Source organism: Brumimicrobium aurantiacum, assembly GCF_003402975.1.
GTDB lineage: Bacteria > Bacteroidota > Bacteroidia > Flavobacteriales_D > Crocinitomicaceae > Brumimicrobium > Brumimicrobium aurantiacum.
This window is the reverse complement of record NZ_QURB01000004.1, coordinates 174,308-231,978: the sequence shown is the minus strand read 5'-3', so window position 1 is coordinate 231,978 and position 57,671 is coordinate 174,308. Positions and strand designations below refer to the sequence as shown.

Here is a 57,671-nt window from a genome sequence, read left to right as displayed (position 1 = left end):
ATTAGAAAATTAATTGAAAGAGGAATTGTTAAGACAGTAAAATCAGCGAAGAAAATCGTTGATAAAAAAGAAGCAATTGTTTGGGATATTCTTGAAAACGTAATTAAGTCGCACCCTGTGTTACTTAACCGTGCACCAACTCTTCACAGATTGGGTATTCAAGCTTTCCAACCTAAATTGATTGAAGGTAAAGCAATTCGTCTTCACCCATTAGTTTGTACTGCATTTAACGCCGATTTTGATGGTGACCAGATGGCGGTTCACTTACCGTTAGGTAATGCTGCAATTTTGGAAGCACAATTATTGATGCTTTCTTCTCACAACATTCTTAACCCTGCAAATGGAGCACCTATTGCTGTACCATCTCAGGATATGGTTCTTGGTCTATATTACATGACTAAAGGAAGAAGAACAGATGAAGAGAAAGTAATGTTAGGTGAAGATATGACTTTCTACTCTCCAGAAGAAGTTCGTATTGCCTTGAATGAACGTCGTCTAGATTTACACGCACACATCAAAGTTAAAACTGAGGTTTTAAATGAAAATGATGAGCCTGTTTTAGATATTATCGAAACAACAGCTGGTCGTGTATTATTTAACGAAATGGTACCAAGAGAAGTTGGATACATCAATGATGTCTTAACCAAAAAAGCGTTAAGAGATATTATTGGTTATGTACTGAAAAAATCAGGAACTTCTAGAACTGTTCAGTTCTTGGATGATATTAAAAGTGTTGGTTATGACATGGCCTTTAAAGGTGGATTGTCATTCAACTTAGATGATATTATTATTCCAAAAGAGAAACAAATATTAGTGGATAAAGCTGATGCTAGTGTTGCCGAAGTAATGGACAACTATAACATGGGACTTATCACGAATAATGAAAGATACAATCAAATTATTGATATCTGGACACGTACAAACTCTCGATTAACAAATACGTTGATGGAGCAGTTGAAAACTGACAAGCAAGGATTCAACTCTATTTATATGATGTTTGATTCTGGAGCACGTGGATCTAAAGAACAGATTCGTCAGCTTTCAGGAATGCGTGGACTTATGGCGAAACCACAAAAATCTGGTGCTTCAAGTCAAGAAATTATTGAAAATCCAATTCTTTCTAACTTTAAAGAAGGACTATCAATTTTAGAGTACTTTATTTCTACGCACGGTGCACGTAAAGGTTTGGCCGATACCGCACTTAAAACAGCCGATGCGGGTTACTTAACTCGTCGTTTGGTGGATGTTGCTCAAGATGTAGTTGTAAATGAATTCGATTGTGGTACGTTAAGAGGTATTGTTGCCGTTCCTTTAAAGAAAAATGATGAGATCGTTGAACCATTATTTGATAGAATCGTTGGACGTAGTGCTGTTCATGATGTATTTGATAATGATGATAACTTGATCGTTGAAGGCGGTGAACTTATAACTGAAGATATTGCTGAAGCAATTGACAAAGCAGGAATCGATGAAGTTGAAATTCGTTCAGTTCTTACTTGTGAATTAAGAAGAGGAGTTTGTGCTAAATGTTATGGACGTAACTTGGCAACAAATAGAGAAGCTCAAATAGGTGATTCAATTGGTGTTGTTGCAGCACAATCAATTGGTGAGCCAGGTACACAGCTTACACTTCGTACATTCCACGTTGGGGGTACAGCATCTAATATCGCTGATGAGAATGACTTGAAAGCGAAATCTTCAGGTCGTTTAGAAATTGACGAATTAAGAACAATTACTAAAGTAGAAAAAGACGGAACAAAGAAAGAAATTGTTGTAGGTCGTTCTGCTGAAATGAAAATCATCGATAAGAAAACTGGTCTTGCTGCCATGACATCTAATGTACCTTACGGTGCAGAGATGGTTGCAGAAAACGGAACTGAACTTGAAAAAGGTGACGTGATTTGTAAGTGGGACCCTTATAACGCAGTAATTATTTCTGAATATAGCGGTACGATTGAATTTGATAACGTTATTGAAGGTATTACTTACCGTGAAGAGGTCGATGAGCAAACTGGATTTACTGAAAAAGTAATTACTGAAACAAGAGATAAGAAGAAAAACCCTACGATCTTGATTAAAGATAAAAAAGGTGAAATTCTTAAATCATACCCAATTCCTGTAAATGCACACGTTTCTGTAAAAGAAGGTGAAGAAATGCAACAGGGATACAGTTTAGTTAAGATTCCACGTGTTGGAGGTAAAGGGGGAGATATTACAGGGGGTCTACCTCGTATTACTGAGCTTTTCGAAGCACGTAATCCTTCAAATCCAGCAGTAGTTTCTGAAATTGATGGTATCGCAAGTTACGGAAAAATCAAACGTGGTAACCGTGAGGTAATCATCGAAGCTAAAACTGGTGAAAAGAAGAAATATTTAGTTCCTCTATCTAAGCACATTCTTGTTCAAGAGAATGACTTTGTAAGAGCTGGTCAATCACTTTCTGATGGTGCAATTACTCCAAAAGATATTCTAAATATCGAAGGACCAACTGCAGTTCAAGAGTACTTAGTAAATGAAGTACAAGAAGTATATCGTTTACAAGGGGTGAAAATTAATGACAAGCACTTTGAGGTAATTGTTCGTCAGATGATGCTTAAAGTTGAGATTACTGATGCTGGAGATACTAAGTTCTTAGAAAATCAAGCGATTCATAAAGCTGATTTCATGGAAGAAAATGACCGTATCTTTGGACAAATGGTTGTTACAGACGCTGGAGATTCTCAAGAATTGAAAGCTGGTCAAATCGTTTCTTCAAGAAGATTACGTGACGAAAATACACAGTTGAAACGTGAAGATGCCAAATTGGTAGAAGCACGTGAGGCTGTAGCAGCAACATCTAAACCGATGTTACAAGGTATTACGCGTTCTTCTCTTCAAACGCAATCATTCATCTCAGCAGCGTCTTTCCAGGAGACGACGAAAGTATTGAATGAGGCAGCAATCTCTGGTAAAATCGATCACTTACTTGGATTGAAAGAAAATGTAATTGTTGGACACAAAATTCCAGCAGGTACAGGTGTAAGAGAATTTCAATCTTTGAAAGTTGACTCGACAGCTAATTACAGTGATGCTAACTAAAAGAAATTAGTTTTATATTAAATAATTATAGGCTATCAATTTATTTTGATAGCCTTTTTTATTACCTTTATTATTATGGAAAATAACAACGGAAAAGAAAACAAATTAAATATTGAATTACCGGAAGAAGTAGCGGAAGGAGTTTATTCAAACCTTGCATTATTAACTCATTCATCATCAGAATTCGTTTGTGATTTTGTGCAAATGATGCCAGGAATGCCAAAGGCTAAAGTAAGATCTCGTGTGATAATGACACCTGAAAACGCCAAACGATTATTAAATGCTTTACAAGACAATATTCGTAAATATGAAGAGAGTTTAGGAAATATCAATTCAGGAAACTCTGATTTGCCTCCTATCAACTTTGGAACTCCACCTACTGAAGCATAATTGAACATATATAAATATTAAAATATAAATTTATCATGAGTAAATACGATGTAACAATCATTGGTTCTGGACCTGGAGGATATGTAGCCGCTATTAGATGTGCACAACTTGGACTCAAAACAGCAATCATTGAAAAATACAATACTTTAGGCGGAACATGTTTGAATGTTGGATGTATTCCTTCAAAAGCTTTACTTGATTCTAGTGAGCATTTCCACAATGCAAAAGATAACTTTGAAGAGCATGGGATTTTATTGAAAGATTTAAAACCTGATTTTTCAAAAATGATCGAACGTAAAAATAAAGTGGTAGATCAAACATGTAAAGGAATTGAATTCTTAATGGATAAAAACAAAATTGACGTGCACCAAGGTGTGGGATCATTTGTGGATAAAAATACCATTAAGATTGTAGATGGTGAAGGTAAAGAAACTGAAATAAAATCAGACAAAACAATTATCGCTACAGGTTCTAAACCAAATTACTTTAAAGGTATGGAGCCAGATAAAAAGCGTATCATAACTTCAACTGAAGCTTTATCGCTAAAAGAGATTCCAAAATCTATGATTGTAATTGGAGGTGGTGTAATTGGTCTTGAGTTAGGTTCTGTTTACGCGCGTTTGGGAACTAAGGTTGAGGTTGTAGAATTCGCTGATTCAATAATCCCTACAATGGATCAAACAATGGGGAAGGAGCTTACACGAGTTCTTAAGAAATTGAAGATGAAATTCAACATGAAACATAAGGTTCAAAATGTTGAAAATAAAGGCGAAGGTGTTGTTGTAACTGCACTTGATAAAAAGGACAAAGAGGTAACTTTTGAAGCAGATTACTGTTTAGTTGCTGTAGGTAGAAAGCCGTATACTGAAGGATTAGGTCTTGAAAATGTTGGCATCAAAACCAACGATCGTGGACAAATTGAGGTAGATGATAACTTAAAAACTTCTGCAGATAATATTTTCGCAATTGGAGATGTTATTCGTGGAGCGATGTTAGCCCATAAAGCAGAGGAAGAAGGCACTTTCGTTGCAGAGAAAATTGCAGGTCAAATTCCACATATCAACTACAATTTAATTCCAGGTGTTGTTTATACTTGGCCAGAGGTTGCTTCTGTTGGGAAAACTGAACAAGAAGTTAAAGAGGCTGGTATTGAATATTCAACGGGTTCTTTCCCAATGAAAGCACTAGGAAGATCTAGAGCATCTGGAGATATTCAAGGTTTAGTTAAAATCATCACCAACAAAGAAACAGACGAGATTCTAGGTTTCCATATGATTGGAGCACGTGCTGCAGATTTAATTATGGAAGGTGTTGTTGCTATGGAGTACCGTGCATCAGCAGAAGATCTTGTACGCATGTCTCATCCACATCCAACCTATTCCGAAGCGATTCGTGAAGCGGCGATGGACGCAACTGGAGATAGAGCAATACACGTTTAAAAAAGTTTATAATTAATATAGAAATGCCTTGAGATTTTTCTTGAGGCATTTTTTATTGATTTACTTTTCTCTGCAAGTTTGTTTGAATAAAACTGCTTCAGATTATTTTTATCTTTAAGCACCAAATCCACTCGGGAATCGTTATGCTATTGGAATGAATCTGTTCTTAAGAATATCAATATTAATTTTTGTGGTCGTAATGATGGGATATACTCCATTATTCAGTCAAACATCTAACTTAAGATGGAAAAAAGTACTTCCTCAAAATGACACTTTAATTATTGATACTTTAACCATTTTTGAACCTTCTTTTCAAGTTTACTGTGGTGATCAATTGATCAATGATTCCTCCTACTTTTTTGATGGTAATACCAAACAATTTTTCATTCAATCTAAATGTGAAGATACGCTTCAATTGAAGTATCGCGTTTTTGATATTGACTTTCAAAGACCTGTACAAAGAATTGATACTTCAATGATATATCAAGAAAAAGGAAAGCTAGAGGATTATTTTTATCGAGAAGAGCAACAACAAGCAAATTTCTTTTCTGATGAAGGGATTAAGAAATCGGGAAGTATTTCACGTGGAATAAGCTTTGGAAATTCACAAGATTTATCGGTTAATTCTTCTCTTAACCTTCAATTGTCAGGTGAAATCTCCCAAAATATGAATATCCTGGCAACCGTGACAGATGATAATTTGCCAATTCAACCTGATGGGAATACAAACCAAATACAAGAATTTGATCAAGTTTTTATTCAATTATATGGGAAAGAATATAAAATTATTGCAGGAGATTTTTGGTTGAAAAAACCTACCGGATATTTTGCGAATTATAATAAAAGAGCACAAGGATTATTTGGTCAATATTCTTGGGGAGAGAAAGACGCGAAATGGACAGTTCAAGGCGCGGGGGCATTATCTAAAGGAAAGTTTTCGAGAAATGTGATTCAAGGAATGGAAGGGAGTCAAGGCCCCTATCGATTAATTGGTAGTGAGAACGAACCCTTTATCATGGTCTTGTCAGGGACTGAAAAAGTTTACCTTGATGGTGAGTTGTTAGAGCGTGGACAAGATTTTGATTATACTATTAATTACAATAGTGCCGAATTGATTTTTACACCCAGAAATCAAATTACAAAGGATTCAAGAATTATCGTTGAATTTCAATACACAGACCAAAATTATGCTCGTTCTCTTTTTCAGGCAGGGGCAACTTATGAATCTAAAAAGTTTGATTTTTGGATGAATATGTACAGTGAACAAGATGCAAAGAATCAATCACTTCAACAAAGTTTAAGTAACCAAGATAAATTACTCTTAAGCGAAATTGGTGATAGCTTAGATTTGGCGAGAAACCAATCCATTGATAGTATTGGATTTGTCGACAATCAGGTGACTTATAAACTTGTAGATACTTTAGGAATGGATTCTGTATTGGTTTATTCTGTTAGCCCAGACTCTGCTTTTTACTCCGCTACTTTCACTAATGTAGGTGCGGGAAACGGTAACTATATTTTTGATCGATTCACAGCTGTCGGTCGTGTTTATAAGTGGATTGCACCAATTGGTGGTGTTCCTCAAGGTGATTATGAACCTTCACGATTGATTGTAACTCCTAAAAAAAACTCCATGATTTCTGCCGGAATTAATTATCGTTTCAATAAAAAATGGAGGCTAATGACAGAGTTGAGTACAACCAATAATGATAAAAATTCCTTTTCACGCATAGATAATAATGATAACCGTGCCTTTGCCAATAAAACCAGTATAGAGGGTCAGTTTCATTTGCGAGGTGATACAAGTTCAAATTGGTTGATAACAACAAGTTTAGATCTTGAATACCGAACCCAATATTTTAAAGAGATAGAACGGTATCGGGGAGTTGAATTTGATCGTGATTGGAACATCCAAAATCAAGGTTTCGAAGGTCAAGAAGTTTTGGCTTATTTATCAGGCGGGATTGAAAATAAGAAGTATGGTGGTGTAGAATTAACAGCTCAAAACTTTACATTAGGAGATGATTATCAAGGAAATCGAGGTCAATTAAAAGGAAAATGGTCAAAAAATGGATTCGATGCCCAAATTAATGGTAGTTATTTGAACGCTATTTCAACAGAAGATAATACTTATATAAGACATAAATCTAATATAAGCCAAGCTTTAGGTCCCATTAAAATTGGTTTTGAAGACGATCATGAATTGAATAAATTTAGAAGTGATGACACTTTACTTCAAACGAACTCTTACCAATGGTATGATTGGAAAGTCTATATTTCAAATTCAGATTCTTTAGAAAATAAATTCAAGGTTTTTTATCAAGAAAGGTATGATTGGAAGAGTGATTCAATAAGATTAAGTAATGCCGCAAAAGGAAGAAGTGTAGGAGCAGACTATAACTGGGTTACAAATTCAACCTCTACATTAACGACGATGATGAGCTATAGAACTCTAGAAATCACGGATGAAAGCTTGATTGATCAACAGCCAGAAAACACATTTATTGGAAGAATTGATTATCGATTAAATCTATGGAAAAATGCTTTAACAACAAGTACTTTTTATGAAGTTGGTTCTGGCTTGGAATTAAAAAAAGAATTTTTGTACATTGAGGTGAATGCAGGACAAGGAGTATATACATGGAACGATTACAATGGTGATGGGGTAAAGGATTTGAATGAATTTGAAATTGCTCAATATGCAGATCAAGCACAATATATTCGAGTTTTCACCCCGAGTGATGAATATGTTAGAACCTATTCCAATGAGTTTAATCAGACTTTGTTTTGGAGACCAGAGAGAATATGGAAAAACAAAGGGAAAGTACTTAAACTACTTTCAAGATTTTCAAATCAAACAAGATTTAGAGTAAATAAAAAATTGTCGGAACAGTCGGCAAGAACATTTAACCCTCTTGATCAAAGAATTGCAGATACAAACCTCATCAGCTTTAATTCGATAATTCGAAATACGGTATTCTTTAATCGAACGAACCCTGTTTTTGCAGCCGATTACACCTATTCTGAAACGGGTTCAAAAACATTATTGGCCAATGGTTTTGATGCGCGAGATTTACGATTTAATGCGCTTTCTTTACGATGGAATATATTAAGAGAATTCACCTTGAAGTTGGAAGCTGAGAAAGGAGTGAAAGCATCTTCTGCTGATTACACAAGTGGAAGAGATTATACCATTAACTACCACAATATTGTACCTGAATTTGTCTACCAACCAAATACAACCTTTAGAATTTCCTTAAGTGGAAGGTATGAGGAGAAAGCAAATGATGTTGATCTAGGAGGAGAAACAGCGTATATTGGAGATTTAGGAATTGGCATTAAATGGAATCAAGTTGAAAAAGGAAGTCTAACAAGTGAAATAAAAATTGTTTCAATTAATTATTCAGGTGACCAAAATAGTGCATTATCCTATGAAATGTTGGAGTCGCTTAAACCTGGAAGGAATTACACCTGGAATCTTAACTATCAGCGGAATATATCAAAAAATCTTCAGATAAGTATTCAATATAATGGTCGTCAATCTGAAGAAAGTAAAACAATTCATTCAGGAGGGGTTGAAGTACGAGCTTTCTTTTAAAAAACGAAAAAATTCTTGGTTAGTTAGAAAATTAATTCTAGATTAGTCCTATAAATAGTTTGTTGTAAATTATTTAAAGTGAATTTAATTTAACGTCATTTAAAAATGACGAATTTTACTACTAAAAACTACTATTACTACTATGAAGAACTCAAGTATTTACTTGCTGGCCTTAAAAATAATATTCTTTATTTTTCTTTTTACCTCCAAAGAAGCCAATGCAAGTCACGTCGCAGGAGGATATATCCAGATGGAATGTACAGGTACTCCTGGTGTTTACAACGTTAAACTAATTCTTTACAGAGATTGTTCTGGTGTCACACTTGGAGCAAATCAAAGTGTTGAATTTTCCAATACTTGTGGAATTAATGATTTCAGAGTAAATCTGACACAAACCTCTGTAACTGAAGTTTCTCAAGTTTGTCCAGAGCAACAAAATAATACAACATGTAACGGTGGACATTACCCAGGTTATGAACAGTATATTTTCGAAGGTACAGTAACCTTAGACGATTGTGATACTTGGTCAATCGGTTATTCAATTTGCTGTCGAAACTCAACGCAAAATGTTAATGGTCAACCTACATTTTTTATCTCAACACAGATCAATACTGCAACTGATAATTGTAATGATTCTCCAGAGATTTCTGGACAGCCAGAGCCTTATGTTTGTGTAAATCAACCAGTATCTTATAATTTAGGCGCATTTGAACCAAATGGAGATTCTATCGTATATAGTTTAATTCCAGCTGCAACTAATTTAACGAATAATGTAAATTATCAAGGAGGTTTTGCTGGAAATTCACCTATTCCTGGAGCTTTTATTGATCCTGTTTCTGGTACGGTAACTTTTACTCCTACTGTTGTTGGAGCCTATATTTTTGTGATTCAAATGACTGAATATAATGATAACGGGGAGGTCGTAACAATAACTGAATATGAGTATCAAGTTTATGTAGAGAATTGTTCAAATCAAACGCCCCAAGGTCCAACTGCAGGAGTAAGTAATGTTACGGGAAGCATCGTTCAAAATGGTCCAAATGATCTTTCATTGTGTCAAGGACAAAATGGTTGTTTTGATGTTGTTTTTAACGATCCTGATACAGGTGACGAACTAACAGTAAATTCCAACATCTCAAGTATACTGCCAGGTGCAACTGTAACCACAACAGGTACAAACCCATTGGTTTTAACTGTTTGTTGGACACCAACAACCACCCAAGGAACCCAAACACTTAATTTCTTGGTTGAAGATGATGCCTGTCCAATTCAAGGACAAAACAATCATGCTGTGACTATAAATGTAGTAGATCCTGGAGTCATAGATGTAGTTACAACCACTGAGCCTTGTTTGGGAACAGATCAAGGTAGCGCAACTTTAACTGTCACAGGAGGGTCTGGACCGTATACCTATGAGATTTCAGGACCTCAGACGGCTACAAATACAACAGGAGTGTTTAATAACCTTGCACCCGGAAATTATAATTATACGGTGTCGAATAGTGCTGGTTGCGACTTAACGGGAACATTCACAATCACTCCAGGTTCGCCAATGCCAGTAACAACATCTTTTGTGGATTTAACATGTAACAATGCAGGAGATGGTTCTGCAACAATTTCCCCTGTTGGTGGTGTTGCTCCTTATACTTATGATTGGACTCAAGGCGGAACTCCTGTTGGACAAACTTCACAAACAATTTCAAATCTAAGTGCTGGAACTTACGATGTTACTGTTACTGATGGTGTGGGATGTACGGCAGATGAGTCAATTGTTGTCTCAGAACCAGATGCGCTAACAGGGACAACCCAATCGGAATTAACATTATGTAATGGAAGTGCTGACGGGGAAATATCAGTGATTAGTGTTGCTGGAGGTACTCCCACATATAGTTATTCTTTAAATAATGGAACCCCTCAAACTTCTTCTGTTTTTACAGGGCTTTCTGCAGGAAGCTATCAAATTGAAATTTCAGATAGTAAAGGTTGTAGTTTAACTTTAAATGAAACGGTTAATGAACCGTCTGCTGTACAAATCAGTCTTTCTAATTCTGAAGATGCGACTTGTGCATTAGATAACGGGGAGTTTGAAGTGAACGCAACTGGAGGAACTCCAAATTATACTTTTTCAAACGGAGGGGCTTACCAAAATAGTGGAACCTTTACAGGTTTAGCATCAGGAATATATACTGTTGTAGTAATGGATGATAATGGATGTACAGACACTGTTGAAGTTCAAATAGATGATGTTGTCGTACCAACAGCTGCTATTGATAACCAAACAAATGTTACATGCTACGGAGGAAGTGATGGAACTGTTACTGTATCAACCTTAAATGCTGTACCTACGGTAAATTATGCTATTAATGGTGGTCCTCAACAAACATCTAATTTATTTACGGGGTTATCTGCGGGAGCCTATACCCTTGAAATAGAAGATGGTAATGGATGTACAGCTTCCACAAGTGTTACAATACAAGAGCCCACTGAAGTTACCTTTACGGCAACAGTAAATGATGCTTTGTGTAATGGTAGTTGTGATGGAGAAATTATAGTGAATGCAACTGGAGGAAATGGTCCATATACATATTCGAGTGATAATGGAGTTTCTTTCATCAATAGTAATACCTTAAATAATTTATGCGCAGGAAATATCGATGTTGTAGTAAGTGATGCTAGTGGATGTTTAGCCCAATCTGTTGAAATAATCAATGAACCAACATTGTTAACAGCAACTTTGGATGGAATAGATCCACTTTGTAAAGATGGAAACGATGGTGAAATTGAAGTTATAGCTAATGGTGGAACACCTCCTTTTAGTTATAGTATAAATGGTGGATCTTTACAATCAAATGCTGTTTTTTCAGGTTTAACTTCAGGGACTTATTCAATAACTGTTGAAGATGATAATGGATGTCAATTTACAGTTTCCGAAACGTTGAATAATCCTCCAGGAATTCCATTAACAGAGGTGTTGAATACTCCTTCAAATTGTGGTTTTAATGACGGTGCTTTAGAAGTAAGTGCGAGTGGGGTAAATCCACCTTTTCAGTATTCAATAAATGGTTCTGTTTATCAGTCCAGTGGTTCTTTTCCAAATATTGTTGGTGGTGCATATCAAATTACAGTAATGGACGATTTAGGATGTTTAGATTCTGCGTATTTTGGTGTGAATGATGTTCAAATGTTAGGAAATCTAGTAAGTACAACTGATATTACTTGCTACGGTGGAAATGATGGAGCTGTTGAAGTAGAAAATGTTGGAGGAGCTACACCAATTGTCTTTGAAGTGGATAATAATGGAATAACTCAACCAACAGGTGTATTTACAGGGCTAACAGCTGGTGGACATATCGCAACAATTACAGATAATGGATTTTGTGTGGTTACCATACCTTTTACGTTAACCCAACCAGATCAAATTGATTTCAACGGAGTTATTCAAGATGTAGATTGTTTTGGTGAATCTACAGGTCAAATTGATGTTGTAAATGTTGTTGGAGGCTCAGGTGTGTATGAATACAGTATTGATGGAGGAACAACTTATCAATTAACGGGAACATTTACTGGTTTATCAGCAAATTCTTATACGATAATTGTACGAGATGATAATGGCTGTACTGAATCTAAAACATTCAATGTTCAGGAGTCTTCAGAAATTCAAATAGTAGAAACTGTAGCTGACCTAGATTGTTTTAATGATAATTCAGGAGAAATTCATTTGTTAGTTTCAGGAGGAACACCTGGGTATACTTATAGTAAAGATAATGGTATAAGCTTCCAAAATAGTCCCGACTTCCTAGGAATAGCAGCAGGAACCTATGATATTGTTGTTGAAGATGCCTTGGGTTGTCAGATGGCTCAATCAATTGTAGTTAATGAACCAACAGCAGTGACTTCCACTTTTACAATAACAGATACAGAATGTTATGGATCTTGTGATGGTGAAGTGGTATTTAATGCAAGTGGTGGAACACCAGGATATGTTTACAGTATTGATAACGGAGTGAATACAACGATTAATTCCACGATAGGAGGTATTTGTGCAAGTAGCTTTACTGCTACGGTAACCGATGCTAATGGTTGTGTCTATACTGAAAATCTAACCGTTGCTGAACCTGATTCAGTTGAATTTACAAGTACTGAAAACAACTCGATTTGTAGTGATCCAAATGGAGAAATCACAATTACAGCAGTAGGTGGTACGCCAGGTTATTCTTATAGTATTGATAATGGCGTTACTTTCCAAGCATCAAACGTTTTTACAGGTCTTAATGCAGGAAACTATGCTTTAGTTGTTGAAGATAATAATGGTTGTTCAGCATCAGGAAGTCAAACTGTAACTGATGAACCGTCTCCTGTAATTAATTTGGTGACAGGAACTGATCCACTATGTTTTGGGGGTTCAGATGGGCAAGTTGTTGTCAATGCAACTGGAGGAACAGGTGGCTTGTTTTATACAGTGAATGGAGGTACAGCCCAAGCCAGCGCTACGTTGACTGGTTTACCAGTTGGTACACATATTGTAACCGTTGAAGATGCGAATGGATGTACGGATACGGAACAGTTTACATTAGGTCAGCCAACACAATTAAGTTATACCTCGGTTCCAACTCCATTAACTTGTTATCAAAACTCAACAGGAAGTATTGATGTTACGGCAACTGGCGGGACTCCTTCATATCAGTATTCTTTTGATGGTGGTTTAACTTTTAATACATCTACTTCTCTGAATTTTGTTGCTGCTGGAACCTACGACATTGTAGTTAAAGACAATAACGGTTGTACAGTTTCTGGGCAAGAAACGATTATAGAACCTACTGAATTAGTATTGAATAATACAATTGTAACGGATGCAGTTTGTGCGAGTGACTGTAATGGAGAAATTTCACTTGATGTTTCTGGAGGAACTCTACCTTATTCCTATAATTGGGTGCAAGGTGTTGCTGGTACAACTGATAGTTTAGCGATTAATTTATGTTCAGATAATTATGATATAATTATTGAGGATGGAAATGGTTGTCAGATCGTAACTGATGCATTTGTTGATGAACCAGACTCAGTGGAAATCACCAATGTTGTGAAATCAAATGTTACATGTTTTGGAGATTGTGATGGAGAAATAGAAGTGATTTCTCCAACGGCCTCCGAATATTCAATGGATGGTGGAGCAACTTTCCAAAATTCCAACACTTTTTCAGGCTTATGTGCCGATGATTATCTAATCGTAGCTAAAGATGTTGATGGTTGTCTTGTACAACAAAATGTAAATATCTGGGAAGCCGATCAGTTGGAGCTTGAATTGACTGACGATACGACAGTATGTAATAATTACAATTATCAGCTTGTTGGAACAGCAACAGGTGGAATTCAGCCATATATCTATCAGTGGGGAAATGGAGGTTCAACGACCGATACTCTTCCGATTATTGCTAGTCAAACAGAGACCTATACTTTAACGATATTTGATCAGAATGGTTGTACAGTTCCTACCGATTCAGTAACAGTAACGGTTATTCCAATCATCGATTTACAAGTTTCACTAGACACAACAATATGTCCTGAAGGTCAAGCCGCAATTTCTGCTCAAGCTAGTGATGGATTGCCTGCTTATAGTTACCAATGGAATACAGGTGAAACAACGAATCAATTGAATGTAAATCCTGGAGCTGATTTCTCTTATATTGTGACGGCTACAGATCAATGTGGTGATCAAGTGACAGACACTATTGATGTTTTGTTGCACAATACACCTGAGGTACATTTCGAAGCGGATGTTTTATCAGGATGTATTCCTTTAAGTGTAAATTTTTCAAACACAACGGATCCGAATGACGTTGGCACAAATTGTATTTGGTCAATAGATGGACAAACATTTAACGATTGTTCAGGGATAAATTATGTTTTTGACGAACAAGGTTGTTATGATGTAAATCTTCAAGTTGAATCTCAATATGGTTGTTTAGGAGATACCACATACATTGATTATATCTGTGTAGATGAATATCCAACAGCTGATTTCTTTTTTAATCCAGAAAATCCAACTGTCATCAATAACGAGGTGAGCTTTACAAATAACTCTTATGGTGAAACCTTCTACGATTGGTCGTTTGAAACTGGTGAAACTTCGACCTTAGAAAATCCAAATGTAATTTTTGATCAAGTCGAAATTGGTAAAAATATTAGAGCTTGTTTAAAAGTAACTTCTCGCTTTGGATGTGAAGATGAGATTTGTAAAATCATTCAGTTTAAAGACGACTTTGTTCTTTATGTGCCAAATACATTTACACCAGACTTTGATGATCACAATCAATCATTCGTACCTAATTTCCCACCAGGAAGTAATATTACATCCTTTCAAATGATGATTTTTAATAGATGGGGAGAAACCGTGTTTGAATCCTTAAATCCACGTCAGGGTTGGGATGGAACCTATGGAGCAAATGGCAATCGTCCAGCTGAAGAAGGTACTTATATCTGGAAAATCGTACTCACTGTAAGTGGAGAATTCGAAGAAAGAGAATATCAAGGACACGTAAATCTGTTGAAATAATTCGTTTTTAACGTTTAGTATTTAATGATAAAATAGAAAATAGATGGGAAATAAAATTCGTGTTTTGATGGGATTGTTAGGTGTAACTTTAATCCTCTTAATCCATAGTAAACAACTTTCAGCTCAATTTAACTTTGTTTACAATGACGATATTCAAGTGCTGAAAGAAATGGATACATTGTCTATGCCGTGGTGCGGTGGAATGAATCATCCTCAATTTTCAACCATAGATTTAGACTTTGATGGAGTTGAAGAAATAGTTGCGTTTGAACCAGAAAACGGATTGATTTCAGTTTTCAATAAAAAGCTAGAAGGAGGGGTAGCAACCTATAACTATGATCATTACGCTAGTTCAGTCTTTCCTGCTGATATTCGCTATCGTTTAAAGTTAATCGACTATAATAATGATGGATTAAAGGACTTGTTTACTTATGCAATTGGCGGGGTCAAGGTGTATAAAAACACCAGTAATGCAAATAATGGAGTGTCATGGCAATTGGTGAAAGACCCTATTCAAACAGTTTATTTCAATTCCGTATCAAATTTATATGTGGCTTCAAATGAAATTCCTGCATTTGTTGATGTTGATGGTGATCAGGATATTGATGTGCTTACTTTTCATAGTTCTGTTTCACGGGTCGAGTGGCACAAGAATTTGTCACAAGAAACTTATGGACATTCAGATTCATTAATATTTGAAATTGAAGAAGAATGTTGGGGTGATTTCATGGAAGATGCTACAGGAAATGCTATAGAATTGAATAGTGTTTTAGCCCCTTGTGGTTCTTCAAGTGGAATGGTTGAACAAGCAGTACCTCGACACTCTGGTGGATCGATTTTAGCGTTAGATATCAATGGTTCGGGATTACAGGATTTAATCATTGGAGATGTCTCTTACAGTAACTTAACGATGTTGATCAATGGAGGTTCAAATCCCAATAATAATGCATTAATGACAAGCTATGATGCTCAATTTCCAAGTTATGATGTTCCTTTGAATATGTCAAATTTTCTAACCGCTTACTATGAAGAGGTTGATGGTGATAGTTTGAAAGATTTGGTTGTTTCTACGACTGCTGCGGGAAGTTCTGAAAACACTAAAAGTGTATGGCGATATAAAAACATAGGAACAAGTAGTGTTCCCGTTTTTAGCTTTGTTGAAAATGATTTTTTACAAAGTGAAATGATTGAAAATGGGAAAGGGGCAATACCTGTTTTAGTAGATGTAAACAATGATGGTTTAATAGATTTGTTGGTGGCCAATCATTTTAATTTTGATGAGGTCGCAGGCAATTATTCTAAAATTCAGTTTTATCAAAATGTTGGAACGAATCAGGAGCCAAGCTTCCGTTTGATGAATGAAAATTGGGAGAATTTTAAAAATAGTGGTTTTTCTGGAAGAGTGAGTCCAAGTTTCGGTGATTTGGATGGAGACGGAGATTATGATATGATTGTTGGCATCTCAAATGGAAGTTTGTTCTTCTATGAGAATGGAGGAGGGCAAGGACCAATGAATTTTAATACAGTTCATGTTCCTCTTCAGGATGTTAATGGAAGTCAAATAGCTGTACCAAATTATGCCACTCCAGAATTGTTTGATTTGGATAATGATGGCTTGATAGATTTAATTATTGGTCAAGGAAACGGACCGTTATTGTATTATCGAAATGTTGGTTCTAACGCAAGCTTTGCTTTTGAATTAACGAATCCAGAGCTTGGGCAAGTTAATTTGTCATCTTCAAATTATCAACAATCAATTGCAGTTCCTCGATTTGTTAGAGAAAATGGAGAAACCCTTTTGTTTGCTGGTTCAAGGTCAGGAACTATATCTTATTATTCTAGAATTGATAATCATCTACAGCCTGGAGAATCATTTATGTTAGAATCAGATAATTTCTGTAATATTGATAGTAAAGGTTTTTCGGCACCTTTCATTAGTCAAATTAGAGGAGGGTCAGATTATGATTTATTTGTTGGTAACGAATTGGGAGGTGTATGGAGTTATCAACCAGGCGATACTACTGCATTAAATTTAGTAGCTGAGACAGAAACTCCAGAAATTAAAGTTGTGATTTATCCTAATCCAACCAAAGGAAAATTCACCATTGATATACACCAATTTAACGGAGAGGCTTACAATTTCCGTGTTTATGATGCTATGGGGCGTGTTGTGATGAGTGAGAAAAATGTTTTAGAGAGTAAAAATCATGTCAATTTACAACATGTGAATCATGGGCTTTATTTTGTTGAAATTGAGTTTGAAAACAATAAGTATAGGATGGTTGAAAAAATATTGATAGAATAACTTTCGTGTTTTAGTTATTATAATATCAAGAAGAAGAGCTGTTCCATTAAAGGAGTAGCCTTTTTTGATTTTATACATCTTGTATGATTTTAGCTTCCTTTCCCTTTTTTTTACTTTCAAATATGACCCATTGGTTCAACTAATCGGTGTGTCCCTTTTTTATTTTTCTCAAACCTAAAATTCAGGTCATTTTATAAAATAAAATAGTCTGTTCAAACCATCATAATTTGATTTGTGGTAAACTTTTTCTATGACCTCTTTTGTTCTTCAAACATTAAGATTTCCAGGTATTTGGAGTAGAGAATGATGTGCTTTTTTCTATTGCATAACCTATCTTCTTTAATGAATAATTATTAACAATGTAAAAAATGTCCCACAATTTACCACTATAGATTTTTTGTACTATATTCCTGCTATTATGGACTTTTAGAGAGAAAAGTGTAACTTTTTCTACTGGTTTAACGTAAATAGTTTTCAACACTTGAGTTAAAGTGGTAAAATGTGGTAGAATTTCCACTATTTTTACGCATTATTAAAGTACATGGCAGGATTAGTAGGAGAATATGAAGTGAAATTGGATGCCAAAGGGCGTTTCTTATTTCCGTCTCATTTGAGAAGGCAATTGTCTCCTGCTGCCCAAGAAAGTTTTATGTTGAACAAAGGTTTTGAGGAGTGCTTAACGCTCTACCCGATGAATGAATGGGAGAAGTTGAGTGAGTCACTATCGAAAATCAATTTGTTTAAACCGAAGAATAGGATGTTCTACAGATTGTTTCATCAAGGTGCAAAAGATGTGTCTCTTGATAAAACAGGACGTGTTCTAATCCCTTCGGCGCACATGGAGCGTGTCGGTCTGAAAAAAGAAGCGATGATTATTGCTTACAATGACAGAATTGAGATTTGGGATAAATCTACTTACTTCGAAATGATCGAAGGAAGCATGTTGGATTTTGCTGATTTAGCAGATGAGGTAATGGGTAATTTAGAAGATGGAGGAGAGTAACAATCAGTACGGATACCACGTTCCAGTAATGCTTAAGGAATGTCTTGATGGTTTGGATGTACATCCAGACGGAACCTATGTTGATCTAACATTTGGTGGAGGTGGTCACGCACGAGAAATTTATAAATTGCTTTCTGAGAAAGGAAGTTTAATTGTTTTTGATCAAGACGCTGATGCGAAAAAGAACGCATGGACAGCACCTAATTTCCATTTTGTAGCTTCAAATTTCTCATTCCTAAAGAATCAACTTCGTATGTTGGGAATAACAAAGGTGGATGGGATATTAGCTGATTTAGGCGTTTCTTCTCATCAATTTAATGAGCCTGAAAGAGGTTTTAGTATTCGCGCAGACGAAAAGTTAGATATGCGCATGAATCAGAGAAGTGGAGATTCTGCTTTTGAAGTTGTAAATGAATATACAGAAGAGCAATTGATGACCATGATTGGAAAATATGGTGAGGTAAAATCTCCTCGTCGTGTTGCTCAAGCGATTTGTTTAAAGCGTCAGTCAAGTCCGATTTCAACAACAGGAGAATTAATAAATGTGTTGGAACCTATTGCACCAAAATTCAAGGAGAATAGATTTTACGCTCAAGTATTTCAAGCGATTCGTATCGAAGTTAATGACGAGATGAATGTGTTGGAGCGTATGTTGGAGCAAACTGCGGAAGTATTGAATCCAGGAGGTAGACTCGTTGTGATGTCTTATCATTCCTTAGAAGATCGATTGGTCAAGAATTATATTAAGAGTGGAAAGTTTGATGGGAAAGTTGAGAAAGACTTTTTCGGAAATGTTCTTAAGCCTCTAAATGCGATAACACGTAAGCCTGTTGTTGCTGACGAGGAAGAGTTAGAAAGAAATTCAAGAGCGAGAAGTGCAAAGTTAAGGGTTGCAGAAAGAAATGAAGGGTAATAATTACATATCAGGTCAGTCGACAAAAGAAAAGGCGAAAAAGAGCAAAAAGAAGAGTCGTTTTGCTACTGCAAGTAAAAAGCAGTCGAAGTCTTTGGTGCAAATCATGAATGGTGATTTTTTGACGAAGGACTTTGTGATGAATAATTTGAACTTCATTTTCTTCATCATCTTCTTGATGATTTTGATGGTTTCTAAAGGGTATTATGTGCATCAATTGGCAAATGATATTACGAAAGAAGAAAAAGCTGTGGGTGGTATTACGGCTGATTATGTAGAAACGAAGGCGAAACTGGAAGAGGTGACACGAAGAACAGAAATGATAGAGCGTTTAAAGCCGCTTGGGTTGAAAGAAACGATTAACCCAACTAAGGTGATCAGAGTAAAAAAAGAAGAAGATTAAGTTAGTATAAAATGAAGTTACCAAAAGCAGTAGTAGTACGTACGTATTTGATTTACTTTTTAGTAGTCATTGCAATGCTTGTGGTTATTGGTAAGACTTTTACCATAGTCATGGATGGTCGTGATACAATCTTTACGACAACTACTGATCGTTTGCACCAGCGTTCTGCTGTTGTTGAGCCAAGAAGAGGTGAGATTCTAGATGCAAACCTTAATCCATTGGTGACTTCAGTGTCTTTCTATGATATTTATATGGATCCTGTAACGGTGAAAGATGAATTGTGGACCAGTGGAATTGGAGGGTTAAGTGTTGGTTTATCAAAAATTTTTAAAGATAAAACAGCGCGTGAATATGAGGAGTACTTACGAGGGGCTAGAGCTCGAAAAAGGAGGTATGTACTTATTCAAAAGAAAGTAACCAATGAAGTAAGGAAGCAATTGCGTGAATTACCAATCTTTGAAAAAGGACGTTACAAAGGTGGTATTATAGATAATAATGCGACGATTATTCGTAAAAGACCGAATGATGATTTGTTGGCAAGAACATTAGGGTATGTAAAAAGTACCGAAAGAGATACTTTGTTGGTTGGTTTAGAAGGTGCTTATAATGAATATTTAGCAGGGCAAAACGGAGTGGTGTTGGAGCAATTGATTTCTAATTCATGGAAGCCAACCGGGACTGTTGTGCGTGAAGCTATTAATGGTTATGATGTCGTAACTTCTATTGATAAGGATATTCAAGAAGTGGCACATACTGAGTTAGAAAACCAATTGAAAACCAAAGGAGGTCGTTATGGTTGTGCTATCGTGATGGATGTGAAGACAGGCTTCGTAAAAGCGATGGTGAATCTTCAAAAGAAAAACGATGGTGAATATGGTGAGGTTTATAATCATGCGATTGGAACTAGAGAAGTGCCAGGGTCTACAATGAAATTAGCTTCATTAATGGCTGCGCTTGAAGATGGTAAAATTAGTTTGTCAGATACGGTTAATGCTGTTGGTAAATATGAGTTTTACGATAGAAGTTTACGTGATTCTCGTCCTTGGGGTTATGGTAAAATTACTATTAAGGAGGCCTTTGAACATTCTTCAAATGTTATTTCAAAAGTGATTTTCAATAATTATAGAAATGAACCACAACGTTACCTTGATAAAATGAGGCAATTTGGTTTGACAGAGAAAACAGGGATTAAGATTAAAGGGGAAGCAGAACCTACTTATTCTACTCCTGGTAAATCACAGTGGTGGGGAGGATCTTTGGCTTGGATGTCAATTGGATACGAGTTTCAGTTGACTCCATTAGAGTTGCTTGCTTTTTATAATGCAGTGGCAAATGATGGTAAGTATATGAAACCTCAATTCGTGTCGAAAGTAATTAACAATAGAAATGTAATCAAAGAATTCGAACCAGTTGTAGTTCGCGAAAAAATCAGTAGTCAAAAAACGATTGACGCGATGAAAGAGGCTTTAGAAGGGGTGATGGTGAACGGAACGGGTAAGCGATTGAATTCAACATATTTTAAAATCGCAGGTAAAACGGGAACGGCTCAAATTGCGAATAGAAATAAAGGTTATGGAGCGGAAGGTGAGAAAAAGTACATTGCTTCTTTTGCAGGATTCTTTCCTTCGGATGATCCTATTTACTCTTGTATCGTTGTGATTGCAGCCCCTACAGATGATATTTACGGAGCTTCTGTTTCAGGAACTGTGTTCTCTGCGATTGCCAATAAAGTTTATGCATCAAGTTATAACTACCATAAAGCAATTAATGAAAAGCCAGCAATCACAAGTGTTCCTTATGTTCAAAACGGAAGTAGATATGATATCAATACAGTATTGAATCGATTTGATGTAAAGAAGGAATTCAATGGAAATCAGAATTGGGTGAAAACGAAAAGAGTAAAAGGTAATGCTGTTTCGTTTACAGATTTTGATCAGCAAAAAGATGTGGTTCCTGATGTAAGAGGAATGGGATTAGTGGATGCTATGTATCTATTAGAAAAGCAAGGATTGATCGTTCATGCATCTGGATATGGAATTGTGAGAAGGCAATCGATTAGACCGGGGACTTTATCTGCTCCAGGTGGACTTATTGAATTGAATTTAAAACCGAATTAGAAAGTGAAAAGTGTACGCGACATATTATACGGAAGCTCTTTGAAAGAGGTGGTAGGAACAACTGCAACTGAAATTAATGAGCTTGTTTTTGACTCTCGTATTGTGAGTGATAATGATCTTTTTGTAGCTATAAAAGGTGCTGCGGTAGATGGTCATACCTTTATCAATAAAGCAATTGAGAAAGGAGCAACCACAATTGTTTGTGAGGATAAACCAAATGATATTAAAGAAGGAATTAATTACGTGATTGTTGATGATGCACATAAAACACTAGCTGTTTTGGCTAATAACTATTATGATCAACCTTCTAAAAAGTTGAAGTTAATTGGTATCACAGGAACAAACGGAAAGACGACAACAACGACTTTGTTGTACAGCCTCTTTATGAAAATGGGAATTCCAGTGGGACTGATTTCAACGGTTGTGAACAAGATTAACGATGTTTCAATTCCTACAGAAAGAACTACACCAGACGCAGTGAGTTTAAATAAATTGCTCGCTGAAATGGTTGATGCTGGATGTGAATTCTGTTTTATGGAGGTGAGTTCACATGCAATTCATCAAAACAGAATTGGAGATTTATATTTTTCAGGTGGAGCGTTTACAAACATTACACACGAACACCTAGACTATCACAATACTTTTAAAGAATACATTAATGTTAAAAAGAAATTCTTTGATGATTTGCCAGCTGAAGCGTTTGCTGTAACAAATACAGATGATAAGAATGGAGAAGTGATGTTGCAAAATACAAAAGCAAAAAAAATCACTTATGCTTTAAAAGGTGTTGCTGATTATAAGGCTAAAGTTTTAGAAAACAACTTTTCAGGATTGGTGCTTTCACTTAATGGAACAGAGCTTTACACGCAGTTGATCGGAGATTTTAATGCCTATAATATTCTCTTGGTTTATGCAATTGCAGAACAGTTGACGGATAATTCACTTGAGGTAATGCGTGTTATTTCAGAGTTGAAATCGGTTGAAGGTCGTTTTGAGTATTTCAAAAGTGAGACAGGTGTCATTGGTATTGTAGATTATGCACATACGCCAGACGCTTTGGAAAATGTGTTAAAGACAATTGGGAATATCAGAACAGGGAATGAAACAGTTTTTTCTTTAGTTGGATGTGGAGGTGATAGAGATAAAACAAAGCGTCCTACAATGGCGGCAATTGGCTGTGAATTCAGTGATAAATTGATTTTAACTTCTGACAACCCAAGAACTGAAGACCCTGAAGTGATTATTGAAGAAATGATGACTGGAGTTGGTGGAGAGCATTTTAAGAAAACCATAAGCATTGCCAATAGAAAAGAGGCAATAAAAACAGCTTGTAGTATGGCTGAACCTGGAGATATTATATTGATCGCAGGAAAAGGTCATGAAACTTACCAAGAAATTAACGGAGTTAAACATGACTTCGATGATTTAGAAATATTGAAAGAATTACTAATGAAATTTGAGAAATAATGTTGTACTATTTATTTAATTATTTGGACACCTTAGACTTCCCAGGCGCTGGAGTTTTCAATTACATTTCATTTAGGTCGGGAATGGCGTTAATCACATCTTTGATTATCTCTGTTCTTTTTGGAAATAAACTCATCAACCTTTTGCGTAAAATGCAAATGGGAGAAAGTGTACGTGATCTAGGTTTGGAAGGTCAAAAAGAAAAAGAAGGTACGCCAACAATGGGTGGTTTAATTATTATTGGTTCAATTTTAATTCCAACATTATTATTTGCCAAGCTTCACAATGTTTATGTATTGACAATGATAATTGCTACAGTTTGGTTAGGTGCAATTGGTTTCTTGGATGATTACCTCAAAGTACTTAAAAAGAATAAAGAAGGTTTGGCGGGTCGTTTTAAAGTGGTTGGTCAGATTGGTGTAGGTGTTATTGTCGGAGCAATGTTGTTTTTTCATCCTGATGTTAAAGTACACAAAGAAGTTGCAGCAAATTATGAGTTGAAAACGGGTGAGACTTTTGTGACAGAATCTCACAATGTGGCTGCAGATAGCGATGTTCAATGGATTGAAACACGTGATATGACAACGACTATTCCCTTTGTAAAAAATAACGAAATCAATTATAACTGGTTTTTAGGAGATAACGCTAAATCATGGGGTTGGATTATTTTTATTCCTATCGTCATCTTTATTGTTATCGCAGTTTCGAACGGAGCGAACATGACAGATGGTTTGGATGGTTTAGCAACAGGAACATCTGCAATTGTAGGTATTGCATTGGCGGTATTGGCATATGTGAGTGCCCACGTTCAGTTTGCTGACTACCTTGATGTGATGTATATCCCGTATGCTGAGGAGTTGGTGATTTTTATTTCAGCATTTGTTGGGGCTTGTATCGGGTTTTTATGGTACAATGCTTATCCAGCAAAGGTTTTTATGGGAGATACTGGAAGTTTAGCCATCGGAGGAATCATTGCTGTTTTTGCGATTGCAATTCGAAAAGAACTTCTGATTCCTGTTTTATGTGGAGTGTTCTTAGTAGAAAACTTATCTGTAATTCTACAAGTAGGATGGTTTAAAATTACCAAAAAACGATTTGGGGAAGGACGTAGAATTTTCCTGATGGCTCCATTGCACCATCATTACCAGAAAAAAGGAATGCACGAAGCTAAAATTGTCGCGCGTTTCTGGATAGTGGGGATATTATTGGCTGTAATTACAATTGTAACATTGAAATTGAGATAAGGTGAAAGAAGAAGCGAAAAATATCGTAATTCTTGGCGCTGGAGAAAGCGGGGTAGGAGCAGCACTTTTGGCAAAAGCGAAAGGTTTTGAAGTCCTCGTGAGTGATGCTGGTATCATTAAAGAAAAGTTTAAAACCGAACTTTTTGAGAATGGAATTCTCTTTGAAGAAAATGGTCATTCAATGGAAAAGGTATTGGCGGCTGATTTAATCATCAAAAGCCCTGGAATTCCAAATAGTAGTGCCTTGATTCAGGAAATTAGAAAAGCAGGGATTACCCCGATTTGTGATATAGAATTTGCTTCACGTTACACCAATGCTAAGTTAATCGCAATTACTGGAAGTAATGGAAAAACCACCACAACATATTTGGTTCACCATGTTTTAGAAAGTGGAGGATTAAAAGTAGAAAAAGGTGGAAATGTAGGAGTGAGTTTAGCAAGAAACGTGATCAAAGACGAAGCTGATTATTATGTTATCGAATTGAGTTCTTTTCAATTAGAGGATATGTATGATTTTAAAGCCGACATCGCTATTCTGCTAAACATTACACCAGATCATTTAGACCGATACAATGATTCAATTACTGAATATGGTAAGGCTAAAATGAGAATTATCCAAAATCAAACTGCAGATGATGTTTTTATCTATAATGCAGATGATAAAGAGATTAAAAAACAATTAAAGTCGCTTGAAATTAAAGCGCAAACCTTTCCTTTTTCATTGAAAGATGATACGGTTGAAGGAGGGTTTTATAATGACGAAGATCAAACAATAACAATAAAAAATAAATTAACTATGTCGATTCATGATTTAGCGCTTAAAGGTAAGCACAACGTACAAAACTCTCTTGTTGCAGGAATTTCTGGAAGATTGGTTGAGTTGAGAAAAGAAAATATCCGTGAAAGTTTAGCTGACTTTACAAATGTTGAGCACCGTCTAGAGTTTGTAGCCAAAGTAAACGGAATTCAGTTCATCAACGATTCGAAAGCAACAAATATCAATTCTACTTGGTATGCTTTAGAAAGTATGCAATCTCCAACTGTATGGATTGTTGGTGGTGTAGATAAAGGAAATGACTATGATGAATTGCTCCCTTTGGTTCAAGAAAAGGTAAAAGCGATCGTTTGTCTAGGGAAAAATAATTCAAAAATAATGGATGCTTTTTCTGATGTTGTTGACACTATCGTTGAAACTCAATCTCCAGTTGAAGCTGTAGGATATGGTTATCAATTTGCGACAAAAGATGAAACAGTTTTGTTGTCTCCAGCATGTGCTAGTTTTGATTTATTCGAAAACTATGAAGACCGTGGTCAGCAATTTAAAAATGCTGTTCGTTCGCTTTAAGTTTAATTTAAATTGACCAATCTTGTTGGTGATATGGAGAAGGTTATCGCCTTACTCTTTAAAGCTCAAGTTGGTGATAAATGCAAGTTCAGTGTTTAACTGTAAAGCTTAGTTAGGTGAAACATAATTGAATTCATACTTAGCCTTAGTTGTTGGATTTTTGAACAGCAAATAAATTTTTAAGAAAAAAGTAAGTGCATAAATTTTTAAAATATCTAAAAGGTGACAGGGTAATTTGGATCGTAACCATTTTATTCCTTGGACTCTCTATGGTGAGTGTCTATAGTTTCGTGCCTATCCTTGTAAAAACAGAAGGAGGAACCCCATTTAGTTATTTATTTAAACACGTAATCTATATTGTTATTGGGTTTTCGGCTATGTATTGGGTTCATCGACAGGACCCCAAATACATTGAAAAGCTGTCAAAATTTATTTTTATTGTTGCAGTTGGATTATTGGTTTTCACGTTTTTCTTTGGAGTGCGTGTAAATGATGCCTCTCGTTGGGTACGTGTCCCTATTATTGGACTTACTTTCCAGAGTTCCGATTTTGCAAAACTAGCCTTGGTTATTTTGCTTTCACGGAGATTGGTAAGTGAACAAGAATATTTCACTTCTTGGAAAAATAGTATCTTCAAAATTATCTTCCCAATTCTCGTGATTTGTGGATTGATTGCAAAAGATAACTTTTCTACTGCAGCCATTATTTTTATGGTGAGTCTGCTTTTATTGTTTATCGGAAAGTTTCCAATGAGTAAAATATTAACGTTTATCGGTAGTGGAATTGTGTTAGCCGGAGTTTTGATCTTGACACATATTGCTTTGCCAGCATTGAATATTTTACCTCGTTTCGATACATGGGTAAATCGATTTTTTAAAGCCTATGGGGAAGAAGGAGCTTCTGTAGAGAACATGCAAGCTATAAATGCAAAATTAGCGATTCATAATGGCGGATATACTGGAGTAGGTGTTGGTGATGGTGATTTAAAACATTATACGCCGGAGGCTTATGCCGATTTTTATTACTCGTCTTTTGTAGAAGAATTTGGATTGTTTAGTGCTGTACTGCTCATCTTCTTATACCTTATTTTGTTCTACCGTATTTTACGTATAGGGTTGAATGCAAAGAATTTGTTTGAAACTTACCTTGCAATCGGAATTGGGTTGTTATTGTTGACTCAAGCAATGGTAAATATGTTTGTTTGTACTGGGTTGATGCCTGTAACTGGACAAAATATGCCGTTTCTTGCAATGGGTGGTTCCGCAATGATGATGAGTTGTGTTTCGTTAGGAATAGTTTTAAGTATCGCCTATAAAAATGATATGGAAGGAAAGTCTTTAAATTCTAATAAAAAATCAGAATAGATGAGCATTAACAAAGTCATAGTTTCAGGTGGTGGTTCTGGAGGGCATATCTTTCCAGCTATTGCAATCGCCAATAAAATCAAGGAAGAAAATCCTCAAGCTGATATTCTTTTTATCGGTGCTGAAGGTAAGATGGAAATGACTAAAGTTCCTGCAGCTGGATATAAAATTGTTGGACTGTGGATCAGCGGTTTTCAGCGACGCATTACTTTTAAAAATGTTCTCCTTCCTTTCAAAGTATTGGCTTCTTTGTTGAAGGCGAGAAAAATCATCAAAAATTTTAATCCTGATGTTGTAATTGGAGTAGGAGGGTACGCAAGCGCACCTACTTTGAAAATTGCGAGTATGCTCAATATTCCAACGATTGTACAAGAGCAAAATTCTTTCCCAGGAAAAACGAATAAGATTCTTTCGAAAAATGTCACCAAAATTTGTGTGGCTTATGAAGGCTTAGAAAAGTTCTTTCCAAAAGAAAAGATTGTAATTACTGGAAATCCCGTAAGAAGTCAAGTGGTAAAAATTGATGGTTTACGACAAAAAGGATTTGAGTATTTTAAATTAGATCCAAACAAAAAAACAGTTTTAGTTGTTGGTGGGAGTTTAGGAGCGAAAACCTTAAATGAAAGTTTTGTTCATCAAATTGCTCGCTTACAGAAAGAAGATATTCAATTGATTTGGCAATCGGGAAGTTATCAATATGAAGAAATGCTTGAGATAACATCTTCAATGGATATGAAAGGGATTGTCTTGACCAAATTTATCAATAATATGGAATTGGCCTATGCAGCTGCTGATGTCATTGTTTCACGCGCTGGAGCTATTGCTATTTCTGAATTGTGTATTATAGGTAAACCAACTATTTTGGTGCCTTCACCAAATGTGGCTGAAGATCATCAAACGAAAAATGCAATGGCGCTTGTGAAAGACAAGGCAGCGATTTTGGTGAAGGATGTTAGTGCAAGAGAAAATCTCGTTTCTCGACTATTGAAGTTGTTAAGCGATTCTCAAGAAATGGAAAATCTTTCTGTTAACATTAAGCAAAAGGCCATTGATAATGCAGATCAAAGAATTATAAATGTGATAAATAATATCATCGATTAATGAAAATGAATTATTCAAATATCTATTTTATTGGAATCGGTGGGATTGGGATGTCTGCTTTGGCAAGGTATTTTAATGAGCAACAGAATATTCGTGTTACAGGATATGATAAAACCGAAACAAAACTTACCCGACAACTGAAAGCGGAAGGTATTGAGGTACATTATCGTGATCTTGGTGCTGATGTAAATATTTTAGTTGGTGAAGTTGCAGATACTTTAATTGTGGTAACACCTGCAGTTCCAAGTCACATGAAGGAATTGAAATTTCTGCAAAGTAAAGGTTATAAGATTAAAAAACGAGCAGAAGTCTTAGGTGAAATTACTGCAGATTATAAGACTTTAGCTGTTGCGGGAACGCACGGAAAAACAACAACTTCTACAATGCTAGCTCACGTTTTATCTGAAACATCATTAAAATGTAATGCGTTTTTAGGAGGAATTAGTGCTAATTTTAATTCGAATTTACTGCTAGAAGTAGAAAGTCCATGGATGGTTGTTGAAGCAGATGAGTACGATAGAAGTTTTCATCAATTGTCACCTTATTCATCAATAATTACCTCGACTGATGCAGATCATCTTGATATCTACAATACCAAAGAAACTCTTGTAGAGGCCTTTGAAGAATACAGTTCACTGATTAATCCAGAAGGAAAATTGATTGTACATCATGCAGTTGCTGTAGGTGAGGAATTGCCAAGAATTACTTACGGAATTGATACAGATGAAAAAGTTGATTACAAAGGGAGTGATTTGGAACTTCGTAATGGAAATTTCCAAATGACGGTAACTACGCCTAATCATGTTTATCGTGATGTTGTACTAGGTTTGCCGGGAATTCACAATGCTGAAAATGCCTTGTCAGTAATAGCTTTATGTGAGTCAATTGGGATGACTATGGATGAAATTCGTCCTGCATTGATGAGTTTTAAAGGGGTGAAAAGAAGATTTGAAGTTGTTGCTTCCAAAGACGAATTAATTTATATTGACGATTATGCACATCATCCTACAGCGATTGATCGTTTGATTGATTCTGTACGATTGATTTATAAGGATTTACCTATTTATGTTGTGTTTCAACCTCATTTGTTTTCTAGAACCAAAGATTTTATGTCGGCATTTGGAAATTCATTGAGTAAAGCAGATCAGGTGTTTTTATTGCCGATTTACCCTGCTAGAGAAGAGCCAATTCCTGGTGTAACCAGCGAGGTTTTAGCTGAATTAGTTCAAGTTCAAACGGAAGTGTTGACACCTGAAAATGCAGTTAAATCTTTGAAAAATATTAAAAAAGGAGTGATTTTGACTGTAGGTGCAGGAAATATTGACCAATTAGTAACTCCAATTTCTGAATTGATTGTATGATAAGATTCTTGAAAATAGCGCTTTTGGTTTTCATCTTTGGTGGAACAGTTTTCTTGTTGATTGCAGCAAATCAGAAGATTGCAAAACAACGTTTGGGAGCTCCAATCATCAATTTGAATGTGCAAGATGGTGTTACGCTTCTAACTGAAGAAGAGTTGCTTAAAGAATTGTACACCTTGCATTTGTTTAGAGATAGTATGTCAAAATCAGAATTGAAAATTGATGAGATTGAAAACTATATTGAAGGGATGAATGAAGTGTTAACTGCAGATGTTTACATGCAGTTGGATAATCAATGGCACATTGATGTTAAAACACGTAGACCAATTGCGAGAATAATGGGCAGTGGTAACGTAGATTTTTATATTGATAACGATTATAAATTAATGCGTTTATCTCCTTATTCTAAACCAAAGATTCTTGCTTTCACTGGCTTAGAGGAAGTAATGAGTACCAAAACGGAATATAATGACTTAATTAACAATGATAGTTTGAAAACTATCTGCAAATTAGATCAAATCTATCGTATTTCGAAGTATGTTTGTAATGATGCATTTTATAATGCGCAAATTGTTCAGGTTCATTATACATTAAATGATGGTTTTGTGCTGATCCCCCGAGTAGGAAAACACAGAATTATTTTCGGAGAAGCTGAATCAGAACAGATGGTTGTAGATAAGTTTAAAAAACTAACAACCTTTTATGACGAAGTAATTCCTTACGAAGGATGGAGTAAATATGAATCAATCAATTTGAAGTTTAAAGACCAAATTGTAGCCAAGAAAAAATGATAAGATGTCAGAAATAATTGTAGGACTAGATATTGGGACAACAAAAATTGCTTGTTTTGTTGGGCGAAAAAATGAACATGGAAAAATTGAAATTCTTTCTATGGGAAAAACTGTTTCTCATGGTGTAACCCGTGGGATGGTTTCTAATATCGAAAAAACAGTTCATTCAATTCGTGAGGCAGTAAGCGAGGCACAAGAGAAAGTCGAAGGTGAATTAACAATTGGTGTAGTGAATGTTGGAATAGCAGGACAGCACATTAAAAGTTTACAACACCGAGGTATTTACACAAGAAACTCTACGCAAGACGAAATTTCTCAAGCTGATATCGATGCCTTGATTGACGACATGTACAAATTGGTAATGGAGCCTGGAGAAGAGATTATCCATGTTTTACCACAAGAATATATCGTTGATGGTGAACAAGGAATCATTGATCCAATTGGTATGTCTGGTGTGAGAATGGAAGCAAATTTCCATATTATTGCAGGTCGTATTGCTGCTGCGAAAAACATTCAAAAATGTATTCAAAAAGCAGAATTAGAAGTTGAAGAAACAATTTTAGAACCTTTAGCCAGTGCTGCGGCTGTACTTTCAGATGAAGAAAGAGAAGCAGGTGTTGTGTTGGTAGATATCGGAGGTGGAACAACAGATGTTGCCATTTTCCATGGTGGAATTATTCGTCACACGGCGGTTATTCCTTTCGGAGGAAATGTGATTACAGATGATATCAAAGAAGGATGTACGATTCTTCAACGTCAAGCAGAAGCACTAAAAGTGAAGTTTGGCTCTGCATTGGCTAGCGAAAGTCAGCAAAATGAAGTGGTATGTATTCCTGGTTTAAGAGGAAGAGAACCAAAAGAAATTTCAATCAAAAGCTTGTCTGGAATTATTCAGGCAAGAATGGAAGAAATTATAGAACATGTTTATTACGAGATTAAAAACTCTGGATATGAAAGAAAACTTATCGGAGGAATCGTAGTAACAGGTGGAGGAGCAGAATTGAATAATATCAATCAATTGTTCGAATATGTAACAGGAATGAATTCTCGTTTAGGTTACCCGAATGAGCATATTGGTCAATCTGCAACAAAAGAAGAATTAACAAGCCCAATGTTTGCTACAGGTATTGGTCTTGTATTAAAAGGTTTCGAATCAAACGAGCGCAACAAAAGATCTGTTGCCGCAGTAAAATCGCATTCGAAAAGAACAAAAGGATCATTCTTTGACAAGCTCCTTGAAAAAGGAAAAAGCTGGTTTGAAGAAGATGTAGAATAATTAATTAGCAACCGATAAAAATAAATATTATGGAATTCGATATCCCAAAAGATCACTCATCTATCATCAAGGTAATTGGTGTTGGTGGTGGTGGAAGTAACGCGGTGAACCACATGTATAACCAGGGTTTTGATGGAGTAGACTTTATTGTCTGTAATACAGACCGTCAAGCACTCGATATTTCCCCTGTGCCATTTAAAATTCAGCTTGGACCATCTTTAACTGAAGGTCGTGGAGCTGGTTCTATTCCAGAAATTGGAATGAACGCCGCTATCGAAAACATTGACGATATAAGAGATTTATTATCTAAGAATACAAAAATGGTTTTCGTTACCGCTGGAATGGGTGGTGGAACGGGTACGGGTGCAGCACCTGTAATCGCTAAAACTGCTAGAGAATTAGGAATTCTTACAGTAGGTATCGTAACTGTACCATTTAATTTTGAAGGAAGAAAACGTCGCCAACAAGCGGAAGAAGGATTAGAATCTATGCGTGAAGCTGTTGATACACTTTTGGTGATTAACAACGAACGTTTACGTGAAATCTCTGGAAACTTAACGCTTGGAAATGCATTTGCTCAGGCTGATGATGTTTTGGCAACTGCAGCAAAAGGAATCGCAGATGTGATTTCTGTAACGGGTGCAATTAACGTTGACTTCAATGATGTAAATACAGTAATGAAAGACAGTGGTGTTGCAGTGATGGGATCTGCTTCTGCTGAAGGAGATACGCGTGCAATGGAAGCGGTTCAAGATGCATTGTCATCTCCATTGTTGAACGATAACGATATTTCTGGTGCTGAATACGTATTGTTGAACATTACTTATGGTTCGAAAGAGGTATTAATGGATGAGATTTCTGAAATTACAGATTACATCCAAGACGAAGCAGGTTCAACTGCAGATGTAATTTGGGGTCATGGATATGATGAAACGCTTGGTGAAGAGTTGAGTGTTACGATTATCGCTACGGGGTTTAATCACTCTCCAGTGACTGGTTTCGAGAAAGCTCCTCAAAAAAAAGTACAAGTCTTAGAGGATGATACTAAAAAGGAAATCTCAAAACCTTTAGATTCAGCGGTTTCGAAAAATGAATACGTTGAAAAAAAAGAGTCTGAGCCTTATATGAAATCAACGAGTACTGAAGAGGTTGAGGAAAAGAAGGAAGAGCCAACTTCTACTGCATCAACAATGAACTGGGAAGTGAAGACAGTATTGCCTTCATCAACAGATCAGTCTTCAGAAACAAAAGATGATAAAGTAAATGAAGCGTCAAGTGCCAAAGAAACAACTGAAAAAAGTGACGATGTAAAACGTTATTTTTTAGATGATGAAATGGATGAAGATACTTCTTTTGAGGGAAACGCTAGTTCGCAAGAATTAACGCAAGAAGAACAACAAAGAAGAACGCAAGAGCGTTTGGAACGTATCAAGAACTATACATCTCACCTAAATAGTGCTGAGGGATTAAGTGAACTTGAACGTCAACCAGCATTTAAAAGAAGAAAAATTAACTTGGATGATAACGTAAGCTCTTCTAGCGACTCAGCTTCAAGATACGAAGTTTCTCCAAATGATAATGGAAACAATACAACACTTCGTGGAACGAACTCTTTCTTACACGATAACGTTGATTAATTTATAGAAAATGAGTTTAACGGATATAATAAACCAAGATATCAAGGACGCAATGCGTGCTAAGGACAAAGAAAAATTAGGTGCTTTACGTGATATCAAATCAAAACTTTTGAATGAAGCAACTTCTGGAAATGGAGAAGTGGATGAGTCAAAAGAAAACAAGATCATCATTAAATTACATAAGCAACGTATGGATTCACATGCTGTTTATGTAGATCAAGGTAGAGAAGATTTAGCAGAAGCAGAGTTGTTTGAAGCAAAAATCATCGAAAATTATATGCCTAAAATGATGGACGAAGCTGAAATTAGAACTTTGGTTGTGGAAGCAATTGAAAAGTCCGGAGCTTCTGGCCCACAAGATATGGGTAAAGTAATGGGACCATTAACAAAGTCTCTTGCAGGGAAAGCTGATGGAAAATTAATTTCAACTATCGTTAAAGAAGAGTTGAATAAATAAAACTAATAGCCAGTTACTTGTTAATATAAGTCGGTTATTCAATATCAATTTGATGCTCACATTGAATTATATGGTGAAAAGCCCTACTTCTCGAAGTAGGGCTTTTTGTTTTGAGCTAAGATCAATTGATGGCCTATTTTACTGAATAGGAAAGTCTTAAATCATTTAAAAAAATATTCCCTGTTATTAACGCATATTGGAGAAAAGTTGACGTTTTAATAGAAAAGTTTTATGATTTGGAGTTATATTCGCATTAAATGAAGACGGTAAGATCTACGTTTATAATGGTTTAAGCTGTTTTGATGTAGTCAAATAAATTATTGAGAGAAATGAATATTGAAGGAGGTGTGGTTCATGAATTGCCTGATGATATCAAACAGGTTTTAACTTCAGACGAAGAATTACTTAGTAAATGGAATAAATTGACTCCGTTGGCAAGAAATGAATGGATTTGTTGGACAACAATTGTGAAGAAGGCCGAAACAAGAGAGAACCATGTTCAACGCTTGAAATCTGAAATTCTTGAAGGAAAAAAACGTCCATGCTGTTGGCCAGGCTGTCCACATAGGAATACAAAGGCAAAGAAATATTTTAAATCAAATTAAACTTTTTATCCATGCGAAATTTCACTTTTAAAGATTCTTTAGTTTTTGTACTTCTCCTAATTTTCGTTCCACAGCTATGCTTTGCACAGTTGATTGATAACACGGATGGCGAAGTTTTTACCATTAATCCGTTTTTTAATGAACAAGAAATTAAAGAGAAAGGAATCAAATCAATATCAGGTAGAGAGTTGCATTATAAGTTAGGAGATAAGCCTCGAGAAACGGCTCACTTTACAGCCTATCATTTCAATAACAAAGGACAGTTAGTCGAAAAATATGAAAGTGTTCCACTAACATTGGAAAGTGATACATTGGTTAGTTATTTTGATTATGATAATAATGGAAACCTCATTGCTATCCGCCAAAGAGATGAATTTGGTAATTATGCCTACCTTTTTAGTTATGACGACAAAGGTAGAGTGATTCAGAAAGAATACCGCAGATATTTAAGTAATAAGCCTTATCGTACTTCTAGTTTCGTGGTGAGTAAGGAATATACCGTTTCATTAGAGAAAAGCACCTATCAGGAAGGAAAAGGGAAATATAAACGTACACTGTTTAATGATCAAGCCGAAGCATATAAAACCGTTACGACCTATTTGAATAGAAAAGGTTTGAAAACCCAAGAAATTGAACGATTGAATAGAATGCCTGGGATGAAAAAAACGAACTATTATTATGATCACAAAAGTGATTTGGATAGTATAACAGTTCATTCCACAATCTATGGAAACCAGAAGGAGTCTTTTGTTTTTGAATATGACAGAAAACAAAATCTAACCAAAAAGAAAGTGTATAAGAACGGAAAGTATATTAAACAATTTCAGGTTTTATATGATGAAAACTCAGCCCTGATTGACGATGTTTTGGAACAAGATATTGCTACCAATTTTATAAAGGTCTTAGAGCTAAGAAACTATGGTTATTATCATTAATACTCTTTGTTGTCGTTAATTTATATTAAAGTTGTCCGCTGTCCCTTGATTACAAGCTTGGTTTTGTTATCTTATAGTATATACTTTATTAATATATAAAATAACGCACTCAGATAATATGTCAGACTTAACTTATCCAAGTCAAATTAAAATACCGAAAATTATAAAAAGAGAAGCAGAATTTGCTTTATCACATTATCCTGAATTGGAGGATGTAAGAATTGAAATTAAATTTAAAAAGAATATTAAGAAATCTACAATGCAGGCTCGCCCTAAATTTGGGAGCTTTTTTAAAACAAGAAGAAAGAGGGAATATGTAATTTTAATTAGCGAAAAGTTTAAGATTTCAGATAAAGAGTTCGCGACTGTAGATGTTCCTACAGATGTGATGATTGGTTGGATAGGTCATGAATTAGGACATATTATGGACTATCAAAATAGAAGTAAACTCAATCTTGTTTGGTTTGGACTGAAATATCTCTTTTCACCAACACATATCGTTGAAGCAGAGCGTGCAGCAGATACTTTTGCAGTGAATCATGGAATGGAAGAATATATTCTTAAGACTAAAAACTTCATCCTCAATCATGCAGATATCTCTTCAAAATATAAACTACGCATTCAGAAATTTTACCTTTCTCCGGAAGAAATTATGGAAATTGTAAACCATAGAGATGGGGGTAGGGAATGAAAAATGAAAAAATTAACAATGAAAAATTAACAATGAAAAATGAAGAGTGAAATATATTTCATTCTTCATTTAAATAAGTCATTGATCATTCTTCATTCAGGACTCTCCGTTAACAAACTTCTCCCACTCCTCAAATTTCTCTTCACTCATGACTTTCTCCATTTTAACTTGTCCGCCTTTCTTTTTGTTTTGATTAGACCATTCATAAAAAATGTCGTTAGAAACAATTTTTACTTTTAATCCTTTTAAAGCTTTGGATCGGGCCACTTTATAATTTTTATTCGATTGTTTAAAGAATTTGTCAAGTGTTTTAGAAACTTTTTCAGTATCCAAACTGTCTTCGCTTCCGATATACCAATGATGATAAAACTCTCCATCATCCGCTCGTTTTGCACAAACCAGATATTCGGAAATTTCAGTTTTATATTCGTCTTCTAATTGATTCATGGCGTCATCCATTTTGTTAACCGATAATTGAGAACCAACAGTATTCAAGAAAAACTTAGTTCTTCCTGTGATCTTAATCTCAGCTTTCTCAATGTTTGTAAATTCAATCGTATCACCAATCTCATAGCGCCAAGCTCCACTCACAGTACTAATGATTAAAACATATTCTTGATCCAATTCTACCTCTTTTAATGGAATAACTGGAGCATCAGGAACTAAAGATCCATCTTCTTGAATATAATCGGCTTTAAAAGGAACAAATTCAAAGTAAATGCCATTGTCCAACAATAATTGCATGGCATCTGTTTCTGGTCTTGTTTGTGAAGCAATAAAACCTTCAGAAGCAAAATAAGTATCGATCACAGTGATAGGATGTCCGAGTAAGGCATTGAAACTTTTTTCATAAGCCTTAAAAGCAACACCACCGGAGGTATAGACTTCAAAATTAGGCCATACTTCATGAATGTGTTCAACTTCATGATATTCAATCACTTTTTTAATCATGAGTTCAATCCATGTTGGAATACCACTAATTGCACCAATGTCCCATTCTTTTGCATTTTTTGCAATGGCTTCAACCCTTTCGTCCCAATCGTCAATATTCGAAATTTCATCTCCAGGTTTGTAATATCCTTTAAACCAAAATGGAATATTCTTCGTGCTGATTCCACTGATTTCTCCTTCTAGAAAATCATTATGTTCTTGTAAATTAGAGGAACTTCCCAGCATCATGATTTCCTTTTCAAAAAGATCGGCTTCAAAGTCAAAATTACTTAATGACGTAATTTGTCTAATTCCCGCTTGTTTAATCGCATCAAGCATTTCATCTGTAACAGGAATTCGCTTACTGGATTTTCCAGTAGTTCCAGAGCTTAAGGCGAAAAATTTAGGTTTTCCAGGCCATGTAATGTTTTCTTCTCCATCGTGGTATTTATTCCACCACTCTTTATTCATTTTATTGTAGTCAAAATAAGGAACTTTTTCTGAAAAACTTTTGGGTATATCTTCAGATTTTAGGATTGATGAAAAATCATATTTTTTTCCAAATTCTGTATCTTTTGCTTTAGAGAGTAGTTCAGTAAGCACTTTTTCTTGTGCTTCAACGGGATCGATATCGCTGGTGATAAAATCTTTAAATTCTATCATTCCTTTAATTATATTTCCAAATAGGGCCATTTTAATGTATTATAGTTTGAATTTATTTGCTTTTCAAACTAAGGATTTATCTTCTGATTATTTATTAAAATATGTTATTTGTTTTTTTGTCACTAAATTTGCAATTTCCGAAAATTATAAGCTGTTAAATATGCTTAACAATCTTTAACAGCGTTCAGGATATGCTTGGCAGAACAAATCAACATATTTGTATGATATAACATAAAACTATGGAAGAAAACACATCGTCTTCAGTTACACCCGCTGAATCAATTCGTCAATTGGCAGAAAAAATTCAAAATGAAACTCCTTTGATCAATATGATGAGAAAGGAGATGTCTAGTGTAATTGTTGGTCAAGACAGAATGGTAGAGCGATTGTTAATTGCTCTTTTGGCAGATGGACATATTTTACTAGAAGGTGTTCCTGGTCTTGCAAAAACACTTGCGATCAATACACTTTCTGATGTTGTAGGAGGAGATTTTAGTCGTATTCAATTTACTCCAGACCTTTTACCTGCAGATGTTACTGGAACCTTAATTTACAATCAAAAAAATCAAGAATTCTCTGTAACAAAAGGTCCAATTTTTGCCAATTTCGTACTTGCTGATGAGATCAATAGAGCTCCTGCAAAAGTACAATCCGCATTATTGGAAGCAATGCAGGAAAGACAGGTTACAATTGGTGATGACACCTTTAAATTACCAAAACCTTTCTTGGTGATGGCTACACAAAATCCAATTGAACAAGAAGGAACTTATCCGCTTCCTGAGGCTCAAGTCGACAGATTTATGCTTAAAGTGAAGTTAGAATATCCAAATCCAGAAGAAGAAATGCAAATCTTGCGTAGTAACGTAAGAAAAGAAGGATTGAATAAAGCCAAAGCAGTGGTAAGTCCGGATGATATAATAAAGTTAAGGGATTTGGTGCGAGAGGTTTATTTGGATGAAAAAATTGAAAAATACATCATCGATATTGTTTTCGCAACAAGAGATCCCAAAGCATACGATTTAATTAATTTGTCACCATTGATTTCTTTTGGTGCCTCTCCAAGAGCGAGTATCAATATGGCACTGGCAGCAAAAGCAAATGCCTTCTTGAATGGTCGTGCTTATGTGATTCCAGAAGATATTCGAAACATCGCAGTAGATGTTATTCAACATCGATTAGGATTGACCTATGAAGCAGAAGCGGAAGGTGTTGATGCCAAAGCCATTGTCGAAAAAGTATTGGCAAGGGTTGAAGTTCCGTAAATCGGTTGATCATAAAAATGGAAACGAAAGAGTTACTTAAAAAAGTACGAGAAATTGAAATTAAAACACGTGGTTTAACAAAACAGGTGTTTTCAGGGGAGTATCATTCTGCCTTTAAAGGAAAAGGAATGACCTTTTCTGATGTGAAAAATTATCAATATGGCGATGATGTGCGTAATATTGATTGGAATGTTACTGCTAGATTCAATGAGCCTTTTGTGAAAGTTTTTGAAGAAGAAAGAGAGCTTTCCGTATTTTTGGTGCTCGACCTTTCTGAATCGATCAATTATGGAACTCGCGTAAAATCAAAAAAGGAATTAATGCTTGAAGTGGCTGCCGTTCTTGCTTTTTCAGCGGTTGCAAATAATGATAAGATTGGTGCTATTTTTATTAGTAACAGCGTAGAAAAGTACATTCCACCCAACAAAGGTCGAATGCATGCCCTGATGATTTTGCGAGAATTGATTCTTTTTAAACCTGAAAAGGAGGGTACGAATATAAAGGAGGGTTTACGTTACTTTAGAAATGTGGTGAAGAAAAGAAGTATTTGCTTTTTAATTAGTGATTTCTATGATGAAACAGACTTTTTTGAAGGTCTAAAAATTGCAAATAGTAAACACGATATGGTGGCGATTCGTTTATTTGATTATGCCGAAAAAGAATTGCCAAAACTTGGTTTGATTAAAATGTTTGATGCCGAATCAAAGAAAAAACGTTGGGTCAATACAAATTCAAAAAAGGTTAGAGAAAAGTATAGAATGCAGTTCAATGACAATGAAAAACAATTGGTCATAAAATTCCGTAAGGCCGGTGTTGATTATGCTAGTTTATCAACTGACGGAAAATATCTTGCAGCATTAAATCGCCTATTTTTAACTAGAAGTAGATGATGAAGAATTGGCTACATATCGCTTTCTTTTTAGTGCTTAGCACTTGCTATGGACAAACATTAAACATTAATTTGAGTAGTGAAGAGGTTCAAATTGGTGAGCCTTTTACATTGACTTACGCTGTAATTAGTGATCAAGAAATCGAAAATGTAAATTTTCAAGCGGAAACGGGTTTCATTTCAGGAAATGCAATGAACCATAATCAGCAAAGTAACCTTACTGAAGATTATGAACTCGAAATTCTTCAGCCTTTCGAAGATACTTTATTCAAAGAAAATGGTGAGTTTATATGGAAGGGAAGCTATGAATTAATAGCCTGGGATAGTGCTTATGTTGCTATCTTACCCAAGGAAATTAAATTTAATGACAGTATTTATGCTTTTCCTGCAGGATTAGTTTACGTTTCAACACCGCCAGCTGATCCAACTAAACCATTGTATGATATCAATGAAGAATTTACAGAGTTGCCAGAAAAAAACGCCTTTGTAAAGTGGTTTGAGCAAAATTATATCTGGGTAGTAATTTTAGCTGTATTCGTTGTGGCTTTAATTATTTTCCTTAAGAAAAGATCAAGAAAGGCGCCTCCAGAATTAAGTATTAGAGAATTAACTTTGGCACAAATTGACCAGTTAGAAAAGACAAAAGGGTATGAAGTAAATCTTAAAGAATATTACTTCTCCTTGTCTTTGATTTTAAGAAGATTTTTTGCTGCACATTATCAGGACGGAATTCTGGATAAAACCACTTTCGAAATAGAATTGTTTTTGAAAAAGAAAGGGTTAAGTAAAGAATTGATTGCACTGACAAAACAGTTGTTAATGCAATCCGATATGGTAAAGTTTGCCAAGTCTGAGCCTGCCTTAAATGAAATTCAGAAAGTGACCAATGATGCTCGAAGTGTAGTCGATAAAGTCACTAAATTTGAAATTAATAAAGATGAGTAATTCATTTTTACATATCAGGTTTTGGGAGTATCAATTCCTTGCACCGCATTGGTTGTGGCTACTCGCTTTGGTTCCTGTTTTGATGGTTTTGCGTTATATTCGTTTGTCAAAAGAAGAAGGAACAGCCAAGTTTTCACAACCCTTAAGTCAGTTGAAAACACTCTCATTTTCGCCAATCAAAATGTTGATTTTTGGAATTTATGGCTGTGTCGGTTTTGGATTGATTATGTTAATTTTCGCCATGGCCAAACCTGTTCTCCCATTTGCGGATGATAGCGAAAATCAATATGACGATGGAATAGATATTATGATTGCTCTTGATGTCTCAATGAGTATGTTGGCAACAGATTTTTTACCGAATCGGTTGGAAGCGGCGAAAGATGTTGCAAAAGAATTTATTGACGCACGTAGATCAGATAGAATTGGATTTGTTGTTTTTGAAGGAGAAGCCTATACTGCTTGTCCACCTACGCGAAATTATGATTATTTGAAACAAACAATTGACGGAATTCAATCTGGGAAAATTGACCCAGGAACTGCCATAGGAACAGGTTTGGGAACAGCTGTGGCTCGATTGAGAACGGATAGTCTGCATTCTAAGGTCGTTATATTATTGACTGACGGAGATTCTAATCGAGGAGAAATCTCTCCTATGGCTGCTGCAGAATTAGCAAAAACTAAGGGAATTACACTTTACACCATTGGAGTAGGTAAAAAAGGTGTTGTAAAAATGCCGATCAATACACCATTTGGTCAGATTTACCAAAAAACACAAGTCAACATTGATGAAAAGCTATTAGAAAAAATGGCAAGCCATACTGGAGGTGAATACTTTAGAGCGCTGGGTAAAGAATCCTTGCGTTCAATTTATCAAACTATTGATCAAATGGAAACTCAAAAATTGGTCAATAATTCTGTGAAAAGAGAGCCGCCTTATCGCCCAATTTTCTTCTTATTATTTGGTTTGATTTTTATTTTAATAGGATTTATTTCCGAACAATTATTATTGAAAAACAATGCCTAAGTATAAAAAAACATATCAATATAGATTGCCATTTTTCTTGGTTTTGGCCATAGGAAATGAACTGCTATTTTGGATGTTTATTTGGCAAGTGATGCGAGTGTTTGGAGTATTTGTAGATCATTCTGCAGGTGAAACCTTAACTTTTTTGTCGCCACATTTTGGATGGTTCTTTTTTAGCGTTCCTCTGCTCATAGGTGTGTTTTATTGGCAAATGAAAAGGAGAAACCGCCTTATTGATGGGGTAGTAACGACCAAAGTACTGCGCACTTTTCTAAAACCTGTTTCTACTCGAAAAACCTTCTGGAGATTCTTTTTTATTCGCAATGCAGTCATTTTTACAATTTTTGCTTTGATGCAGCCTGTTTTAGGAACAAAAGAAGTAAGCGGAAAAGTAAATGGGGTGGAATTGATTTTTGCAGTGGATGTTTCTAACTCCATGAACACGCGCGATATTGTTGGCGGAGAAACAAGATTAACAATTGCTAAACGTGTAATGAACCAGTTGATTAACCAATCTTCTTCCTCACATGTTGGTTTGCTGATTTTTGCAGGAGATGCATATCCTCAACTTCCGCTAACCGCAGATAAAGACGCCGCTAAAATGTATATTGACGAAATCAATACCAGTTTTATTTCTAACCAAGGAACAAATATAGCTGCAGCATTAGATGAGTCAAGTCGATTTTTCTCTAAGAGAAACACCAAGAAAGTTTTGGTTTTAATAACAGATGGTGAAAACCATGAAGGTGGTTTAGACGATGCATACAATAAAATTAAAGACAAGAATATTGAAGTTCTTACATTAGGAATAGGGACGGTTAAAGGAGGTATAGTTCCACAAAATAGTAATCCGAACGCTAGGTCTCTAAAAGATGATTTAGGTAGGTCAGTAATATCAAAAGTGAATGAAGATATGCTGAATGAAATTAGTAATAGACTGAATGGTGACGTGAAATTAACTAACGAAGCTTTTCCAAATGTTTCAGATTTTTTAACGCATATTAACAACAGTTCAGGGGGTAACACAGTAAATTTGGAATTCAAGGTAAAAGAAAACAGGTATCAATGGCCGTTAGGTTTTGCAATACTTTCCATTTTACTTTTAATTTTTGTAGAATCTATTCCACAAACTTTTAGAAAATCAAATGATGCGTAATTACTTTTTAATAGCAATAGTGATGACTATGTGTGCTCTAACTTACGGGCAATCATGGGAGGACTCTCTACGTCTTGGAAAAAAGTTGTATCAAGAAAAGCAATTTGATAAAGCTTATCAAACTTTATTGCAAGCCCAAAAATTAGCTCCAAGTGAAGTAGATTTATCACAAGATATTGGGAACGCAGCATATAGGAATAATGATTTTGAAATGGCTGAAAAAGCATTTCGCGCTGCAGCCTCCAATGGAGTTGATGATAAGTCAAATGCTAAGCATTGGCACAATGTAGGGAATAGCCAGTTGAAAGCTAAAGATTATCAATCAGCAATAGAAAGTTATAAAAATGCGCTAAGATTGAATCCAGAGGAGGAGCAAACACGTTACAACCTTTCTGAAGCCCAACGTAGATTGGCAATTCAAAAACAACAACAACAGCAACAGAACCAAGATAGTCAAAATTCTGAGGATCAAAAGTCACAAGACCAACAGAATCAGAATAAGGCTGGTGAAGATGACAACAAAGAAAATTCGTCCCAAGAAAATCAACAAAATAATCAAGGGGGAGAAACACAAAATACTAATCCTAAAGAAGGAGAGGAAGAGCCAGTTTCAAAATTATCAAATCAAAAAACCGAGCGTATGCTTGAAGAATTGTTGAAAAAAGAAATGCAAACGAAGAAGAAAGTTCAAGGTGTCCGTTCGGGAAACCAAAAAAATCAAGTAAAATCAGGTAAAAAATGGTAAGAGCGGTATTGTTAAATATCATTTTTGGACTCTTAGTGGGTTTTACTTTCGGACAAGATGCATTTGTTCAATTGGATGTAGATCCTAAAACCGCTGAAAGCGGGCAAGCCATTACTGTGACAATCAAAACAAACATTGATGGTAAAATGAATATGAATTTACCAGATGAATTTATTCAAACTGGTGCGGTTCAAACAGGCATGTCTTCTTCTATTGTTTATGTAGATGGTCGACAAAAAGCAATGCGCTACAATTACCAAACATTTACTGGATATTTTGAAAAGGAGGGAGATTTTGAATTAGGTCCTGTAATAGTAAAAAGTCAAGGGGAATCTGTACAATCTAAAGTGCATAAAGTTAAAGTCATCAGTCGCCAAAATATGTTGAGTGCTGATCCAAGTGAAAATATGGATCAAATGATCTTCGGAATCATTGAGCAATCAAAAAATGAAATTTATGAAGGAGAACCTTTGTTACTTGAAGCCAAAGTTTACGCGCAAGTAAATGTGTTGCAATTCGAAGCTTTCAATACTTTTTCTTTAAACGGCTCCGCCGACGTACATGCTTTGGCAAATCCAAATCGGGTGAGTAGTGCTTATGCTGTGATCAACGGAAAAAACATTCAAACCTTTAAAATGGGGAAATCAGTAATTTTTCCTGAAAAAATTGGAGATTTTGATATTGAGCCTTTTCAATCAATAATATTTTTTGAGAACCCAAGAACGGGCTATCCAAAAAGAGCGAAAATTTCATCAAATCAATCTACCATAAAAGTGAAACCATTGCCTACAGGAACGCCAAAACATTTCATTGGTGCGGTAGGTGAATTTGATGTGACTTCAAAATTATCAAATACCAAATTAGATCAAGGTAAAGTGGTAGAACTAGATGTGACGATTAGTGGTCATGGTAACCTTCACAATATTAAAAAGCCGATTATTTACCTACCAAATGGATTGTCTTTTTATGGAGATCCTGAAGTTGTAGATTCTATTAATTTTTCTTCACGTGGTGCTGAAGGAACCAAGAAATATACCTTTTTTATTCAGGTAAATCGTCCTGGTAAAATTCAAATCAATCCAATCAAGATTGCTTATTTTAATCCAGAAACAGAAAAGTATGAATCTGCAACGTCTACAGTGAGAACTTTAAATGTGAAGTCAAATGGACAAGAGATTGTGGAGGTGACTAAGCCAGAAAAAGAAGAGGTGCAATTACCTATGATGCAACCTTACATTACAGAGCAAATTGGAGTAGATGACACTTCTATTGATTTGTTTAGAGGATGGAAAGGAACAGCTTTAATTTTTTCACCTTTAATGCTTGGATTTATTTTTGGAATAGGTGTAAGAATTAAGAATAACAAATCTGAACGTTCAACTTCAAAACGACTTTTATTCCAACATAGGGAAGAGGCATTAGGTAGATTATCACAGTTACACACAGAGGATAGCAACCTTGATAAACTTGGTGAACTCACTAAAATCTTGATTAGTTTCCTAGCAAGTGAATTCAATGTAAGTAAAGGAGAAATTTCAAGAGCGTTTGTAAATGCTCAAGTAGGAGTGAGGTTAACACAAGAAGCGAATGATCAATTAATCGATGTTTTTGATGAGCTGGATGCTATGAAATACGGTGGAAGTATTGAAAACTCTGATATTTCTGAATTAAAAATGAGTGTCGAAGAAATCATAAAATCTTTTGAATAATGAAATTAATTATTGTTATTCTTTCTTTTCTACTGTCAATTCAAGTTTTTGGTAGTGATTCCCTCTTCTTGAAAGGGGTTGATAATATTATGGAGAATAATTATGAAAAGGCGAGTGATATCTTCGCAAAAGATGCGGAAGAAAATCCTTCTTTCTCTGCTTTTTATAATTTGGGTGTAAGTTCTGGAAATCTAGACGATTGGCATAAAGCCAAGTGGGCTTTCGAATCCTCTTTAAAATATAAACCGTTAAATGGTGATGCACAATTTAATGCTGAGTTTGCTTCAAAACAATTGAATAATCGTCATACATGGGAACATCCTTTTCCTTGGATTGAACGTGTTATGCTTGGTTTTGGAATGTCTACATGGGTGTTTTTTGCATGTGTCTCTTCAATTTTTCTTGGTTTTCTCATCTATAAGGTGACTTCCTCTTCAAATATCAATAAATGGTTTTTCAGATTAATCGCACCTGCCGTTATTTTGTTTGGCGTTTCTTTCTACGGAGTTTATTCAATTAACATGCATTTTAATTCTTCGCATTATGCGATTCTTAAGAAAAGCGATGTTCCACTTTATATCTCTCCAAATGGAGTTGAATCACAAGATAAATTAGATCCTTCCGATCGTCTGGTTATCCTTAAGTATTTCAAAAATAATACATGGATTCAAGTTCAGTCCAAAACAAATAATATGCTTTGGGTCAAAGCAGAGAATGTGTACACCTACTAACAAGTTTTTAACTCGACGCTTCCCCTTTTTTTAAAATGACCTAATTCTAGAATGACCGGTTTTTTCCCTTCCATTCATTTAAGTTAATATTCCAACTTTTTTCTAATATTTTCTTTGATTTTTCCATGTGAATAATCAAGAAGTCCAGTATTACTAGTGCTGTAGCACGTGTGTTAATATTGATTTAATATACGTTTAATTTTCTCATAAACGGAAAAGAGAATATCTCCCGCATCTTTGCATCAAATAATTAAAAAGACAAAAATGAAAATTCAAAGATTAAAAGTTGGTGGGTTGTTAGTTGCAGCAACATTGACATTAGCAACAACATCTTGTAAGAAAGAAGGATGTACAGATGAAACAGCAATCAATTACAGCGAAGAAGCAAAAAAAGATGATGGTTCATGTGAGTATGAAGAAACTGTAAGTGACGAGTCAACAGTAGTTGTATCTTCAAATATTACAGAAAACACGACTTGGACAAGTGACAAAGTTTATGTTTTAAACACTAGAGTTGCTGTTACTTCAGGTGCAACTTTAACTATTGAGCCAGGGACAATCATCAAAGGAGAGGTTGGAACAGGACCAAATGCAACAGCTTTGATCATCGCAAGAGGAGCGAAAATTAACGCAGAAGGAGATGCAAACAATCCAATTATTTTCACAACTGTAGCAGACGAAATTCAACCAGGAGAAATCGATAGTCCAAATATGGATGCTAACCTTGATGGACTTTGGGGAGGATTAATCGTTTTAGGTAACGCGCCAATTTCAGCAGATAATCCTTCAGTACAAATCGAAGGGATTCCAGCATCAGACCAAAATGGTTTATATGGAGGGGCAGATGCATCAGATAATTCAGGAGTTTTAAAATATATTTCAATTCGTCACGGTGGTGCTAACATCGGAGAAGGTAATGAAATCAACGGATTGACACTTGGTGGTGTTGGTACAGGTACAGTGATTGAAAACATTGAGGTTGTTTCTAACCAAGATGATGGAGTTGAGTGGTTCGGTGGAACAGTGAATGTGAAAAACGTTATTGTTTGGAACGCTGGAGACGATGCATTAGATACTGACCAAGCTTGGGGTGGTACTTTAGATAACTTTATCGTAATCGGTGGAGAAAGTACAGATCACGCAATGGAAATTGACGGACCAGAAGGAGCTTATTTAGATGCGCATACTTTAAAGAATGGGTCTGTAAAAGGAGCTGATAATACTGAGTTAGCTGACTTCAGAGACGGAGCAAGAGCTTCATTAGAAAATGTTTACTTCTTCGGATTTGCTGATCCAGCAACAGACGGAAGAGGAGATTTCTCTTTAAGTGGTCAAGCTTCAATTGATAACTACGGATTAGGATTCATTTCACTTTCAAACATCGAAACAACACTTCCAAGTGGAGTAATGTTAACAGATGTGTTTAAAGAAGGAACAGACGCTGATGCAACAAACGTATCAGAAGGTGCTAACACTGTTGGTGCAAACGTTGGAGAATTTTTAGGATGGACGCTTTCTGACAAGCGTGGAGAACTTTCAAACTTTTAATAACATAAGATAGATCTAAGGTTTTCCTGAGGGCATTGCTCTCGGGAAATTCCTTTTTAAAAACTTTAATAATGTTAGTTATGCGAGTATATTTATTTTTGATCACATTAACTTTTATTGCTTTAACTTCTACTACTCAAGCACAAAAAGGTTTTATTGTTGGTGCTGTAAATGACCAAACAACAGGTGAATTATTACCTGGTGTTCGTGTGATGGTGAAAAATCAAAAGATTGGAGCTTATTCTGATCTGGATGGAGCGTTTAAAATAAACGTTGCAGAAGGTACTTATGATTTAGTAGTTACCTACATGGGATACGATACCCTTGAAATGAAAGAAGTGAATGTGCTGTCAAATCAAACAACGACTCTAGCTTTAATGAATTTAAAGTCCGAGACGAGTGATTTTGATGAAGTAATCGTAAAAGCTAAGCGTAAAACAAATACCGAAAATGCCATTCTTTCTTTGAAACAAAAATCAAGTAAGATGATTGATGGTATGTCTTCTGCAAAGTTTAAGAAGACAGGTGATTCTGATGCTGGTGCTGCCATGAGAAGAATTCCAGGTGTTTCGTTAAGTGATGGAAAATATATCTTTATTCGTGGAATTGGTGACCGATATAGTAAAACTTTACTTAATGGTTTAGAAGTTCCAGGTTTAGATCCGGACAGAAATACTGTTCAGATGGACCTTTTCCCTACTAAGATGATTAACAATATTGTGGTGTATAAAACGGCTTCTGCTGATTTACCTGCAGATTATGCGGGAGGTCTAATTGACGTGACTTTAAATAGTGCTGCAACAGAAAAAACCAGAAGTATTTCATTTGGTACGGCTTACAACCCAAACTATCATTTTAAAAGTAACTACTTAACTTATGACAAAAGTGGTGCTGATGCTTTAGGTTTTGGTGCAGGAAGCAGAGAGATACCAGCAGTCAATAATATTCCATTTTTTGCAGAAACAATTGCAGATCCAGATGGTGCTGAAGCAAAAAGATATAAAGAAATCCTAAGTTCTTTCAATCCAAATTTGGCGGCAATGGAAGCTAATTCATTAATGGATGTGAGTATTGGAGCCAATGTTGGAGATAACTTCAAAAAAGAAAAATATACGATTGGCTATAACTTTAATATGAACTATAAGAATGAAACGAAGTTTTACGAAGATGCGTTATATTCTCGTTATGGACTTTCAAACGATAGAAATACTACAGAGTTAGAGGTGAGAGAATTGCAAGAAGGTAACTATGGAGAAAATGAAGTGCTTTTAAGCGGAATGTTAGGTGTATCTTTAAATACTGATAAATCAAGTTACAACTTTAATTTATTGCACCTACAGAATGGAAACTCTACTGCTGGAATCTTTGATTATGAAAATACGGATCAAGGAGCTGTATTTAGTGGCTTTCAACACAATTTGGAATATGCACAACGTTCTTTAACCAATGCAATTCTTTCAGGAAAACATAGAATTAAAGATGGGGATTGGAACTTATCTTGGTCTTCTTCATCATCTCTATCTTCAATTGATAATCCTGATATTCGTTTTACACGTTACGAAATTAGAAATGATGGAAGTTACAATATTGGTACAGAGTCTGGTTTCCCAGAAAGAATATGGAGAGAATTAAATGAGTTTAATACTTCTGCAAAGGCCGACATCGAAAGAAAACTTAAACTGTTCGGTAATGATGGTTTGTTGAAGTTTGGTGCTGTTCAATCTTATAAAAAGAGAGATTATACAATTCGTTCTTTCAGTATCAATGTTAGAAATGTTGAGCTAACTGGTGATCCTAATGAGTTATTCGCTGAAGAAAATTTATGGCCTTACAATGGTGATATTTCAAAAGGTACAACTTTTGAAACTCCTTTTATTCCTGTTAATCCAAATCAATTCGAGTCTTCTGTTATGTCTTCAGGAGCATACGCTTTAACGGAAATTTCTCCATCAGAGCGTTTGAAATTAATTTTTGGAATTAGGTCTGAATATTATTCACAGAGATACACAGGAAGAGACCAGTTAGGAAATAATGTTTTAAATAATGATGTTGTATTAGATGAGTTAGGATTCTTTCCTTCTTTAAACATGGTGTATTCAGTTTCTGAGAAACAAAATATCCGTATTTCTTATGGAAAAACAACTGCTCGACCATCATTTAAAGAATTATCTTATTCTGAAATCTTAGACCCTATCACTGGAAGAACTTTTATCGGTGGTCTATTTAGAGATGCTAACGACCTTCTTGGTGTTGAGTATTGGGACGGAAATCTTGTAAGTACAGATATTCATAATTTCGACTTAAGATGGGAGATTTTCCACGGAAGAGGTCAAACTTTCTCAATCAGTGGTTTCTATAAAATGTTTAATAACCCAATTGAGGTTGTTCAATTTGCAACGCAAGCTGGGGCATTCCAGCCAAGAAACGTTGGTGACGGAACAGTTTTAGGTTTGGAGATTGAAGGTAGACAATCTTTAGAATTTATATCTAAAAAACTAAGTAACTTTAAATTAGCGGTAAATGTTACTTTAACAGAATCTCAGATTAAATTAAGTGCAACAGAATACGAATCTCGTGTAAATAACGCAAGAAATGGACAAGTAATTGATGAGTACAGAGATATGGCAGGTCAAGCACCATGGATTATTAATGGTGGATTTGAATATACAGGAGATAAAGGTTTTGCTAAAAACTTGAATGCAGGTATTTATTACAATGTTCAAGGTGAAACCTTATTGTATTCTGGAATTACAGACCGACCAGATATTTATACTGTTCCTTTCCATGGGATTAATATGAACGTTTCTAAACGTTTCGGAAAAAAAGAACAGTTTAATGCTGGTGTGATGTTGAAGAACGTGTTGAATGCCAAAAAAGAAGCTGTCTATAAATCTTTTGAAGCAGAAGACCAATACTTCTATTCTCTAAGACAAGGAACTACAATTAGCTTAAAAATGAGTTACAACTTTTAGTCTTTTCATAGTACACATTGAAACAAACAATGTGATTTTAATTAAAAAAGTCCAAGTATATCACTTGGACTTTTTTGTTGTTTAAAAGTCAGGAAAGTTCACGGTTATCAATTGGATGAGTACTCAAATCATAATGAACCTATGCGATTGCATTTTCTATAATGTTGATGTTTTCGAGGTTTTTACCATAATCAATTTGCGTAATTTTTACTTTTGGACGACTTGAAATTTGATACTCATTCATCACTTCGTTTTTTGAAATGAGTTTAATGTGAATCACTTCTCCCCAAGACTCCCAAGTCATTTTAGTCTTAATAATGAATCCATCCTCCATCTCCAAAAGTTTCATTTTTTTGAAGTATGGAACGGACATTAATTTTTCCTTGAATTCAACAAGGCTTATGGTAGACTTTATGGTTTTATCCTGATAAATCTCTGTATTGTTTGTAAGCCCTCTAGACTTAAGTCTTTGTTTATGCATTGCAACCATCGTTATGGACATAAGAGCGCCAAAGGAAAAAGTCATAACCAAAAACTTCCATATACTTATTTCTTCTCCCGACATATTATCTGCGATGATTGTGGCTAGTCCAAAAGGAATACCTGTAAAGAGAAATGTTTTGATATATAGATTTGTAATAGGTTTCATATAATTTCATTATTATTTGAACGAAAGGTCTTAATTTTTTCCTTTAAACTGATTTTAGACAAATGTAATTCTGAATATTCGTGACCTTTTGAAATAAACTTACTTTAATGCATTTATAGATTATTAAAAGGACTACACCTGTTTATAATAAACAAAACTAACTAGACTTTTACTTGACTTCCTTCTTGATTTTCGTTTGTTTTGTTAGACAACAAATTAAATTGTGGTTAAAATCAATTACGAAAAAAGAAATTCTTAATTGAATATAACCACTTCATATAAATTACAAACAATGAAAAATATTTTAATATTAGGTGCCGGACTCTCATGTTCATCTCTAATACGTTATCTGCTTCAAAATGCAGAAAAGGAACAATGGTTTGTTAGAATTGTTGACCAAGATAAAGCTGCAATTGAATCCAAAATTAATGGATCAAAACATGCTGAAGCTTTAGTTTTTAACGCCCTAGATCCTGAAGAAAGAAAGCCAGAAATAGAAAAAGCTGACATTGTAATCAGTATGCTTCCCGCTCGTTTTCATGTGGATGTTGCAAAAGACTGTATCGCTTTAAAAACGAACTTAATCACTCCTTCTTATGTCTCCCCAGAAATGAAAGCGCTAAATGAGGAAGCAGAAAAAGCTGGCATCGTTATCATGAATGAAATAGGTGTTGATCCTGGAATTGACCACATGAGTGCTATGCGAGTAATAGATGATATTCGTGATGCTGGCGGTAAAATGAAAATTTTCGAATCTTTTACTGGTGGATTAGTCGCTCCAGAAAGTGATGACAACCCATGGAATTATAAATTTACTTGGAACCCAAGAAATGTGGTTTTGGCCGGTCAAGGTGGCGCAGCTCAGTTTATTCAAGAAGGTCGTTACAAATATATTCCTTACACCAAATTATTCCGTAGAACGGAGATTATTGATGTGGAAAATTATGGCCGTTTTGAAGGTTATGCCAATAGAAACTCATTAATGTATCGTGAAATCTACGGCCTTCAAGATATTCCTACTATTTACAGAGGTACGCTTCGAAGAGTTGGTTTTTCTCGTGCTTGGGACGTCTTTGTTCAATTGGGTGCAACTGATGATTCTTATACCTTAGAGGGAAGTGAAAATATGACCAATCGTGATTTTATCAATTCATTCTTACCGTATAATCACAGTGACTCTGTTGAGTTGAAATTACGTCACTACATGAAAATTGACCTTGATGATTCTTTATGGGACAAATTGGTTTGGCTTGGAATTTTTGACGATAAAAAGAAAATTGGGATTAAAAATGCAACGCCAGCACAAATGATGCAGAAAATCCTTGAAGAAAAATGGGCCTTAAAACCTCAAGACAAGGATATGATTGTGATGTATCACAAATTCGTTTACCAATTGAATGGTGAGTTACGTGAAATTACCTCAGAAATGGTCAATATAGGAGAAGACCAAACTTTTACTTCAATGAGTAATACAGTAGGTTTACCTGTTGGAATATGCGTGAAGAAAATCTTGAACGGTACAATTCAAATGAAAGGTGTTTTGATTCCTACACATAAGGAAATTTATAATCCGATTTTAAAAGATTTAGAAGAATACGGAATTGAATTTAAAGAAAAACAAATTGATCCTCCACGTTTGTATAATGAGGAAGAAACTTGGAAATAATATAGAATAATTATCTATTGAAATTGAGGAGAAGGAAATAATAACACATTTATTTTTTCTCCTCTTTCTTTCAAAAACAAACCCTCAACCTATTGAAAATCTATTTCAAGTCTACCCAAATTTTCACTGCTACAATTAACATTACATAAATTGATTCTGGCATTGCAATAAAGGAAGCAATTAGCATAGCGATTACTGCTCCTAGAATGGCAATATACAAAGCCTTCCTTCTTGAAAAAATCAAATCCTTCCATGAAGTAACTCTATAAACACCTGATTGAATAAAAGTTGTTTTGTATTGTTGAAAATTAGTCAAAACGACTAGAGGAAGTAAAATATAACCCTGCGGAATCGGAATCCCAGCTTCTTCATAACTTAAAAATTCAATAAATGCGGATGCAAAATCAATATTAGGTACGATAAAATATACCGTCAAATGAGAGAGAATAATTAAAATTAAAGCCAATACCGAATTGATTATTAGTCGTCCAAATCGAGTAGAAAAAGGGAATTTGATTTTTTGAAATTGAACTATTTTTTGAACCTTCAAATAGATGAAAACCTCAGTTGCAATTAAATCGATAAAATAGAAAAGCAGAATAAAGTAAAGTCCCCAATCAAAGAAAAAGATTCCTAGCAATGGTATGATTGCCTCACTGATTGCGTTAATTAACTTTATTTGCTTCATTATTCAATTAATAATAGATCTTACGTAATTTTTCAGCTGCTTCTTTGGCTGGAGTGAAATCTTCGTCAATTCTTATCGCTTCGGCGTATGCTCTACCTGCTTCAGAGTACCTTTCTTGAGCAAAGTACGCTTCTCCCATTTGATACCAAGCAGCAGGATAATCTGGGTTTGCTCGTAACACTTGATCGTAGAAATAAGCTGCACTATCTAATTCCTCCTGATAATAATGCTTGATATATCCTTGATTGAAATCAGCAATGTAAAACTTTGGTTCTATTTTTTTAATATTCCTGTATTCCTTTAATGCATTTTCATATTCTCCAAGGTCTTGGTAACTTTTTGCAATTCCATATAAAGAATTAACATTCTCTGGTTTTAATTCAGCTGCGTTGACATAATATTCTAATGCCAAACGGTGATCACCCATTGATGTTAACAACCAACCCGTGTTTAAATGACCAATAAAATAATCTGGATCAATTTGAAGTGCAGTTTGATAACTTGATAATGCCAAGTCATTTTTTTCTAAGGTTTTATAAATTGAACCTTTCAATACATATCCATCTCGGAAACGTTCGTCAATTCTAAGCGCATCATTAATGTACTTAATTGCCGTTTTAAAATCTCCCGTCAATGAATAGGTATTGGCAATGTCTACCATTGTTTGAGGATCATTAGGTTTTACAGATAAAACATATTGAAAATGACGTTTTGCTCTTTCAATATCAGAAACTGGAGCATTTGGTTTATTGATTAATGTCCATGCATAAAGTTGACGGGCCTGAATATTTGTTGAGTCAATTCTAAAGGCTTTTGCTCCAGCATCTAAGGCGCATCTAAAATTAAGATTTTCTTTACATATATTTCCTCTTCGGATGATTAAATCAATATTTTCTGGGTCTTTTGCTAAGCTATCGGAAATGGTTGTCAATTGATCTTTAACATCTGTAGTGTCTTCTTGAACAAAAAACTGCTCTTCACTTCCAGTATCTTCTGATGTACAAGAGAATAATAATCCGAACCCAATTAGGGGAAATAAAAACTTTGTTTTAATCATAATATATTTTCATTTGCGTTTGGCAAAGGTAATCAATTCTTCACTTCTGAATTGAATCGATCTTAAAGTCTGAAGTCCTAACAAATAGATTTCAAACCAAACCAGCCATTCATTATTTTTTTCTAGCCCTCAACATTTCTCTTTTACCTGGAGGACCAGGGATTTTTTCTACTTCAAACCCTAAGGAAATTAAGCTTCTTCTCACATCTCCCTTGGCACAATACGTAACAAAAACACCATTGGTTGATAATGCATCGTACATTTTTTGTAAAACATCATTTGTCCACATAAAAGGTTGTGCTCGTGGGCCAAATGCATCAAAGTAAACAAGGTCAAATCCTTCTTTTTCTGGAATAAAAACTTCCATCTTTTGTTTTACTTTTGTTAAAGTAAAGGCATCAGTAATTTCGACATCCTCATCCCAATTTACAGCATGCATTTTTTTGAATTCATCTTGAACATCTTCAATGCCTTCTAATTGATCATATTCAAGTAAATCAACTTCTTCAACTGTAACAGGAAAAGCTTCTAAACCGGTGTATTTGACTGTTTTTTTGTCTTCAATTCCAGCTTTTAAGGTGATAATGGCGTTCAAACCTGTACCAAAACCAATTTCTAATACCCTTACTGTTTCCAAATCAACTTCTTTCCATCCACTTTGAATAAAGACATGCATTGATTCTTGTAAAGCTCCATGGTCTGAATGATAATTCTCATAAAGATCTGGTAAATACAATGATTTTGATCCGTCTTTTGTGGTAATAATTTGTCTTTTCATATTCGTCTTTTCGAACTCAAGCACTAAATTAACGCTTAATTTTAATGCTGCCATTTTTTAATTTGTTTTATGAAAAGCTTTAACATTTTTCCTGTATTTAAAGTTGAAAATACTTAAGATGTAAAGTACTCTAATGTAGGATTTCTAATTCCTGAATACCTATTATTTTTGTTTTTTTAGACACCACTTAAAAATTGATTTTCTATTCCTTCTCTTTTCGAAGTTGTTTGTCGTATCTTTGCCTGTGCAAAACTCCTGACGAAATCATTAAGTTTTTAGACGGAATTAGGCATACATCAAGGTAGCAGAAGAATTAAAGTTATCAACCTTTTTATAGTTATTCACATAATTAAAAGATGAGGGATGTAAAACCAACATTCGAATTGGTTTTAAATATATTTGCAATATGGAGAAGCAGGATAGACAAGACGGAAAAATAACAAGTAGCAGAAGTACACGAGGCAATAAAAGTCCAATAGATATTGGACGGATACCACCTCAGGCTACCGATTTAGAACAGGCTGTTTTAGGTGCGATGATGATCGACGGTACTGCTATGAATAATGTAATTGACATCTTACGAACAAAAGATGCGTTTTACGAACCTAAACATCAAGCGATCTTTGAGGCAATGTCTGAGTTATACAATACGACAACTCCAATTGACTTGCTAACTGTAACTGAGCAATTACGTAAGTTGGGAAGTCTAGAAATTGCTGGAGGAGCTTATTATTTATCTACCTTAACCAATAAGGTAGCCTCTGCTGCCCATGTTGAACACCACAGTAGAATTATCATTGAAAAATATATCCAAAGAGAAATCATTGGAATCTCAAGTGAAATTCTAAAAGAAGCTTACGATGAAACTAAAGATGTTTTTAATGTTTTGTCAAAAGCTGAGGAAGACTTGTTTGCTATCGCTCAAAATAACATGAAAAAAAGTTATGACACGATGCAAACAGCCATGAAAGGTGCAATTGAAGAAATTGAAAGTGCCCGTGAGAATAAAGATGGTGTTTCAGGAATTCCTACAGGGTTTAAGGACCTTGATCGTATGACCTCTGGGTGGCAGCGTTCTGACATGATTGTAATTGCTGCTCGTCCTGCCATGGGGAAAACAGCCTTCGTTCTGTCTATGGCTAGAAATACAGCAGTAGATTACAATATGGGAGTGGCGATATTCTCTCTTGAGATGTCAAGTGTGCAGTTGGTGAAACGTTTGATTTCTTCTGAAGCACAAATTGATGCCGAAAAATTAAGGAAAGGAAATATAGAGGATCATGAGTTTCAAATGATTCACACAAAAATTTCTCGTTTGTCTAAAGCTCCAATTTATATCGATGATACTCCCGGGATTTCTATTTTCGAATTGCGTGCCAAGTGTCGTAGAATGAAACAAAAGCACAATATTGAATTGGTGATTATCGACTACCTTCAGTTGATGACCGCAGGAACTGGAAAAGGTGGAGGGAATCGTGAACAGGAAATTTCTCAGATCTCTCGTTCGATTAAGGAGATTGCAAAAGAATTGAATATTCCAGTTATTGCACTTTCTCAGTTGAGTCGTTCCGTAGAACAGCGTGGAGGTGATAAAAGACCTATTCTCTCTGATCTTCGTGAATCTGGGGCGATTGAGCAGGATGCCGATATTGTATCTTTTATTTATCGTGCTGAATATTATGGATTACTCGAAGATGAAAAAGGACCAACGCAAGGAATGGGTGATATTATCATTGCTAAGCACAGGAATGGTTCTACAGATACTGTTCGTTTGAAATTTATCGGGAAATTTGCCAAATTTGATAACGTTGAAGCTTTCGGAACAGATGATGATTTCCAAGTTCCTGGTGCACTTCCTGTTGGGCATGATTTTGACACCGCTGAAGCCGAAAATAGAATGGTGATTTCTAGTAGAATGGATGATATCGATGATGATGATTTTGATATCTCAGGCAATGATAATGATGAAGCTCCGTTTTAATTGTTGAGTTCATCAATTTTTTATTACTTTGTTAAAAACGAAATAATTATGCGACACCTTATAGTCACGATCATTGCAATTTTCATTGGTTTTCAAACCATGGCATCTCAAATATTGGTGCCAATGGATAAAACACAAGCGAATCATTTAAAAGCTTATGGTATTGCGTATTTTGTTTTAGAGAATGGAGTAACAATGGAATGGTTAC

Annotated in this window: 41 protein-coding genes (2 of these 41 running past the window's edge); 36 read left to right on the top strand and 5 right to left on the bottom strand. The window is 35.2% G+C overall.

Going from position 1 to position 57,671, the window contains the following annotated elements:
* The 23 genes from rpoC to DXU93_RS08415 all read left to right on the top strand — a co-directional run.
* Positions 1-3,078, top strand: partial view of a DNA-directed RNA polymerase subunit beta' gene (rpoC, locus tag DXU93_RS08525; protein WP_116880860.1) — the 3' portion only. Its footprint begins 1,197 nt before the window's first position; only the last 3,078 of its 4,275 coding nucleotides appear in the window; the start codon falls outside the window, past its left edge; the stop codon is at positions 3,076-3,078.
* Between the two features lie 75 nt (positions 3,079-3,153).
* Entirely contained in the window at positions 3,154-3,468 is a 315-nt protein-coding gene (locus DXU93_RS08520; protein WP_116880859.1) for a DUF3467 domain-containing protein, read from the top strand.
* Positions 3,469-3,503: 35 nt separating this feature from the next.
* A complete protein-coding gene (lpdA, locus tag DXU93_RS08515; RefSeq protein ID WP_116880858.1) occupies positions 3,504-4,907 on the top strand; it encodes a dihydrolipoyl dehydrogenase in 1,404 nt (467 codons plus the stop codon).
* A gap of 154 nt (positions 4,908-5,061) precedes the next feature.
* Complete coding sequence (locus DXU93_RS08510; protein ID WP_123776092.1) at positions 5,062-8,505, top strand: hypothetical protein; 3,444 nt, start codon at positions 5,062-5,064, stop codon at positions 8,503-8,505.
* A gap of 142 nt (positions 8,506-8,647) precedes the next feature.
* On the top strand, positions 8,648-15,055 hold the full coding sequence (locus DXU93_RS08505) for a T9SS type B sorting domain-containing protein (protein ID WP_116880856.1): 6,408 nt from the start codon (positions 8,648-8,650) through the stop codon (positions 15,053-15,055).
* Between the two features lie 43 nt (positions 15,056-15,098).
* On the top strand, positions 15,099-17,360 hold the full coding sequence (locus DXU93_RS08500) for a T9SS type A sorting domain-containing protein (protein ID WP_116880855.1): 2,262 nt from the start codon (positions 15,099-15,101) through the stop codon (positions 17,358-17,360).
* A gap of 541 nt (positions 17,361-17,901) precedes the next feature.
* Positions 17,902-18,363: a division/cell wall cluster transcriptional repressor MraZ gene (gene mraZ, locus DXU93_RS08495; protein WP_116880854.1), complete on the top strand. Its 462-nt coding sequence runs from the start codon at positions 17,902-17,904 to the stop codon at positions 18,361-18,363.
* Positions 18,350-19,276, top strand: coding sequence for a 16S rRNA (cytosine(1402)-N(4))-methyltransferase RsmH (rsmH, locus tag DXU93_RS08490; RefSeq protein WP_116880853.1), 927 nt, complete (start codon positions 18,350-18,352; stop codon positions 19,274-19,276). The genes mraZ and rsmH overlap by 14 nt, the downstream gene beginning before the upstream one ends.
* Positions 19,266-19,679 (top strand): FtsL-like putative cell division protein, encoded by a 414-nt coding sequence (locus DXU93_RS08485; RefSeq protein WP_116880852.1) that lies wholly within the window; start codon positions 19,266-19,268, stop codon positions 19,677-19,679. Before rsmH ends, DXU93_RS08485 begins: the two co-directional genes overlap by 11 nt.
* An 11-nt stretch (positions 19,680-19,690) precedes the next feature.
* The gene (locus DXU93_RS08480) at positions 19,691-21,796 is read left to right on the top strand and encodes a penicillin-binding protein (protein ID WP_116880851.1); all 2,106 of its coding nucleotides are present in this window, start codon (positions 19,691-19,693) and stop codon (positions 21,794-21,796) included.
* A 3-nt stretch (positions 21,797-21,799) separates the two neighbouring features.
* Positions 21,800-23,263 carry a UDP-N-acetylmuramoyl-L-alanyl-D-glutamate--2,6-diaminopimelate ligase gene (locus DXU93_RS08475; RefSeq protein ID WP_116880850.1) on the top strand — a complete coding sequence of 488 codons (1,464 nt, stop codon included), beginning with the start codon at positions 21,800-21,802 and terminating at the stop codon, positions 23,261-23,263.
* The gene (gene mraY, locus DXU93_RS08470) at positions 23,263-24,507 is read left to right on the top strand and encodes a phospho-N-acetylmuramoyl-pentapeptide-transferase (RefSeq protein ID WP_116880849.1); all 1,245 of its coding nucleotides are present in this window, start codon (positions 23,263-23,265) and stop codon (positions 24,505-24,507) included. The genes DXU93_RS08475 and mraY overlap by 1 nt, the downstream gene beginning before the upstream one ends.
* Position 24,508: 1 nt before the next feature.
* Positions 24,509-25,852 (top strand): UDP-N-acetylmuramoyl-L-alanine--D-glutamate ligase, encoded by a 1,344-nt coding sequence (murD, locus tag DXU93_RS08465; RefSeq protein ID WP_116880848.1) that lies wholly within the window; start codon positions 24,509-24,511, stop codon positions 25,850-25,852.
* A gap of 194 nt (positions 25,853-26,046) precedes the next feature.
* A complete protein-coding gene (locus DXU93_RS08460) occupies positions 26,047-27,216 on the top strand; it encodes an FtsW/RodA/SpoVE family cell cycle protein (RefSeq protein ID WP_123776091.1) in 1,170 nt (389 codons plus the stop codon).
* Positions 27,217-28,317 carry an undecaprenyldiphospho-muramoylpentapeptide beta-N-acetylglucosaminyltransferase gene (murG, locus tag DXU93_RS08455; protein WP_116880846.1) on the top strand — a complete coding sequence of 367 codons (1,101 nt, stop codon included), beginning with the start codon at positions 27,217-27,219 and terminating at the stop codon, positions 28,315-28,317.
* Complete coding sequence (gene murC, locus DXU93_RS08450; RefSeq protein WP_116880845.1) at positions 28,317-29,678, top strand: UDP-N-acetylmuramate--L-alanine ligase; 1,362 nt, start codon at positions 28,317-28,319, stop codon at positions 29,676-29,678. The genes murG and murC overlap by 1 nt, the downstream gene beginning before the upstream one ends.
* Positions 29,675-30,469 (top strand): cell division protein FtsQ/DivIB, encoded by a 795-nt coding sequence (locus DXU93_RS08445; protein ID WP_116880844.1) that lies wholly within the window; start codon positions 29,675-29,677, stop codon positions 30,467-30,469. The genes murC and DXU93_RS08445 overlap by 4 nt, the downstream gene beginning before the upstream one ends.
* 4 nt (positions 30,470-30,473) lie before the next feature.
* Positions 30,474-31,745 (top strand): cell division protein FtsA, encoded by a 1,272-nt coding sequence (ftsA, locus tag DXU93_RS08440; protein WP_116880843.1) that lies wholly within the window; start codon positions 30,474-30,476, stop codon positions 31,743-31,745.
* A gap of 29 nt (positions 31,746-31,774) precedes the next feature.
* Positions 31,775-33,382 (top strand): cell division protein FtsZ, encoded by a 1,608-nt coding sequence (gene ftsZ / locus DXU93_RS08435; protein ID WP_116880842.1) that lies wholly within the window; start codon positions 31,775-31,777, stop codon positions 33,380-33,382.
* Positions 33,383-33,392: 10 nt separating this feature from the next.
* The gene (locus tag DXU93_RS08430) at positions 33,393-33,839 is read left to right on the top strand and encodes a GatB/YqeY domain-containing protein (protein ID WP_116880841.1); all 447 of its coding nucleotides are present in this window, start codon (positions 33,393-33,395) and stop codon (positions 33,837-33,839) included.
* 329 nt (positions 33,840-34,168) lie between these two features.
* Positions 34,169-34,444, top strand: coding sequence for a YdeI/OmpD-associated family protein (locus DXU93_RS08425; protein ID WP_116880840.1), 276 nt, complete (start codon positions 34,169-34,171; stop codon positions 34,442-34,444).
* Between the two features lie 11 nt (positions 34,445-34,455).
* Positions 34,456-35,379 carry a hypothetical protein gene (locus DXU93_RS08420; protein ID WP_116880839.1) on the top strand — a complete coding sequence of 308 codons (924 nt, stop codon included), beginning with the start codon at positions 34,456-34,458 and terminating at the stop codon, positions 35,377-35,379.
* A 118-nt stretch (positions 35,380-35,497) separates the two neighbouring features.
* Positions 35,498-36,070: a hypothetical protein gene (locus tag DXU93_RS08415; RefSeq protein ID WP_116880838.1), complete on the top strand. Its 573-nt coding sequence runs from the start codon at positions 35,498-35,500 to the stop codon at positions 36,068-36,070.
* Between the two features lie 96 nt (positions 36,071-36,166).
* Here DXU93_RS08415 and DXU93_RS08410 read toward each other — a convergent pair whose 3' ends face one another.
* Positions 36,167-37,693 (bottom strand): GH3 family domain-containing protein, encoded by a 1,527-nt coding sequence (locus DXU93_RS08410; protein ID WP_116880837.1) that lies wholly within the window; start codon positions 37,691-37,693, stop codon positions 36,167-36,169.
* A 209-nt stretch (positions 37,694-37,902) separates the two neighbouring features.
* Between DXU93_RS08410 and DXU93_RS08405 the strand changes: the two genes are divergently transcribed.
* From DXU93_RS08405 to DXU93_RS08360, 10 genes are all read left to right on the top strand, one after another.
* A complete protein-coding gene (locus tag DXU93_RS08405; RefSeq protein ID WP_116880836.1) occupies positions 37,903-38,925 on the top strand; it encodes an AAA family ATPase in 1,023 nt (340 codons plus the stop codon).
* A gap of 17 nt (positions 38,926-38,942) precedes the next feature.
* The gene (locus tag DXU93_RS08400; RefSeq protein WP_116880835.1) at positions 38,943-39,815 is read left to right on the top strand and encodes a DUF58 domain-containing protein; all 873 of its coding nucleotides are present in this window, start codon (positions 38,943-38,945) and stop codon (positions 39,813-39,815) included.
* Positions 39,812-40,759 carry a hypothetical protein gene (locus DXU93_RS08395; RefSeq protein WP_116880834.1) on the top strand — a complete coding sequence of 316 codons (948 nt, stop codon included), beginning with the start codon at positions 39,812-39,814 and terminating at the stop codon, positions 40,757-40,759. The genes DXU93_RS08400 and DXU93_RS08395 overlap by 4 nt, the downstream gene beginning before the upstream one ends.
* Positions 40,752-41,783, top strand: a complete 1,032-nt coding sequence (locus tag DXU93_RS08390) for a VWA domain-containing protein (protein WP_116880833.1) — start codon at positions 40,752-40,754, stop codon at positions 41,781-41,783. Before DXU93_RS08395 ends, DXU93_RS08390 begins: the two co-directional genes overlap by 8 nt.
* Positions 41,776-42,939 carry a vWA domain-containing protein gene (locus DXU93_RS08385; protein ID WP_116880832.1) on the top strand — a complete coding sequence of 388 codons (1,164 nt, stop codon included), beginning with the start codon at positions 41,776-41,778 and terminating at the stop codon, positions 42,937-42,939. The genes DXU93_RS08390 and DXU93_RS08385 overlap by 8 nt, the downstream gene beginning before the upstream one ends.
* Positions 42,929-43,684 carry a tetratricopeptide repeat protein gene (locus tag DXU93_RS08380; protein WP_116880831.1) on the top strand — a complete coding sequence of 252 codons (756 nt, stop codon included), beginning with the start codon at positions 42,929-42,931 and terminating at the stop codon, positions 43,682-43,684. Before DXU93_RS08385 ends, DXU93_RS08380 begins: the two co-directional genes overlap by 11 nt.
* Positions 43,678-45,393 (top strand): BatD family protein, encoded by a 1,716-nt coding sequence (locus DXU93_RS08375; protein WP_116880830.1) that lies wholly within the window; start codon positions 43,678-43,680, stop codon positions 45,391-45,393. Before DXU93_RS08380 ends, DXU93_RS08375 begins: the two co-directional genes overlap by 7 nt.
* The gene (locus DXU93_RS08370) at positions 45,393-46,124 is read left to right on the top strand and encodes a hypothetical protein (protein ID WP_116880829.1); all 732 of its coding nucleotides are present in this window, start codon (positions 45,393-45,395) and stop codon (positions 46,122-46,124) included. The genes DXU93_RS08375 and DXU93_RS08370 overlap by 1 nt, the downstream gene beginning before the upstream one ends.
* Before the next feature lie 264 nt (positions 46,125-46,388).
* Entirely contained in the window at positions 46,389-47,672 is a 1,284-nt protein-coding gene (locus DXU93_RS08365; RefSeq protein WP_240623443.1) for a hypothetical protein, read from the top strand.
* Between the two features lie 80 nt (positions 47,673-47,752).
* A complete protein-coding gene (locus DXU93_RS08360) occupies positions 47,753-50,644 on the top strand; it encodes a TonB-dependent receptor (RefSeq protein ID WP_165851368.1) in 2,892 nt (963 codons plus the stop codon).
* Positions 50,645-50,783: 139 nt separating this feature from the next.
* Here the strand turns inward: DXU93_RS08360 and DXU93_RS08355 are convergent, their stop codons facing one another.
* Positions 50,784-51,293 carry a hypothetical protein gene (locus DXU93_RS08355; protein WP_116880827.1) on the bottom strand — a complete coding sequence of 170 codons (510 nt, stop codon included), beginning with the start codon at positions 51,291-51,293 and terminating at the stop codon, positions 50,784-50,786.
* A gap of 292 nt (positions 51,294-51,585) precedes the next feature.
* On the opposite strand from DXU93_RS08355, the gene DXU93_RS08350 reads away from it, so the two are divergent.
* Positions 51,586-52,959, top strand: coding sequence for a saccharopine dehydrogenase C-terminal domain-containing protein (locus tag DXU93_RS08350; protein ID WP_116880826.1), 1,374 nt, complete (start codon positions 51,586-51,588; stop codon positions 52,957-52,959).
* Positions 52,960-53,059: 100 nt separating this feature from the next.
* Here DXU93_RS08350 and DXU93_RS08345 read toward each other — a convergent pair whose 3' ends face one another.
* From DXU93_RS08345 to mnmD, 3 genes are all read right to left on the bottom strand, one after another.
* Complete coding sequence (locus tag DXU93_RS08345; RefSeq protein ID WP_116880825.1) at positions 53,060-53,647, bottom strand: hypothetical protein; 588 nt, start codon at positions 53,645-53,647, stop codon at positions 53,060-53,062.
* Between the two features lie 7 nt (positions 53,648-53,654).
* The gene (locus tag DXU93_RS08340; RefSeq protein ID WP_116880824.1) at positions 53,655-54,704 is read right to left on the bottom strand and encodes a tetratricopeptide repeat protein; all 1,050 of its coding nucleotides are present in this window, start codon (positions 54,702-54,704) and stop codon (positions 53,655-53,657) included.
* Positions 54,705-54,816: 112 nt separating this feature from the next.
* The gene (gene mnmD, locus DXU93_RS08335; RefSeq protein ID WP_240623442.1) at positions 54,817-55,536 is read right to left on the bottom strand and encodes a tRNA (5-methylaminomethyl-2-thiouridine)(34)-methyltransferase MnmD; all 720 of its coding nucleotides are present in this window, start codon (positions 55,534-55,536) and stop codon (positions 54,817-54,819) included.
* 352 nt (positions 55,537-55,888) lie between these two features.
* On the opposite strand from mnmD, the gene dnaB reads away from it, so the two are divergent.
* Positions 55,889-57,463 carry a replicative DNA helicase gene (gene dnaB, locus DXU93_RS08330; RefSeq protein WP_116880823.1) on the top strand — a complete coding sequence of 525 codons (1,575 nt, stop codon included), beginning with the start codon at positions 55,889-55,891 and terminating at the stop codon, positions 57,461-57,463.
* A gap of 48 nt (positions 57,464-57,511) precedes the next feature.
* On the top strand, positions 57,512-57,671 hold the beginning of the coding sequence (locus tag DXU93_RS08325) for an asparagine synthetase B (protein WP_116880822.1). It continues 1,100 nt past the right edge of the window; 160 of the gene's 1,260 nt are visible here — the first part of the coding sequence; the start codon lies at positions 57,512-57,514; its stop codon lies beyond the right edge, outside the window.

Excerpts from the sequence above, each read along its gene's own strand:
- DXU93_RS08520 (WP_116880859.1), top strand. The coding sequence starts at position 3,154 with ATGGAAAATAACAACGGAAAAGAAAACAAATTAAATATTGAATTACCG.
- lpdA (WP_116880858.1), top strand. The coding sequence starts at position 3,504 with ATGAGTAAATACGATGTAACAATCATTGGTTCTGGACCTGGAGGATAT.
- DXU93_RS08510 (WP_123776092.1), top strand. The coding sequence starts at position 5,062 with ATGAATCTGTTCTTAAGAATATCAATATTAATTTTTGTGGTCGTAATG.
- DXU93_RS08505 (WP_116880856.1), top strand. The coding sequence starts at position 8,648 with ATGAAGAACTCAAGTATTTACTTGCTGGCCTTAAAAATAATATTCTTT.
- DXU93_RS08500 (WP_116880855.1), top strand. The coding sequence starts at position 15,099 with ATGGGAAATAAAATTCGTGTTTTGATGGGATTGTTAGGTGTAACTTTA.
- mraZ (WP_116880854.1), top strand. The coding sequence starts at position 17,902 with ATGGCAGGATTAGTAGGAGAATATGAAGTGAAATTGGATGCCAAAGGG.
- rsmH (WP_116880853.1), top strand. The coding sequence starts at position 18,350 with ATGGAGGAGAGTAACAATCAGTACGGATACCACGTTCCAGTAATGCTT.
- DXU93_RS08485 (WP_116880852.1), top strand. The coding sequence starts at position 19,266 with ATGAAGGGTAATAATTACATATCAGGTCAGTCGACAAAAGAAAAGGCG.
- DXU93_RS08480 (WP_116880851.1), top strand. The coding sequence starts at position 19,691 with ATGAAGTTACCAAAAGCAGTAGTAGTACGTACGTATTTGATTTACTTT.
- mraY (WP_116880849.1), top strand. The coding sequence starts at position 23,263 with ATGTTGTACTATTTATTTAATTATTTGGACACCTTAGACTTCCCAGGC.
- murG (WP_116880846.1), top strand. The coding sequence starts at position 27,217 with ATGAGCATTAACAAAGTCATAGTTTCAGGTGGTGGTTCTGGAGGGCAT.
- murC (WP_116880845.1), top strand. The coding sequence starts at position 28,317 with ATGAAAATGAATTATTCAAATATCTATTTTATTGGAATCGGTGGGATT.
- DXU93_RS08445 (WP_116880844.1), top strand. The coding sequence starts at position 29,675 with ATGATAAGATTCTTGAAAATAGCGCTTTTGGTTTTCATCTTTGGTGGA.
- ftsA (WP_116880843.1), top strand. The coding sequence starts at position 30,474 with ATGTCAGAAATAATTGTAGGACTAGATATTGGGACAACAAAAATTGCT.
- ftsZ (WP_116880842.1), top strand. The coding sequence starts at position 31,775 with ATGGAATTCGATATCCCAAAAGATCACTCATCTATCATCAAGGTAATT.
- DXU93_RS08430 (WP_116880841.1), top strand. The coding sequence starts at position 33,393 with ATGAGTTTAACGGATATAATAAACCAAGATATCAAGGACGCAATGCGT.
- DXU93_RS08425 (WP_116880840.1), top strand. The coding sequence starts at position 34,169 with ATGAATATTGAAGGAGGTGTGGTTCATGAATTGCCTGATGATATCAAA.
- DXU93_RS08420 (WP_116880839.1), top strand. The coding sequence starts at position 34,456 with ATGCGAAATTTCACTTTTAAAGATTCTTTAGTTTTTGTACTTCTCCTA.
- DXU93_RS08415 (WP_116880838.1), top strand. The coding sequence starts at position 35,498 with ATGTCAGACTTAACTTATCCAAGTCAAATTAAAATACCGAAAATTATA.
- DXU93_RS08410 (WP_116880837.1), bottom strand. The coding sequence starts at position 37,693 with ATGGCCCTATTTGGAAATATAATTAAAGGAATGATAGAATTTAAAGAT.
- DXU93_RS08405 (WP_116880836.1), top strand. The coding sequence starts at position 37,903 with ATGGAAGAAAACACATCGTCTTCAGTTACACCCGCTGAATCAATTCGT.
- DXU93_RS08400 (WP_116880835.1), top strand. The coding sequence starts at position 38,943 with ATGGAAACGAAAGAGTTACTTAAAAAAGTACGAGAAATTGAAATTAAA.
- DXU93_RS08395 (WP_116880834.1), top strand. The coding sequence starts at position 39,812 with ATGATGAAGAATTGGCTACATATCGCTTTCTTTTTAGTGCTTAGCACT.
- DXU93_RS08390 (WP_116880833.1), top strand. The coding sequence starts at position 40,752 with ATGAGTAATTCATTTTTACATATCAGGTTTTGGGAGTATCAATTCCTT.
- DXU93_RS08385 (WP_116880832.1), top strand. The coding sequence starts at position 41,776 with ATGCCTAAGTATAAAAAAACATATCAATATAGATTGCCATTTTTCTTG.
- DXU93_RS08380 (WP_116880831.1), top strand. The coding sequence starts at position 42,929 with ATGATGCGTAATTACTTTTTAATAGCAATAGTGATGACTATGTGTGCT.
- DXU93_RS08375 (WP_116880830.1), top strand. The coding sequence starts at position 43,678 with ATGGTAAGAGCGGTATTGTTAAATATCATTTTTGGACTCTTAGTGGGT.
- DXU93_RS08370 (WP_116880829.1), top strand. The coding sequence starts at position 45,393 with ATGAAATTAATTATTGTTATTCTTTCTTTTCTACTGTCAATTCAAGTT.
- DXU93_RS08365 (WP_240623443.1), top strand. The coding sequence starts at position 46,389 with ATGAAAATTCAAAGATTAAAAGTTGGTGGGTTGTTAGTTGCAGCAACA.
- DXU93_RS08360 (WP_165851368.1), top strand. The coding sequence starts at position 47,753 with ATGCGAGTATATTTATTTTTGATCACATTAACTTTTATTGCTTTAACT.
- DXU93_RS08355 (WP_116880827.1), bottom strand. The coding sequence starts at position 51,293 with ATGAAACCTATTACAAATCTATATATCAAAACATTTCTCTTTACAGGT.
- DXU93_RS08350 (WP_116880826.1), top strand. The coding sequence starts at position 51,586 with ATGAAAAATATTTTAATATTAGGTGCCGGACTCTCATGTTCATCTCTA.
- DXU93_RS08345 (WP_116880825.1), bottom strand. The coding sequence starts at position 53,647 with ATGAAGCAAATAAAGTTAATTAACGCAATCAGTGAGGCAATCATACCA.
- DXU93_RS08340 (WP_116880824.1), bottom strand. The coding sequence starts at position 54,704 with ATGATTAAAACAAAGTTTTTATTTCCCCTAATTGGGTTCGGATTATTA.
- mnmD (WP_240623442.1), bottom strand. The coding sequence starts at position 55,536 with ATGGCAGCATTAAAATTAAGCGTTAATTTAGTGCTTGAGTTCGAAAAG.
- dnaB (WP_116880823.1), top strand. The coding sequence starts at position 55,889 with ATGGAGAAGCAGGATAGACAAGACGGAAAAATAACAAGTAGCAGAAGT.